The following is a 57216-nucleotide window of genomic DNA, read 5'->3' as shown; positions in this document are numbered from 1 at the left end:
AGCGTACAGCGAGATCAGCAAGAGGCTGACGACCGTGCCGATGACCGTGACGAGGATCGTGACGCCGTAGGAGCGAAGCAGCGTATCGCCGGTTTTGAATATATACTGATAAGCTTCCAGGCTCCATGCCTTTGGAATGATGCGGTAGCCGTCCGTCGCCAGGGTCTTCTCCTCGGTGAAGGAGATGATGACGACGAACAGAAAGGGAAATACGCACAGAAAAGCGAATATGCCGGCGATCAGGTTGAACACGATGTTCCAGCCTGGCGACGCCTGGTGGAAGTTGCGTTTCTTTTTCATCACGTTGGGCACCGGGTATGCCCTCCTTTCGATTCAGGGATTTAGAACAGCGCGCTGTCCTTGTCGACCTTGCGCACGATGTAGTTGGACACCATGACGAGCACGAAGCCGACGACGGATTGGTACAGACCCGCGGCCGTGCTCATGCCGATCTCGCCGGTCGTCTTGAGACCTCTGTACACGTACGTGTCGATGACGTTGGTCACCGAGTAGAGCGTGCCCGAGTCGCGCGGCACCTGATAGAAGAGGCCGAAGTCGGCGTAGAAGATCTTGCCTACGGCGAGCAGCGTCATGATGATGATGATCGGCTTGAGCATCGGCAGCGTGATGCTGCGCACCTGCTGCATTTTGCTGGCGCCGTCGATCATCGCGGCTTCGTACAGCGAACGGTCGATGCCGAGGATGGAAGCCAGATAGACGACGCTGCTGTAGCCGATCGATTTCCACAAGTAGACCAGCACCAGGATATAAGGCCAGACCTTCGGATCGTTGTACCACTGCATGCGGTCGACGCCGAAGTATTCGAGCGTATGGTTAAGCAGCCCGCGGTCCATGCTCAGGAAGCTGAACGCAAAGTAGCCGACGATGACCCACGACAGGAAGTAGGGAAGGAACATGCCTGTCTGATACAGCTTGGCCAGCTTCTTGTTCGCCAGCTCCGACAGGAGAATGGCAAGGGCGACGGAGAATACGAGGCCGAGTACGATAAACGCAATATTGTAAAGCAGCGTGTTGCGGGTAATCGACCACGCGGCGTCCGTGCTGAAGAGAAATTTGAAATTTTCCCATCCGACGTTTTTGCTGTGAATGAGGCTGTACCAGAAGCCGTGGCGGCTGAAGCGGTATTCCTTGAACGCGGCGATCGTGCCTACGAGCGGCAGATAGGAAAAGAAAAGAAACCAGATGGCGCCGGGAAGCACCATGAGCAGCATAACCTTGTTGCGATTGAATGAGCGGAAGAATGATCCGACCATGTTCGTCAATCCCCTCCTGCGGTCATTTGTGAATACGACAAAAAGAACGAAAGACCGGGCGAATTGCTCACCCGCCCGATCTCGCGATTTACGTTGCGAATATTATGCTTTGTTGGCTGCGACCCAAGCGTCGAGCTGGGTTTGCGCTTCGGCGATGACCTTGTCGAGGCCGGCCGACTTGAACTGTTCGATGGCCTTCGGCAGATACGTCGCCGGGTCGACCGTGCCGGTCATCAGCGACGCCCAGAATTGCTCCTTGACGTTCTGGATGGCCGTCATCTGGGTGGATACCTTCGTGCTGTCGAAGTTGAAGCCCAGGATCGGTGAAGCTTTGCCTTCCGCGTTGAACTTCTTGAATTGATCCCACTTGTCGTCCGGATCGTTCTCGTTCAGGTAGAGCAGCATGTTGTTGCCGAGCGAGTAAGAAGGCATGTTGTAGTTTTGAGCGGCGTCGAGGTTCTTCATGCGGTTGTCGCCGATCTTCTCGTAGTGCGTGCCCTCGATGCCGGAGTCGACCATGTTGCGGAGGACCGGATCGGTATTGAGCAGGTTCAGGAATTCCATTGCCTTGTCCGGGTGCTCGGAGTTGGCCGAGATCGCCATGATCGAGCCTTGTACCGACGTGTTCGTGATGATCGCGTCGCTGGCCGGCGTCGAAGTGACCGGATAGCCGTTGGAAGCGGACCAGGAGTTTTCGGCCAGCGGCTGCGTTTGCGCGCGGTCGAGCAGCCATTTGCCCGAAGTCATCAGATCCTGGGTCGAGCCGGTCGTCGCAGCTTCAGGCGCTACGTAACCTGCTTGGTAGTACTTGTGCATCGTGGTCAGCGCTTGCTTCATCTCGTCCGTCTCGAGGATGTCGACGACCTTCAGTTCCGTACCGTCGAGCTTGACGGCCATCGGCATGTTCGTCACGAGATAGTCGTAAGGCACGTAAGGCACGTAGTTCTTGTCCATCGCGAACGGCGTGATCGACGGATCCTGCGCCTTGATCGTCTTCAGCAGCGGCTCGAGGCTGTCCAGCGTGCGGACGCCGGACGTGTCCAGCTTGTACTTGTCCACGAGGTTCTGGTTGAAGCGCCATACTTCGAGCTGCGGAAGCTCCTTGTTCGCCGGGATGCCGTAGTTGTGGCCGTCGACCTTGGAGCCGCTCAGGAAGCCCGGGTCGATCGTATCCTTGATGCCTTGGCCGTACTTGTCCAGCAATTCGTCGAGCTCGAGGAAAGCGCCTTTGCGGGCGTTCTGCACGTAGTCGAAGCCGCCTGCCGAGGTGAACATGATATCCATCGGCTCGCCCGATGCGACCAGCACCTGCATCTTCTGCGTGTAGTCGCCCCAGTCGATCATTTTCATTTTGATCGTGGCGTTGATCTTCTCCTGGGTGTACTTGCTGACTTCCGCCATGACGGTGTCGACATCCTTCTGCGGGGTGCCGATCGTGTACCAGATCAGCTCGACCGGCTTGTCGGAAGCGCTGTCCGATTTGGCGTCGTTGCCGCCGCATGCGCTCAGCGCGAGCGATAGCGCGGTTACGGCCGCCGCGGCCGTCAGGCCGGTTTTTCTAGTCATTTTACTCATGTTTCTAGTGCCCTCCCTTATTTCGATTCCCTCAAGCAACAATTCAACTTTAATTCATGAAAGCAGTTTCAAATAGAACACAAACCTAATAAATCATGTTCAAAATAAAGAAAGGACTGCGCGGCTGGCAGTCCGGAGGATTTTATTGGCTCATTCGGCGTCAATGCAGGCCTTTGAATTCGGTCGGAGAGATGCCGACGTACTTCTTGAATTGCTTGTAAAAGTACCCCGTCTCCCAATATCCCGCCTGACGAGCGATATCGTGCACCTTTAGCGTCGAGGACTTCAGCAGCTTCTTGGCCTGCTCGATCCGGTATTTGTTGATGTACTCCGTGAAGCTCTCGCCCGTCTCCTTCTGGAACAGCTGCCCCAGGTATACCGGGTGAATGTGGTACCGCGCGCCGAGCAGCTTCAAGGACAGCTCGTCCGCGTAGTGGCGCTGGATCTCCTCGAGCACCTGCAGCACGACGGGACTGCGGCTGTCCTTAACCAAGGAATCGACGCAGCGCTCCGCGACGGACCGCAGCGCCTTGGCGAGCTCCGCATAATCCGAAGCCGCGTTCACCTGCGCGAAGCCCTGCGAAAACATCTCCGTCTCGTCCGAATGCTTGATGGCCTTGAGCTCCATCTTGAAGCGTACGATGAGCTCGACCGCCACCTCGTGCAAGTAGGATGGCGCGACGCCTTCCCTGCGCCTTAGCCGCTCCAGATCGGCTTCGACGGCTTCGGCAAGGCCTTCCTTGTCCCGTGCGACCAGCAGCTTGCGGCAGGACTCCCAATCGATCGGAAACTCCGACGTATTCGCTTCCTTGAACGGCTCCGTCTCCGCATAGTCTATCCATTCGCGCTCGGGATAGATCATGAAATATTCCTGCGCCTTCTTCGCCTCGGCATAGCTGGACGCGATCGCCGTCCGCAGCGGGTGCACGCCGCCAAGCGACAGTCTCGCCGCTTCGCCCGGGTCCGCCTGTGCGAGGAGCGGCAGCACCCGGCCGATCAGCGCCTGCTTGCCCGCCTCCTCTTCGGACGGGAGGCCGGCCACGATGACGATATCCCCGTCCATATCGCGGAAAGGATACGCCGAGGCGCTCCCTTCAAAAGCGCGGGCGACGCGCTCGAACGTTTCTTCCTGCGCCTCGGAACCGGCGGGCGGCAGCCTCAGCAGAGCGATAACGCCGTAGGGATCGATTAGCGAGATATTGAGCAGACCGGCGCGTTCGTTGAATTCGGCTTCCGAGATCCGGCCGCCGATCCACCGGTACAGCGTATTGTCCTTCATGATCTGAACGTCGTACGGCGACAGCAGCGCATCCGCGCTGACGCTGTTCAGCTTCTCTACGGCGTTGCTCAGCGTATCGTGCAGCTCCTTGACGTTGATCGGCTTGAGCAGGTAGTTCTCGATGCCGAGACGCATGCCTTCCTTCAAGTAATCGAATTCGTTGAAGCCGCTCAGGATGATCGCCTTCAGATCCGGGCGGCTCGCGCGGGCGGCCCGAATCAGGTCCAGACCGTTCATGCGGGGCATCGAAATATCGGTGATCAGCAGATCGACGGGCGTCTCCCCGATGCGGCGGAGCGCCTGCTCGCCGTTCTCGGCGCTGCCGACGACTTCGAGACCGAAGGCCGGCCAGTCGATCGAGTCGATGAGGCCTTCGATGATGAACGGTTCGTCGTCCACGATAAATACCTTGTACATTTTCGCATCGTCCTCCTTCGGTCTTCGCCGCTTATCCCGCGTACGGGATGCCGATCGTGATGCGTGTTCCCTTCTCGGGCTCGCTCTCGATCTCGATGCCGTATTCCGGCCCGTACATCAGCTTGAGCCGCTCGTGCACGCTCCTAAGCCCGAACGAGCCCTCGCGCTGCTCCGGATAGTCGAGCTCGGTCCGGATCTGCAGCAGGCGCTCCGGCTCGATCGGAGCGCCGTTGTTGGTCACCTGGATCTGCAGCGTACCGTCCTCTGCGGCGACCTCGATGGCGATCCGGTTGTCGGCGCGATCGTTTTCCATGCCGTGCACGATATAATTTTCGACCACCGGCTGCAGCAGCATCTTCGGGATCACGACCGAAGCGTACGCGGGCGAACAGTCGATCGCGTAAGAAAACCGGTCCTTGAACCGGATGCGGAATAGCTCGAGGTACAGCCGGCATGTCTCCAGCTCCTCGCCGAGCTTGCAGTCCGACCCTGCCCGCACCGAGTTGCGGAACAGCGCGGCCAGGCTGTAGATCATCTCCCCGACATCGCTCGCCCCTTGGGACATCGCCCGCATCCGGATTACTTCCAGCGTGTTGTACAGGAAGTGCGGATTGACCCGCGCCTGAAGCGCGGCCAGCTCGGTCTGCTTGAGCTTGATCTCCGACTTGTACTCCCGGTCGATCGTCCGGTTCAGCTCCTCCACCATCTCGTTGAAGCTCTGGGAGATCTGCCCTAGCTCGTCCTCCCGGGCATCCTGCAGCCGTACGCTCAGATCGCCGCCCTCGACCTTTTTCATGAAACGAACGATCTTGTTGGTCCGCTTCGCAATGTTGACGATGAGCAGGGAGGGGATCAAGACCGCGAACGCAATGCAGACGGCGCCGATGAGCACGATCGCCCGTCTCAGCCCGGCGTAAGCCTGCGCGATCTCGGCCTTCGGCGCGATGCCGACGACCGTGTAGCCCGCCGCGTTCTGCGTCAGCCGCGAGATATAGGCCGGCTCGCCCGTATTGCCGGTGTCCTGGGAGCCGTCGATCTGGTCCATGTACGGATAGTCCTGCCCGTAATACTTGCCGGACGAGTCGAACATGACGCTGCCGCCTTGCGTCAGGACGAGAATCGTGCCTTTGAAAGGCGAGGAGACGCGCAGCAGCGCCTGCCGGACCATCTCGGAGTCGAAATACACCATCAGCTGTCCTACGTTTTTAAGCGTGCTTTTGTCGTTGATCTGACTCCGCATCGCGTAGAGACGCGTATCCCACTGCCCGATCGCCTTGCGGACCCACACGTTCGGGATCGAAGCGTTGGGACCCTCTAGCGACATGATGTCCGGAATGAAGGAGCGGGCGGCGTTCGTCTGATACAACTTCGGGCTTCCGGCGTATTTGTAAACGTACATGAGCTGCTCCTCGGCGCTGTACAGGATCAGGTTGCGGATATCGGAGTCGGTGCCGAGCCTGCTTCCGAAGTATTCGAGCGCGTTGGCCGCGCTGGCGCTGCCGTTGGCGTAATTTTCGCCCAATGTATATTGAATGTACTCCTGGTAAGAATGCCGCAGCAGGTAGGACACGTTGTCAGCTAGCAGGTTGTTCCTGTAGATATCCTGCACGACATTCTGAACCCAATTGTACTTTTCATCCATGTACAGGTTGACGCGATCCATCGCCTCGCGCTGATTGTTGAGCTGGCTTCGCACGATGGAGGCCGAGCTGAATTGGAACAAAAAATAAGAAAACGCAATGATCGTCAGATTGACGATGACGGTAAACACAAGAATGACTTTCACGAACAGATTGTTCTGAAAATAGTTCCGGTAAACCTTTTTAATTCGCACTTCGAAAGCTCCTCCGCAGTCTGGATGAACGGCTTTCATTATAGCATGAAACAAACAATCCCCGAGAAAACGGCCGTAAAGGCATCGTTCCCCGGGGATCGGCAGGTCATGCTATTTGCGCAGCCGCGGCGGGCTGAGCCGGGCTTACTTGAAGTTCTTCAGGTTGTAGAACGCCTTTTTGCCCGCGTATACGGCGGAGCCTGCGAGACGGTCTTCGATGCGAAGCAGCTGGTTGTACTTCGCGACGCGGTCCGTACGGGACGGCGCGCCAGTCTTGATCTGGCCGGCGTTGGTCGCGACCGCGATGTCGGCGATCGTGCTGTCTTCGGACTCGCCGGAGCGGTGGGAGATGACGGCCGTGTAGCCGGCGGTCTTCGCCATTTCGATCGCTTCGAACGTCTCGGTCAGGGAGCCGATTTGGTTGACCTTGACGAGGATCGAGTTGCCGATGCCTTGCTCGATGCCCCTCGACAGACGCTCGGTGTTGGTGACGAACAGGTCGTCGCCGACGAGCTGGATCTTGTCGCCCAGCTTCTCGGTCAGCAGCTTCCAGCCTTCCCAGTCGTCTTCGGAGCAGCCGTCTTCGATCGTGATCAGCGGGTACTTGTCAACCCAGCTTGCGAGCAGGTCGACGAACTCTGCGGACGTGTAGGACTTGCCTTCGCCCTCGAGGTGGTACTTGCCGTCCTTGTAGAACTCGGTGGAAGCGACGTCCATGCCCAGGAATACGTCGACGCCCGGCTTGTAGCCGGCTTTTTCGATGGCTTCGATGATCGTGGACAGCGCTTCTTCGTTGGAGCCGAAGTTCGGCGCGAAGCCGCCTTCGTCGCCGACGGCCGTGTTCAGGCCCTTCGACTTGAGTACGCTCTTCAGCGAGTGGAAGATCTCGGCGCCCGTGCGGAGCGCTTCCTTGAACGTAGGCGCGCCGACCGGCAGTACCATGAACTCTTGCACGTCGACGTTGTTGTCGGCGTGCGCGCCGCCGTTGACGATGTTCATCATCGGCACGGGCAGCGTCTTGGAGTTGAAGCCGCCGAGGTAAGCGTAGATCGGCAGGTCCAGCGCGTCGGCAGCAGCGCGCGCGACGGCGATGGAGACGGCCAGGATTGCGTTAGCGCCCAGCTTCGCCTTGTTCGGCGTGCCGTCGAGCTCGATCATCTTGCGGTCGATCGCGACTTGGTCAAGCGCGTCGTAGCCGATGATTTCAGGCGCGATGATGGAGTTGACGTTGTCGACGGCCTTCTCGACACCCTTGCCGAGGTAACGGTCCTTGTCGCCGTCGCGAAGCTCTACGGCTTCGTAAGCGCCAGTGGATGCGCCGGACGGTACGATGGCGCTGCCGAACGCGCCGGATTCCAGGCGCACTTCAACTTCAACCGTCGGGTTGCCGCGGGAGTCCAGTACTTCGCGTGCATAGACGTCAGAGATAATCGTCATTTGAGTGAACACTCCTTAGTTATGTTGGTTAGTTGTTCGGTGTAGCATGGCCGGCTTGGGCTCGGTGCTTGAGCTCAGTGGCTTGAGCTCCGTTGCGGGCTCGGTTGCGGTTCGACGTGGCTGCACCGCGACTGCGAACATAGCGCCGTGAGCCTTGCGGGCTCGGTTGCGGTTCGACGTGGCTGCACTGCGACTGAGGACATAGCGCCGTGAGCGCGATTGCGGGCAGAACGACGCCGCGTGAGAATCCAGGCGAGCTCGGCTGTATGCGTATCTTCGCGATGGTACGGGTCAGCGCCTGTATGAGCCACCTTTGCGATGGTACGGGTTAGCGCCTAAATGAGCCACCTTTGCAAGGATACGGGTTAGCGCCTAGATGAGCCACCTTTGCGATGGTACGGGTCAGCGCCTAAATGAGCCACCTTTGTGATGGTTCGGGTCAGCGCCTGTATGAGCCACCTTCGCGATGGTACGGGTCAGCGCCTAAATGAGCCACCTTTGCGATGGTACGGGTCAGCGCCTAAATGAGCCACCTTTGCGGAATAGCTGCAAATATGCAGTTATTTTGGCTCAACGAAGCCGAAATGCCGCGGATAACTGCAATAATGCAGGTATTTACACTTTTTCACGCCGAATGCGCCGATTTGAAGTGAAATACCTGCATATTTGCAGTTATTTACACACGCAGACTCCGTCAGCAGAAAATAACTGCTAAAATGCAGCAATTTTCCGTTTACGCTCACCAGTGCGCAAGTTGTCGACACAACCACGGGGCGAGCGAAATCGCGCGCAGGTAAGTTCGGTCGGTATCCAGAGCGGTAGTTAACGCCCTTTCCGAAACGATTGCCGCAAACGCGGCTCCGCCCTCAAGCTTCGCCGCGACAACAGCAAATTCCTGCTCACCTCTTGCAGATCGTCGCCCTTCAAGCGTTACTCGCCCCTGCTCACCTCTTGCAGTTCGTCGCTCTTCAAGCGTTACTCGCCCCTGCTCACCTCTTGCAGATCGTCGCTCCTGCGAGAATTACTCGCCCAGCGGAGCGAGCAGCGTGCGGCCCGTCATCTCGGCCGGCAGCGGCAGCTCGAGCAGCGACAGCAGCGTCGGCGCGACGTCGGCCAGCATGCCGCCGTCGCGCACGGTCACGCCGTGCTTGGTCACGATGCACGGGACCGGATTGGTCGTGTGCGCCGTGAACGGGCGGCCCGCATCGTCGATGACCATGTCGGCGTTGCCGTGGTCCGCGATAATGACGGCTACGCCGCCCTTCGCGAGGATCGCGTCGACGACGCGGCCGAGGCACGCGTCCGTCGCTTCGACAGCCTTGATCGTCGGCTCCAGCATGCCGGAGTGGCCGACCATGTCCGGGTTCGCGAAGTTCAGGATGATCGCGTCATGCTTCTCGGACTCGATCTCCTTGACCGCCGCGTCCGCGACCTCGTAAGCGCTCATCTCCGGCTGAAGATCGTAGGTAGCGACCTTCGGCGAGTTGATCAGCACGCGCGTCTCGCCCGGCAACTGCAGATCGCGTCCGCCGCTGAAGAAGAACGTGACGTGCGGGTACTTCTCGGTCTCGGCGATGCGCAGCTGAGTCTTGCCCTGCTGCACGAGCACCTCGCCCAGCGTGTTGTCGAGCTCCTTGGGCTTGTACGCGACGAACCCGCCGACCGTTTCGCTGAACAGCGTCAAGCAGACGAAGTACAGGCCGACCGGACGTCCCTCGCCGCGCTCGAAGCCGCGGAAGTCTTCGTTCGTGAATACGTTGGACAGCTGGATCGCGCGGTCCGGACGGAAGTTGAAGAACACGACCGCGTCTTCGGACTCGACCAGGCCGACCGGTTTGCCTTCGGCGCCGACGATGACGGTCGGCAGCACGAACTCGTCGTAGACCGACGCCTCGTACGAAGCCTTGACCGCCGCGATCGGATCGACTGCCGTCGGTCCGTCGCCGTACACCATCGCGCGGTAGGACTTCTCGACGCGATCCCACCGCTTGTCGCGGTCCATCGCGTAGTAGCGCCCTTGCACGGTGGCGATCTTGCCGACGCCGAGCTCTTCGATCTTGGCCTGCAGCTGGGTCAGATAACCGACCGCGCTGTCCGGCGCCACGTCGCGCCCGTCCAGGAACGCATGAATATATACGTCGTTCAGGCCTTCCCGCTTCGCAAGCTCAAGCAGAGCGAACAGATGCGCGATATGGCTGTGCACGCCGCCGTCAGATACAAGGCCGTACAGATGCAGCTTTTTGCCGTTCTGCTTGGCGTGGTTCACGGCGCCGAGCAAAGTCGCGTTGTCGAAAAAATCGCCGTCGCGGATCGACTTCGTGATCCGGGTCAGGTCCTGGTACACGATGCGGCCGGCGCCGATGTTCAGGTGTCCGACCTCGGAGTTGCCCATCTGGCCCTCGGGGAGGCCGACGGCCTCGCCTTGAGCGGTTAATTGCGTATGCGGGTAAGTCGCCCACAGACGGTCGAAGTTCGGCTTGTTCGCTTGAGCCACGGCGTTGCCGTGCGTCTCCTCGCGAAGGCCGAAGCCGTCCAGAATGATGAGCGCGACCGGCTTGGGAGCGGCCATCTTACTTCGCCCCCTCGACCAGGGCGATGAAGGAAGCCGGCTCCAGGCTGGCGCCGCCGACGAGCGCGCCGTCGATATCGGATTCGCCCATGTACTCGGCGACATTGTTCGGCTTGACGCTGCCGCCGTATTGAATACGGACCTTCGCGGCTACTTCTGCGCCGAAAAGACCTTCAACGACGCCGCGGATCGCCTTGATCGCGTCGTTCGCATCCGTCGCCGTCGACGATTTGCCCGTGCCGATCGCCCAGATCGGCTCGTAAGCGATGACGACCTCGGCCGCTTGCTCGGCAGTAAGGCCGGCCAGCGCAGCCGTCGTCTGTACGCGGTTGACTTCGTCGGTCTTGCCGGCTTCGCGCTCTTCGAGCTTCTCGCCGACGCAGACGATCGGGGTCAGGCCGTGCTTGAACGCCGCGTGCGTCTTCTTGTTCACGGTCTCGTCGGTCTCGGCAAAGTACTGCCGGCGCTCGGAGTGGCCGATGATGACGTAGTCCACGCCCAGATCCTTCAGGAAGACGCCGCTGATCTCGCCGGTGAAGGCGCCGTTGTCTTCAAAATGCATGTTCTGCGCGCCGACTTTGATCGACGTGCCTTTGACCGCGGAGGCGAGCGCCGGCAGCGCCGTGAACGGCGCGCAGACGACGGTCTCGACGCCGGCGACTTCCGTGCCTTTTACTTCGGACACGAATGCAGTCGCTTCGGAGACGGTCTTGAACATTTTCCAGTTGCCAGCGATGATTGGAGTTCTGCTCATGAATTCACCCTCACTTATCGTTCAGGGCTACGACACCCGGAAGCGCCTTGCCCTCCATAAATTCGAGCGACGCGCCGCCGCCGGTGGAGATATGGTCCATCTTGTCTGCCAGCTTAAACTTCTCCGCCGCCGCAGCCGAGTCGCCGCCGCCGATGACGGTGTATGCGGAAGTGTCGGCGCAAGCCTGCGCGACCGCGCGCGTGCCGTTCGAGAAGCCTTCGACTTCGAAAACGCCCATCGGCCCGTTCCAGACGACCAGCTTGGAGTTCTTGATGACGTCCGCATAGATCTCGCGGGTCTTCGGACCGATGTCGACGCCTTCCCAGTCGGGACGGATGCCGTCGATATTCACGATCTCGATGTTCTTGTCGGACTTGAAGTCGTCGGAGATGACGAGGTCGACCGGCAGGTACAGCTTCTTGCCGAGCTGCTTCGCCTTTTCGACGAACTCCTTGACCTTCTCCAGCTTGGACTCGTCGAGCAGCGATTGGCCGATCTCGTAGCCTTGGGACTTGAAGAAGGTATAGGAGATGCCGCCGCCGATGATGATGTTGTCGGCGATCTCGATCATCTTGTCGATGACGTCGATCTTATCCTTGACCTTGGAGCCGCCGACGATCGCCGTGAACGGGCGCTCCGGATCGTTAAGCGCCTTGCCCAGCACGTCGAGCTCCTTCTCCATCAGGAGACCGGATACGGCCGGCAGGTGGTGAGCGATGCCTTCGGTGGACGCGTGCGCGCGATGAGCTGCGCCGAATGCGTCGTTGACGAACAGATCGGCCAGTGCCGCGAACTGCTTCGCGAGCTCGGGATCGTTCTTTTCTTCGCCCGGGTAGAAACGGACGTTTTCAAGAAGCAGCACATCCCCGTTTTGCAGCGCGTCGACCTTGGCTTGAACATCGGCGCCTACGGCTTCGTCGGCCTTGACGACCGGCTTGCCTAGCAACTCGGACAGACGTGCGGCGACCGGCGTCAGACGCAGCTCTTCTACGACTTCGCCCTTCGGACGGCCAAAGTGGCTCGCCAGAATAACCTTTGCGCCGTTTTCGATCAGGTACTTGATCGTAGGCAGCGTTTCGCGGATGCGCGTGTCGTCCGTGATCGCGCCGTTCTCGACCGGTACGTTGAAGTCGACGCGGACGAATACTTTTAATCCGGATACGTTAACGTCGCGGACACTCTTCTTGTTCATAAGGCAGACTCTCCCTCCAGTTTTCAATAAAGCCCGTACGGACGGAAAGAGGAGCGCCAGGTCTCCTCTTTGCCGTTTTCATGCATCTATGAAGTAACTCTTACAGACCCTTGGAAGCGACGAACGCAGCCAGGTCCACGACGCGGTTGGAGTAGCCCCACTCGTTGTCGTACCAGGAAACGACCTTCACCATGTTGCCTTCGACGACCATCGTGGACAGCGCGTCGATCGTGGAGGAAGCCGGGTCGCCGTTGTAGTCGCTCGATACGAGCGGCTCGTCGGAGTAGTTCAGAATGCCCTTCAGCGGGCCTTCTGCAGCAGCCTTCAGCGCAGCGTTGATTTCGTCTACCGTAACGTTGCCCTTAACTTCGGCTACGAGGTCGGTAACGGATACGTTAGGCGTAGGTACGCGGAACGACATGCCGTTCAGCTTGCCCTTCAGCTCAGGCAGTACCAGCGATACGGCCTTTGCGGCGCCCGTCGTGGACGGGATGATGTTCTCGGCAGCGGCGCGTGCGCGGCGCAGATCCTTGTGCGGCAGGTCGAGTACGCTTTGGTCGTTCGTATAGGAGTGGATCGTCGTCATCATGCCCTTGACGATGCCGAATTGGTCGTTGATAACCTTGGCGAAAGGCGCCAGGCAGTTCGTGGTGCAAGAAGCGTTGGAGAGGATCGTGTGAGCGGACGGATCGTACTTGTCTTCGTTAACGCCCATAACGATCGTGATGTCTTCGTTCGTAGCCGGAGCGGAGATGATAACCTTCTTCGCGCCGCCCTTCAGGTGAAGCTCGGCCTTTTCCTTCGCCGTGAAGATACCCGTGGATTCAACGACGATCTCGGCGCCTACGGAAGCCCATGGCAGGTTGCCCGGATCGCGCTCCGCGAATACCTTGATGGTCTTGCCGTTTACGATCAGCGCGCCTTCGCCCGCTTCGACCGTCGCGTTCAGCTTGCCGTGCGTCGTGTCGTATTTGAGCAGGTGCTTCAGCGTGTTAACGTCCGTCAGGTCGTTGATGGCGACCACTTCTACCTCAGGGTTGTTGAGCGAAGCGCGGAATACGTTGCGACCGATGCGACCGAAGCCGTTGATACCGATTTTGACCGTCATTGATAGTTCCTCCTTGGGTTGTGAAAATAAGATTTGATCTATGTCAGGCGCACGGAGCGCCGAGACCACTTGTTCTGCCGGACCGGGAGCTGCGTCCCGGTCCTGGGGTGCCGGCGTCAGCGTCAGACGCCGGCATGCTTAAGCGCTTCTTCGGCCGCCGCCTCGTCGGTGACGAGCATGTCGTCGTGCCCGAAGCGCATGACCGCGGCGATCGCCTCGCCCTTGCTGCGTCCGCCGGCGATGCCGATGACCGATTCGGCCGCCTCGATATCCTCGAGGCGGAGGCCGGCGGTCGCCATGCGATGCACGACGGCGCCCTCCCGGTCGAAATAGTAGCCGAACGCCTCCGCTAGCGCGCCGTCGCGCAGAATCTCCTGCACGGTGCCGGCGTCGAGCTTGCGCCGGCGGGCCATGGCGCTAGCGTCCCCGATGCCGTGAACGACGATACGCGCGCTGCGGATCATGTCCACGACCTCCCGCACGTTCGGCTCCTGCATGATCGTCTGGTAGGCGTCCTCGCTCAGATGATCCGGCACGTGCAGCATCCGGTACCGGGCGCCCGTCCGCTTGGCGAGCTCGGAGGCGATCGTGTTGGCCTGGTAGTCTACGCTCTCGCCGAGACCGCCGCGCGCCGGCACGAACCAGTTGTCGCGCAGCGGCGAGGGCACCGAGAATTGGGAAGCCATGCGGGCCATCGTCGTGCCGCCCATGACGGCGACGACGTCGCCGGGACCGATGACGCGGCGCAGCACCTTGCTGCCCGCGCGGCCCAGCTCGCGCTTGGCCTCCTCGGAGACGTCGGAGTCGCCGGGAACGACGACCGCCTGCTTCAGGCCGAACCGCTTGCGAAGCGCCGCTTCCAGGTCGGACAGCCCGAACAGCTCGCGGACCATCGGCTCCATCTCGTCCAGCAGGCGGCGTCCGCGCTCGGTCAGGCTGACGCCCGTTGTCCCCGCCTCGACGAGGCCCTGCGAGCGGAGCAGGTCGAGCTCCGCCCGCAGCGTCCGCTCCGTCAGCTCCAGGCTAGCCGCCAGCGTCCGTCTGCCGCCCGTGCCCGTGACTCCGATGCGGCGCAGAATGTCGTAGCGCTTCTGCAGCACCTGCATGATATCGGGCACGAGCTTTTGTTGCATCTCGAGAATGTTCCGCATCCTTTACCGTCACTCCCTTGAATGCCGTATGCATATGGCCGGAATGCGACGGGGAATCACGGTATGGGACCAATTACGTCCCACTGTGACATTTTAAGTCCCACTTCCTGTTTTCATTTTATCGGATTCTCCGGCGCGTTGCAAGCCCAAGATACGGCCGCGGACGAAGCATGCGAGCCCCGCGCAGCCGCATGGACATGGGAAGACCTCGTACCCTTTTTACCCCGATCGAATCCTTTTCAAAGCCCTTGCTTTTCCACATCCTATCGCCTATAATGAATCTTGCTGTTATCGACATGCGCCCGTGGTCCAACGGATATGACGCAGGCCTCCGGAGCCTGAGATTGGGGTTCGATTCCCTACGGGCGCGCCATATTTCGTTCTAATAGGCTGTTTAGCCGAAACTTATGATGCAGCAGACGCGCCCGTGACATACGGGCGCTTTTTTTGACCTATGTTTGACTTTCTTTGACATTGGGTTCATGATCCATTAGAATGGATTCACGGTCGATCCGCGCCTTTCCGGGAGATTCGGAGCAAGGACCGCCACACCACTATTCACAACCCCGAGGAGGGATCACGCAATGAGCTTTGTCCCTATGGTCGTCGAACAGACTAATCGAGGAGAGCGGGCATACGACATCTATTCCCGTCTGCTCAAGGACCGCATCATCTTCCTGGGCACCCAGGTCAACGATGTGGTCGCCAACTCCATCATCGCGCAGATGCTGTTCCTCGCGGCCGAAGATCCGGAGAAAGACATCCACTTATACATCAACAGCCCAGGCGGCTCCATTACGGCCGGCATGGCGATCTTCGATACGATGCAGTACATCAAGCCGGACGTCTCCACGATCTGCGTCGGCATGGCCGCCTCCATGGGCGCGTTCCTGCTTGCGGCAGGCGCCAAGGGCAAGCGCTTCGCGCTGCCGAACGCCGAAGTGATGATCCACCAGCCGCTCGGCGGCGCCGAGGGCCAGGCGAGCGACATCGAGATCCGCGCCCGCCGCATCCTCAAGCTCCGCGACAAGCTGAACCGCATCCTCTCCGAGCGCACGGGCCAGCCGCTCGAACGCATCGAGAAGGATACGGACCGCGACAACTTCATGGAAGCCGAGACGGCAAGAGAGTACGGTCTCGTCGACAAGGTTATCGAGAAGGTTTAAGGGGAACCCGCTCAGCGCGTTCCATCGGCAAAAAGCCCGCATGAAGCGCCGTATCCCGGCGCTTCATGCGGGCTTTTGCTTTGGCCGGCGAACGCCCCGAACCTCCTGTTACAAAAAAGGCGCCGTTCCCCGCACACAGGGTCAGCGCCTCTTTTTAATAACCGTTTACTTCAGCTTGGCGTACTCCGCGTTCAGCTCCTCCATCCCCTGCGAGCCGCCGGCCTTCATCCACTTGTCGACCGCTTTGTGCCAGCCGGCATCGTCGATCTCGCCCAGAATATATTGCAACCTGGCGTCGTTCTTGATCTTGTCCAGCTCGCCGCTCTTCTCGGTGAGGGTCTGGGACTGGATGGAAAACGCCGGATTGGACACCGCGATCGTCACATTGTCGGCGAACATCTGCTTGACCTTGCCGGCCAGCGGCGTATCCTTCGCCTTCAGGGTGGGGATCTCGTCGCTGACGACGGACAACTGCACGATGGGCAGCCTGTCCTCGGTCCGCAGAGCAAGCTCCTGCTCCGTGGCGGCGACCAAGCCGTCCTCCAGATGATAATGCGTCCCTTCGATGCCCCATGCCAGCAGGTTGGCGACGTCTTCGTCGAACATCTTGTCGAAGAAGCCCAGAATGCCTCTCATCTGCTCTTCGGTTTTCACCGCGCTCTTAGGGAACATGAAGATGCCGTTGTACCCCGGCGAAGCCATGATCCGCTCGCCCTTCGGGCCCTCGATCCGCGAGATTACGTCGATTTCTCCCTGCGGATTGGTTTTCTTGACGGCGACGTCCATGCTCGGTGCATCGTCGAGTGCGGTGGAGATCATCATGCCCGCCTTGCCCCCCTCCAGCATCGCTCTGGACTGGCTGCCTTCGGTCACCGCGAAGTCCGGATTCACCAGCTTCTCGTCGTAGAGCCGCTTGAAGAACTTCAGCGCGTTCAGCTGCTCCTCCGTCGTAAAGCTCGGAATCAGCTTGCCGTCCCGCTCCTCGTAGTCGTTGCCCGCCCCGAAGAAGCCCGCCAGCATATGAAAATCGTTGAAGCCCTTGCGGGACACGAGACCGTAGGTGTCGTTCTTGCCGTTCCCGTCGGGGTCCTTCAGCGTAAAAGCCTTGATGACCTCGTACAGCTCATCCAGCGTTTTAGGCTCCGACAGTCCCACCTTGTCCAGCCAGTCCTTCCGGTAGATGATCCCGCCGCGCGCCAGCACCCGGGGACGGTACAGCGCATAGTTTTTGCCGTCATGGGAGGCATTCCGCAGAACATCCGGGTTGAGCTTGGCACTCAGATTGGGATAATCCTTCAGCATCGGACCGATCCCCCAGAAGGCGCCGGAACGGACGCCGCTTACGACGGCAGGGGCATAGATGACCCCATCCAGATGGGAGATGACCGTCGCCTGCTTCAGGTCGCCGGAGGCCAGACTGACGGACAGCTTATCCTTGTACGCCGCGTCCGGCACCCAGGTGATGTCCAGCTTGGTGTTCGTCATTTCCTCGAGCTTCTTGATAATCGGGTTGTTCTTGGGCGCTTCCGTGGAGTAATACGGCATCATCATGGAGATCACGAGCGGCGTTTTGGCCGTCTCCGAAGCGGCTGAGGGAGCGGCTGCGGAGGAGTTGCCAGACGGCGCGTTTGCCGTCCCCTCGTTATTCCCTCCGCACCCGGCCAGCAGTCCCGCAGACATCGCTCCGACGCCGATGACCGGCAATAGCTTGTTCCATCTTTTCATCCCGACAACCTCTCCCTTTGTTTAAAGTGTACCTCATATGTGAAAAGCCGGCAGCCTTTGCGGCCGATCAGCCTTTTACCGAGCCCAGCAGCACGCCCTTGGCGAAGTGCTTCTGCAAAAACGGGTAGACGAGAAGAATCGGCAGGTTCGCGAAAACGATGACCGCGGATTTGAGCGTCTGCTCCGGCGGAAGCACGAAGTCCGGGCCCATGTCCGTCGCGTCGCCTACGCCGCCTTGAGACAGAATGACGATTTGCCGCATCAGCACCTGCACCGGCCATTTATCGGGATCGTTCAGATACAGGATCGGCGCCAGAAACGCATTCCAATGGCCTACCGCATAAAACAGCGAGAACGTAGCGATGGCGGGCAGAGACAGCGGAATTACGATCCGGGCCAGAATATACGGATGGCTCGCGCCGTCCATCTTGGCCGATTCCTCGAGACCGTCGGGAAGCTGCTGGAAGAAGTTTTTGATGACGATCAGATTAAACGCGTTGATGGCGCCTGGAATGATGACCGACGAGAAGGAATTCAACATGCCCAACTGCTTGACCAGGATAAACGACGGTATCATGCCGCCGCTGAAGATCATGGTGAACAGCACGAGGAGCATGATACGGTCCCGGCCGAGCAAGGTCTTGTGTGCCAACGGATAAGCCATCAGGGTGGTCATGGCAATATTCACGAACGTGCCCGCCACCGTGATCAGCACCGTAACCCCCATGCTGCGTAGCACCGTATTCGTGCTGAGGATGTACGCGTAGGAGTCCCAGGATAGGACGCGCGGAAACAGAATGAACGATTTCTCCCGAAGCTCCTCTGCCGTCGTGAGGGAGGCCGCGATCAGATGGATGAAAGGGATGATGGTCACCAGCGCGAATAATCCGACGGCGACGTAGATGAATGCCGTAAACAGTCTGCTCGCCGCGCTATGTTCGCGGATCATGGACAAGCTCCTTTCAACAGGGGGATAAGGGTTAATACACGCCTTCTTCGCCGAATTTTTTGGCAAGCCTGTTGGAGACGACGATCAGCACGAGCCCCACCAGCGAGTTGAACAGCCCGACGGCCGTGGTGTAGCTGAACAAGCCGCGCTGAATGCCGTTGGTGTAGATATAGGTGTCGAAGATTTCCCCCACGTCCCGGTTCATGCCGTTCAGCATCAGATAGATCTGTTCAAAGCCGAGGTGAAGAAAGTTGCCAAGCCGGAGAATAAGCAGAATGACGATCGTGCTGCGGATGGCGGGAAGCGTGATGTGCAGGAGCTGCCTGAATCGGCTGGCGCCGTCCATCCGGGCTGCCTCGTACAGGGAAGGGTCCACGCCTGCCAGGGCCGCCAGAAAAATGATCGTGCCCCAGCCCGTTTCCTTCCAGATCGCCTGGGAGGTAATGATGGTGCGGAACCAATCCTCGCTCAGCAGGAAGTTGATCTTCTCCCCGCCGAAAAATTCGATGACCTGATTGACGATGCCGCCCTCCGTGGTCAGCATGATGTAGGTGATCCCTGATATGACCACCCAGGAAAAGAAGTGGGGCACATAAATGAAGGTCTGGGCCAGACGCTTGAACGCCTCGTTCTTAATCTCGTTGAGCATCAAGGCGACGATGATGGGCAGCGGGAAAAAGAAGACCAGATTATAAAAAGCGATAATGAACGTATTGCGGAACAGGATCCAGAAGGAAGGATCCGTGAAGAATCGCTCGAAATGCTTGAAGCCTACCCAGGGGCTCCCCCAAAAGCCGCTGAACGGCTGATAGTCCTTAAAGGCCAGCAGCACGCCCCACATCGGGATATATTTGAATACGAGAAAATATAGGAGTCCCGGGAGCAGCATCAGGTAGAGCCAATAGTCCATCCTGACCGTACGGATGCGTCGCGTCCACAGCTCCCGCCTGATCGCCCGCCTGCCTGCCAGAGGCGCAGGGCTGATCATGGATGACGCCAGGGAATCCGGTTGCTTCATCTTGTTTGCCTCCATTTCGTTTCGCCGGCTCATGAGCAGCTTCAGCATACGGAACGCGCCGCGGTTCCGGCAATAATCCGCTTCGGCTCTAACGCGCGGCTGCGGCCAATCAGGGAAATGATCCGGCGCGGCTCGGAAATGATCAACGGCGGCTGCGTCCGCAACGCAAAAAAACGCGTCCGCCGTTATAGGCGGTCCGCGTCGTATTGCGCATTGCGATATTGCCCCGGCGTCATCCCCTCCATCTTCCTGAAGTACCGGATAAAGTTCTGGGAGTTCGTATACTGCAGCCTTTCGGCAATTTCGGATATCTTCATGGAGGTCTCCGCCAGCCAGGACTTGGCGACGCTTAGCCGGTGCAAGGCCAGATATTCGCCGAAGGGCATGCCGGCCTCGCGGCGGAAGACGTGCCGGACATAGTCGGGGTGGTAGTGGAGACGGGAGGCGCACTCCTCCAAGGTCAGATTCGTATCGTATTCTTCCTGAACCATGCGGATCAGCTCGCTCGAGATGCTGCGATGCTGGGTCGCCTTCATTTCCTCCAGCAGCCCGATCGCCGGAACAATGAGCCGTTCATTGAACCATTGGATCATCTCGTCCGGCGTCCGCAGCTCGAACACCTGGTCGAACAGCGATTTTTCTTCCCCGAAAAAGGTCTGCGGCAGTTCTCCGAATTCCCGCAGCAGCTTCAGAAGGTCGGCCAGGAGCACGATCATCATCATCCGGTATTCCCGATTGGACATCGGGTTGCTGAAGACTTCCGCGGAAAACTGCCGGAGCAGCCCGCCGGCCCGTTCCCGGTCATAAAGCTTGATGGCGTCGACCAGCTCGTTCTTCAGCATTTCCGGGTATTCCGGAACGACATGCCGGCTCAGCGACACGTCCTCCATATACAAGACGGATTCATATCCGAGCTTGATGCGGTAGTCCAGGGCGTTCAGCGCCTCTTTGTAAGCTCTGCCGGCTCCCGACAAGCTATGGAAGGTACGGCTGATGCCGATGCTGGCTTGCAGCTTCAGGTATGCTTTGATCATCTGCTGGATGTTACCGGTTATGCCGTCCAAAAACTGTCCGTGCGCCTCGCGGGAGCCGAATGCGCTGCCGACAAGAAACAAAATGGACTGGTCCGAGACGATCGGCGCAAGCAGCCGGTGCTCGGGCATGACCAGGTCGGACACGATATTGCTTGCCGCATACAGCAGCAAGTTCCGGTCGCTCTCGCCGTAGCGCGTCCCCTCCCACGTGTCGATCACGACCACGACGACATTCATATCGGCCCACTGGGCGGCGTTCGCTTCCAGCTTGTCTTCGATTTCCTTCGGCCTGGCTTCCCCCAGGAAAAGCTTCAGCATTAAAAAGTCGTTCAATTGCTTGCGCTGATGCTCCAATTCGCTGTTCAGCCTTTTCTCGCTGAGGAGGATATGCCTGACCTTCTCGCCGATCTCCTCGAATTCATCCTTGACGTCGGCAGGCTTGCCGCGTCCCGGAGCGACGATAACCTGGTCGTACAAGCGCCTTACCGGTACATAAATGCTTCTGCTGCCCGGCAGGGAAAGCGCAACGCCGGCAGCCGCCACCAGCAGGCAGACCGCGAGCGTGAACCATTTGATGGCTTCCGCTTCCTTCGTCATCTCCCTGACGGAGATGAAGGAGGCGTAAGTCCATCCCCCGTTATAATCCGATTTGGTGAAAATAATATTGTAGCTCTCGCCGTTCACGCGCACGGGGATCAACCCTTGCTGGAGACCGGTATTTTCGATCTGCTCCGCATAGCCGGTCAAATCCGGCAGCTGCTCGTCAGCCAGCGGCAGCTGGTTATGGATCATATGAAAATCCCGGTCGTAAACGAACGGCATCCCCATCTCCTGTCTGGGAGCCAAATAACGGCTGATGTCGGCGTACGGGATGTTGAGGATCACGACGGCGGAAGGGTCCAGGGATACCGCAGGCAGCGGCTTAATATAACTGATCGCCTGCTCGCCGATGGTCCAATAGGCGCCCTTCTTTAAACTGACGGCGTCTCGCCAATCTTGCTCCTCGGGATCGTATTTAACGAATCCGTACGTCGTGGACAGGCTCCAGGCATAGCGCAGCTGCACGAACTTCACTTCCCCCGTGCCGCTGTCGTGGAGCTTGATCCGCCCCATGCCTTCCCGCAGGTCGTTGATCAGTTGGACGTTGTCGCTGCGGTTCAGCGCGGACACGTCGTTGTTCAAGGCCTTGGAGAGCGTGGAGCTCGATGCGAGCTGGGTCAAGGCGTTGTCCGCCGTGACAAGGATCTGCTCCACCTGCTGCCTGGTGAGCATCAGCAGCTGCAAGGAGCTGCCGTTCACTTTTTCCTGGATCGTATCGGACGACCGGTAATAGGAAAAGCCGCCGACCGCCGCGACCGGCAGCGTAATCAGACAGACGGCAAACAAAATCAGCTTGTGGTAATACCGCGATCGCAATGGCCTCATCTTTAAGTCACCCCCGTGTTCTGCCCGCAGGGGCGCCGCCCCCAGCTTAGTGAATATCGCAAGGTTCCGTCAATAATCGCGGGCGGCTATTCGGATATGTATGCGTTTTCTACGTCACTGCGATGCTTTTTGCGATGCTTTTATTATAGCGGATGCGCCAACCTTCCGAACTTTCGGCGGAGCTTGAACGAAAATTGGGTAAGCAAGTATAGGCGGCAACTTGTTCGGACAGAAAGAGGTAATTAACACAGATAATCATTTTCGTCAAGATAAATTTAACAACTCGAGTGCCCCCTCTTCGGACGCTCTTATGCATGTTATTCTATAATCACAAGTCGTTCCATTTCCCCCCATATATTGCTATGGAATAGGAATTGGAATGGGGCAGCAAGCCGGAAAGGAGATTTACCATGAACCAATCTTATCATTCCTTGCACCTGGTGCCGCGTCACCCGTCCGAGAACCCGATTCCGCCGTCTCATACTTTTAACGATGATTCAAGCCATATGATCGCACGTACGCTCAAGGATAAAGCCTCCCTGCTTCGCCCACTGAAGGACGAGCATCTGCTCGAGGTTTATCGCGAAGCGAAAAAAATGAATCTGTCCAACGAATTCATCGAGCTGTTAGAGGATGCCATTGAACTGCGCAACCTCGAGCACCGTCTCAAGGCTTAAGCATTGATCGCAAAAGCCTCCTGTAGCTGCCGATTCACGGCAACGACAGGAGGCTTTTTTCATGGTGCGTGACGAGCAGCTTGCGCATAGGACTCAGCCGCTAAGCAGATATAGTAGGACAGGCCTGTCTGCATCGATTCCAGCATCCCGCGGTGGAAGGCATCGCCCAGGAAAAAACGGGACTGTCCCGCAAAATCGTCCGGGCTTGCAGGCTGCCCCTCCTCCGCGCGTACCGCCAGGTGGCGTTCGATTCGCGAACGCACTTCTTCGTCGTCATGCGCGCGTCCCCCTCGAAGCGCCCTTGCCATGCTCTCCATAAACTGCGCAGCCTCGGACGCCTGGCGGTTCAACTTTACAGGATCGATCGCATCCGCGCCGGGCAGCTCGAAATCGTACGCCTCCTTCAGATGCCGGCTCTGCTCCGCCAGTGCCGCCTCCCACTCTTCCGCCGTGCCGAATCCGGAGAACAATTCCGCAGCCGGCAGAGCAGCGCCCTCCCGCTCCGACACGATCGACGTTTCCAGCGTGACGGACAGACGCTCCATGTGCCGCTGCCTCGCTCGTATGAGCTCGCGCTGAGCTTCCAGGATGTGCAGACGATAAGGCGCCCCATCCAGCAACCGCTTGATCTCCTCCAGCGGGAACTCCAGCTCCTTGTAGAACAAAATCTCCTGCAGCCGCTCGATCTCTGCCTGGCCGTACAACCTGTAACCGGCTTCGCTGACCTCGATCGGTACGAGCAACCCGATCTTGTGATAATGATGAAGCGCCTTGATCGTCACCTTCGACAAGGCCGATATCTCTTTGACCGTATATCTCATGCGGACACCTCCTATGGGATATTCCGATCGTACAGCCTCCTCCAAGGGGAGAGTCAACACCGTTAGCACCCGCTTTTCCGGCAATCTCCGCCCTATCCCTTGGCCGAAGTCCCACACCTCTCGACGCGCAAAAAAACCGCCCTCCACCGGAGAGCGGCCCTTCCCGCGCCGCGCGCGACGCTTGTTACTTCAGCTGATACTGCACCGTCACGCTCGCCGAGATCTCGATCTGCCCGCTTTGTACAGAGGAGGACACACCTGCGGAAGATTCGGAAGCCGCCTTTATCATGTCGAAGTTCTGCGTAACGATCGGCACGTTCACGGCATTTCCCTGCACGATATTAATGACCGGCCCCAGCGTGCGGCTAGCCGACGTCGCGAGCACCGAAGCCTTCGCGCCGGCATTGGTCATCGCCTTTTTCAATGCATCGAGCTCGTATTGATCCTGCTTCTCCGTGCCGAACTGCACGCCGTCGATGCGGTTCGCGCCTGCCGCGGATACCGCGTCCAGCAGCTTGCCGATGCCGGCGAGGTCGCGGTAAGCGACGCGCACGGAATGCGTAGCGAGGTAGCCCTTCAGCACCTGGCCTTCCTTCTCCGTGTAGTTGTACTCCGGCTGTACGCCGAAGTTCGTCGTCTGCACGTCCTTCTTATCGATCTTATACGTGTCATACAGCGCCTTCTCGACTGCCGCGAACTTCGCCGCCGAAGCCTGCTGCGCCTCCTGCGCCGTCTTGCCTCGCGCATCCACGCCGAAGCTCAAGTAAGCCACGTCCGGGTCCACCTTGATCGAGCCTTCCGCCCCTACCGTTACCGCGTTTTGAACGCTTGCCGCCTGCACGGCGCCTGTCGTCTCCGCCAATGCTTGATCCGCCCCCAGCTTCGTCGCTCCGAACCAACCCGCAGCTACCATCGTTACGGCCAGCAGTGCCACTTGCACGGTCCTTTTACCCATTATAGACGCCTCCATATTCAGGTTTGTCTACTCCAACGGATATTATAGGCAAAAGGTTGCAGCTGCACCCAAAATAGTCTAAAAAAAGCAAAAAGCCCCCGTCCGGGAGCTCGCGCATCTGCTTGTTATTGGTTCTCCAGCTCTTCCTTGCTGACTAGTTGGACTAAAGCGGTTACAGCTTGCTCTGCGTCCGAACCCTCCGCACTTATGGATACTTCGGTGCCCGAGCTGATCGCCAGACTCATGATACCCATGATGCTCTTCGCGTTCACGCGCTTGTCTTCCTTCTCCACGAACACGTCCGAGGAGAATTTATTGGCTTCTTGCACGAATAAGGCCGCCGGTCTGGCGTGAAGCCCCGTCTTAAGCCGAACAACAACCGGCTGTCTCGTCATGGAACGAATCCCCCTGTCTTTGTTCTCATCCCGGTACACGGGACCCACCGCACATGGTTTGTTATCTATTATAGCATTAGAGCGCTTGGTTGTGCCACAGGCTTATAAAGCCCCGCCCCGTATTTTTTCCGCCCATTCGTCGATCTTGCGAAGCCGGTGGTTGACGCCGGATTTGCTGACCTGTCCCTTCAGCATGTCTCCGACCTCTTTCAGGTTCATGTCCGGGTGCATGAGGCGGATCTCCGCGACCTCGCGCAGCTTGTCGGGAATGTTTTCGAGTCCGACTTCCTTTTGCAGCAGCTTGATGTTGTCGATCTGGCGGACGGCCGCTCCGATCGTCTTGTTCAGATTCGCGGTCTCGCAGTTCACGATCCGGTTGACCGAATTGCGCATGTCCCGCATGATGCGTACGTCCTCGAACTTGAACAAGGCCTGGTGCGCGCCGATGATGCTAAGGAACTCGATGATTTTCTCGCCTTCCTTGATGTACAAGATGAAGCCCTTCTTGCGTTCGATGAACCTGGCGTTCAGGTGAAACTTGTTCGCGAGATCCACGAGCGCCTGGCAGTGCTCCTCGTACATGGAGGCGATCTCCAGATGGTAAGACGAGCCCTCCGGATTGTTCACGGATCCGCCGGCGAGGAAGGCGCCGCGCAGGTAGGCTTTTTTGCAACAGGACTTGCGCACGAGATCCTTGTCGATATCCGAGATGAACTGGAATCCGGCGCTCGCGATCTTCAGCGCTCCGAGCAGCTGCTCGACGCCCGCAGGCACGCGAACGATGTAGACGTTGTTTTTCTTGAGCCGCATCTTTTTACGTACGAGCAGCTCTGTCGGCACGGAATAGTGCCGCTTCATGAGGGTATAAATACGCCGGGCGATGGCTGCGTTTTCCGTCGAGATGTCCAGCACGATCCGCTTGTTGGTCAGCGACACCGCGCCGTTCATCCGGATCAGCGCCGACAGCTCGGCGATATCGCAGCAGCCTTCGGACTCCACGAGCGTCAGTTCTTTTTTGGTCTGCGCGGCGAACGACACGTCGCCTTCACTCCTTCCTCAGCATCCAGTCTTCCACCAGCTGGTAGATATGCTCGCTCAGCTTGGCGGCGTCATGGCGCAGATAGGTTCGGAACAGCACCAGGCGATCGGCGATGACTTTGTAGCCGCGCCGCTCGACCTCGTCCAGGTCCAGATGGACGGCCGCCGAGCCCTGCTCTGCGTACATGCTGTGCACTTGCGGGGGAATCTCCCCATTGTTCACGATGACATAGTCGAATAAATGATGACCGATATGCGCATGAATCGCATCGAGGTGGTCGCCCACCGAGTAGTTGTCGGTTTCTCCGGGCTGCGTCATGACGTTGCAGACGAAAATCTTGACGGCTTGCGCATTCAGGATCGCCTCCGCCAGCTTGGGCACGAGCAGATTGGGCATGATGCTCGTGTAGAGACTGCCCGGGCCGATCAGAATCGCGTCCGCTTCCATGATCGCCTCGACGGCTTCCTCAAGCGGCTCGACGTCGGCCGGCTCGATGAAGACGCGCCGGATCGCAAGTCCCGACTTCGGAATCTGCGACTCGCCTTCGACGATGCTGCCGTCCTCCATCTCGGCCTTCAGCAGGATCGCCTGATTGGCGGCAGGGAGCACGCGTCCCCGCACGGCGAGCACCCGGCTCAGCTCTCTCACCCCGGCGACGAAGTCGCCCGAGATATCGGTCATCGCCGCCAATATCAGATTGCCCAAGCTATGACCGGCCAATCCCGCGCCGCCCATGAAACGGTAGGACAGCATGTCGGCCAGGAGCGGCTCGGTATCCGCGAGCGCGGTGAGCACGTTGCGGATATCGCCCGGCGGCGGCATCTGCAGCTCCGAGCGCAGAATGCCCGAGCTCCCCCCATCGTCGGCAACCGTGACGATCGCGGTAATATCCAGCGGCTTTTGCTTGAGCCCCCGCAGCATAACGGACAATCCCGTGCCGCCGCCGATCACGACGATACGCGGTTTCCTCGCGCCCTGCCCCGGCTTAGCCATGACGGTCTCTCTCTGCGTCGCGATGGCTGACGCGAACCGCCTCAGTCTCGCCTGCGCTCAGCATGCGGCCGAGATATTCGGCGAGCGCGACGGAGCGGTGCTTGCCGCCGGTGCAGCCGATGCCGATCACGACCTGGCTCTTGCCTTCCTTGTGGTACAGCGGGATGAGATACTGCAGCATGTCGAGCAGCTTCGCGAGAAACGTCTGCGTCTCCGGCCACTTCATGACGTAGTCGTAAACTTCGGCATCCTGCCCCGTCTTGGGACGCAGATTTTCCACGTAGTGCGGGTTCGGCAAAAAGCGGACGTCGAAAATCAGGTCGGCGTCGATCGGCACGCCGTACTTGAAGCCGAACGACGTGACGTTGACGGCGAGCGAATTGCGCCCTTCCTCGGTGAAACGGGAGATGATCTTGTCTTTGAGCTGGGCAGGCTTGATGCTGCTCGTGTCGACGACCTGCGTCGCCCAGCCCTTCAGATCCTCCAGCAGCTTGCGCTCTGCATGGATGCCTTCGAGCGGCATGCCTTCGGGCGCGAGTGGGTGCCGCCGGCGCGTCTCCTTGTAGCGCTGAACGAGCACGGAATCGGTCGCGTCCAGGAACAGAATCTCATAGTGCAGCGTGTAGTGCTCGCGAATATAATTAAGCGACTCGGACAGCGCCGTGAAAAACTCCCGGCCGCGGAGGTCGATGACAAGCGCGACTTTTCCAATGCGGCCCTGGGATTGATCGATCAGCTCGGCAAACTTCGGGATCAGCACCGGAGGCAGATTGTCGACGCAAAAAAAGCCGAGGTCCTCCATGCTTTGCACCGCGATCGTCTTGCCCGCGCCCGACATTCCCGTGATGATGACGAGCGTCGGTCTTGATACCGTCGAGTTCGTAGTGTCCACGTGCATCCCTCCTGCCACATGCGAAGCGCCTGACCGCCGTTAACCGGACAAGCAGGCGCCTCTCAATCGAATCAAGCGTATAAGAAAAGTCCGGCCGCGCCGACGACGCCTGCGTTGTTGCCCAATTCGGCAGGGACGATGTCCACGCCTTCCTTCGCCGTATCCGTCGAGAACCTCTCGAACGTCTCGCGGATCTGCTCGAACAGATATTCGCCGGCCTTGCTAACGCCGCCGCCGATGATGAACCGTTGCGGATTGACGATAACCGCGAGCGCGGCCATCGACTTGCCGAGATAAAAAGCGGCCCGCGCCACGATGCGCTGCGAAACTTCGTCCCCTGCCTTGGCGGCGTCGAATACGTCCTTCGCCATGATCTTGTCGACCAGGGACAGCGAAGTCCGGTCGCCGCGCGCGACGGCGTCATTCGCCATCCGGATGATGCCCGTGGCTGAAGATACCGTCTCAAGGCATCCCATCTGTCCGCAGCCGCACTGGATCGCTTCCAGGTCGGGGACGATGGAGATATGGCCCAGCTCGCCCGCCATCCCGTTAAAGCCCTCGATCAGCCGGCCGTTCACGATGATGCCGCCGCCGACGCCGGTGCCGAGCGTATAGCACACGCAATTCTGCACGCCGCGGCCGGCGCCGCCCCATACTTCGCCCAACGCGGCTACGTTGGCGTCGTTGTTGATCTTGACCGGCTTGCCGAGCTTATCCTCCATGATATGCCGGACCGGCACTTGCCGGAAAGGCAGGTTGGCGGAGAACTTGATGATGCCGCCCGGAATGTCGAGGAAGCCCGCGATCCCGATGCCGATGCCATGAATCTGCTCCCACTCCGGCGTGCCGGGAGGCACGAGCGAATGCACGTAAGCCGCGATATTGTCCAAAATGCGGTCGGTGCCGAGCTCGGTCTCCGTCGGCCCTTCGTAGGTCCGCAAAAGCTCGCCGAGGTGGTTGCAAAGACCGATCTTGATCGTCGTGCCGCCCAGGTCGACGCCAACGTATAGCGATTGAGACATAGTGTTAGACACCTCTTGAAAGTATTGGATAAGTCATCAAGCGAGAAGCGCCGGCCCCAAGGCCGGCGCGCCTCCTACTGCCGATCAGCCCAGCGTCTGGCTCCAGTCGTGGACCATGCTGCCCTCGAGGTACTTCTCGCAATCGAGCGCGGCCATGCATCCGCTGCCCGCGGCGGTAATCGCCTGGCGATACTTGGTATCCTGAACGTCGCCGCAAGCGAATACGCCCGGAATGTTCGTCTCGGAAGAACCCGGCTTCGTCACGATATAGCCGTTCTCGTCGGTCTCGACCTGGCCGCCGAGGAACTTCGTGTTCGGCGTATGGCCGATGGCGATGAATACGCCGTCCGTTGCCAGCACTTCTTCTTCGCCCGTCTTGTTGTCGCGGACCTTCAAGCCGGTAACGCCCAGCGGGCCTGCAACGACCTCAAGCGGCGTCTTGTCGAGTCCCCAATCGATCTTCGGATTCTCTCGCGCGCGGTCTTGCATGATCTTCGAAGCGCGCAGCTCCTCGCGGCGGTGAACCAGCGTCAGCTCCGAGGCGAAGCGCGTCAGGAAGTTCGCTTCCTCCATCGCGGAGTCGCCGCCGCCGACGACGATGATCTTCTTGTTGCGGAAGAAAAATCCGTCGCAGGTCGCGCAAGTGCTGACGCCGCGTCCGACGTTGTCCTTCTCGCCGTTGATGCCCAGATACTTGGCCGACGCGCCTGTGGAGATGATGAGGCTCTCGCCCTTCAGCGTCTCGCCGCCTTCAAGATGAAGCGTGAACGGCCGCTCGCCGAGTTCGACCGAGTTGATCCAGCCCGTGCGGAACTGCGCGCCGAAGCGTTCCGCTTGCTTGCGCATGTTGGCCATCAGATCGGGCCCCATAATGCCTTCGGGGAAGCCGGGGAAGTTCTCGACCTCGGTCGTCGTGGTCAGCTGTCCGCCCGGCTCCGGACCTTCGATGACCAGCGGGCTCATGTTCGCGCGCGCCAAATAGATGGCGGCCGTGAGGCCCGCCGGTCCTGTTCCGATTACGATGCTCTTATAGATAGTCATGCGTCATGGTCCTCCTCGGCCTATTGTTGAGATAGTAGGGATCGGTTCTTCATTACGAACGATCCTGGAATGCGCGGTTCGTCAGCTTCAGCTTTTCGCGAATGCCGCAAGCCTCGTCGATCCGTCCCGCATATCGGCTGATGCTAGCCTGCGAAGCGCCGTATACGTCCATCAGCTCGGCGTATGTAATGCTCCTGCGGTGCATTTTCGCCGTCCAATATTCGAGCGCCGCAGCCCATCCTGCCGCATTGCGAAGCTTGGGCACGTCCGGGTAGACGCGCGAGAGATAGTCGACCCACAGCGTCATCATGTCGTGCTGCTGCACGACGTCGTACCGCCCGGCCATCCGCTCCATCGCCTGCTCCAGCACGCCTTGCCAGTCGCTGTCCCAGACCGGCAGCCTGGCGGACCTGCGCCTCGCGTCAAGCATGAGCGACCGGCCGTCAAAGACGACCGAGAGCGCGTCCTCGACGCCGATCGAGCGCAGTACCAGCACGGCGACGCGCTTCAGGTCGTCCTCTTCCTCCGCGTCGACGAGAAACGCCTTCAGCGCTTCGATGACCTCTTCGTCGGCGACCAGGCCCAGCGCCTGGATGACCTGCATCTTGGTCCGGCGATCGCCGTGGCGCAGCGCCCAGAAGAACGAGGACCGCACGAGCGGATCCTTCTTGAGCGTCTCGGAGATCCGCTCGGGATGCTTTTCCCACTCGCGGAACTGCTCGTCGAACGGCATATGGTAGTGGTACTGGGTCGGCGGACTCGCTTCTCCCTGTCTTACCTTAGCCAATTTGCCCAAATAGAAATCAGCGACGGCCGGCGACGCGTCCAGACGCCTCGCCTGCAGCCAATGGCGCTCCGCCTCGTCGAACCGTCCGATATTAACCGATGCGACGGCCGCGAAGTGATGCAGGCTCGGCTCCGCGGACAACTCGCCCTTGCGCAGCAGCCTGGTGAAGTGAACGTACGCCTCGCTGTGCTCGCCGACGATCCCCATCGTCGTGCCCAGCTTGAATACGTGCTCCGGATGAATCGGGATCGTCTTCTTCAACAGGCTGAGCAGCGACGCAAGATCTTCCCGCCGATTCACGTGCTGATAGAAAATAGCGAGGTTGCAAAGCGCGTGCAAATTGCCCGGCTCCGTCTTGAGTACCTCGCCGATCGTCTGCACGGACTTGTCGAACAAGCCCATATAATAATAGGCAAGCCCCAAATTGTTGCGCGCGGCGAGAAAATCCGGCTTCTGGACCAGGATGTCCTCCAGCAGCCGCACGGCCTCGGAGAAACGTCCCGCCTCCAGCAGCTCCCTTGCCTTGTCGTGCTCGTAGAGACTTTCCTTGGCCTTGATCGTGGACAGCTTGGTCGGACGCTTGAGCTCGTAGACCAGCAGGTCCAGCAATTCGTCCGCCTCGTCGAGGAACTGCCCGTCGGGATCGTTCTCCAAATACGTGACGAGCGATTCCTCGGCCGCCTCGAAGAGCTCCATATTCGCATAGTTGTTCGCCAGATAATAATGGCACTCCGTCATGCCCGGATCGATGCGCTCGAGCACCGATCGCAGGATGTCGTTGGACTCCTCGTAGCGCCCCATCTCGGACAGGATGCCCGCCATGTTGCAATGATTCACCGGGTTCTCCGGCTCGTATTCGACGGCACGGCGGAAATACTTAAGCGCCTTGTCGTAATGAAAGCGATCCAGCGACTGCACGGCGCGCTCAAAGAAAAACGTCGCGTCCAGCGACAACGGAATGACTTTGGTGCGGCGGCCGGCGACCATACGCTTGCGCGGATTCATCGTCAAGGCACCTCCCTCCGGTCGTATAATAGTTTGTTCGGCTTGCGCCTGACATTGCGCTTCGTTGGCTGCCGCACGCGGCGGGCCGCCGGTCCTCGGCCGGACCGGAACATGTTAAACCGATTATAACACAGCAATGCCATCCATCAAATGAAAAAGGACCGTCCGGGCGTGTCGCGGCTCGTCCGCCGGCGTACGCATCGCGTACAGTCTCTGCCTTGCCTGCTGCGGCTGCCGGGCAAATAAAAACGCGGCTCCTGCGCAAATCGCGCAGGTTGCCGCGCCTAGCATGCTTTGCTTAGGGTCAGACGCCCGCCGTCTTGAACAGCGTGCTGATCGAGCCGCCTTCTGTGATGATGCGGGTCGCTTCGGCCAGCATAGGCGCTACGGATAGCACCTTGAAGCGGTCGGAGCGGTCGTTGGGCAACAGGATCGAATCCGTCACGACGACCTCGCGGATGCTCGGATGATCGAGCTTCTGCAGGGCGTTGCCGGAGAAGAGCGGATGCGTCGCGCAGACGTATACGTCCTCGGAGCCGCGCTCCTTGAGACCCTCGACGACATTCACGATCGTCGTCCCGGTGTCGATCATGTCCTCGATGATAATCGGGGTAAAGCCCTCGACTTCGCCGATGACGTGCGTGATGACCGATTCGTTGTGCGCGGGGCGCTTCTTGATCATGATCGCGAACGGAGAATCGAGCTGGTTGGCCAGCTTCTCCGCCGTGGAGGCTCGTCCGGCGTCCGGCGATACGATGACCGGATTGCGGATGTTCTTCGCCCGCAGATAATCGCTGATCAGATCCAGCGCGGTCAAGTGGTCGACCGGGATGTTGAAGAAGCCTTGAATCGCCGGCGCATGCAGGTCGATCGTAACGATCCGGGTCGCGCCGACCGTGGTCAGCACGTCCGCGACCATCTTCGCCGAGATCGGCTCGCGCGGCGCTGCCTTGCGCTCTTGACGGGCATATCCATAGTAAGGGAGCACAATGTTGATCGTACGCGCCGATGCCCGCTTGGCCGCGTCGATCATGATCAGCAGCTCTACGAAGAAGTCATTGATCGGATGTGACAAAGATTGCACGAGGAACACGTCGCAGTTGCGGATGGTCTCCTCGTAGTGCACGTACACTTCGCCGCTCTTGAAGCGAGACAGCGTAATCTTGCCTAACGGCAGCCCTAGCTGCTCGGCGATCTTCTCCGCCAGCACGGGATTCGACGATCCGGAAAAAATACGAAGCTTGCTGCTGTACATTGTGCGCCTCCAAGATTTTTCACTAGCGGCATCGCCGCATTTATCCCCTCTATTATACATGACGCCGGTAGGATAGCCAAAGGGTTCTGTGTCATATATCGACTGGTAATTCGATTCAATTGGCACATTTTCGTCACTTTTCGCGCCAAGCGAGTCGAATCGGCTCCTATAGCCGCCGCAAGGCAAAGCCGCCGGCCTCCATGCTCCTCGCGGAAATGGGGACCTGCGGCTGCGCGGTCAGTTCTTTTTGGTCGGCTTGCGGTGGCGGAACTCCAGCTCTTGAAGCACATCGTCGAGCGGTATGTTTTCCTCGCGCAGCAGCACCATCAAGTGGAAGATCAGATCGGCCGCTTCCGCGCGCGTCTCCGCCTTGTCGTGGTTCTTCGCGCCGATGATGACCTCGGCGGTCTCCTCGCCGATCTTTTTCAGAATCTTGTCCAGGCCTTTATCGAAAAGGTAAGTCGTATACGAGCCCTCCGGCCGTTCGGCGTGCCGCTTCGCGATCGTCGACTCCAGCTCGGAGAGCGGCGCGAAGCGATCTGCTGCAGGCAGCGATTCCTGCGGAAGCTCGCCGGACGCATCCCGGTAGAAGCAGCTGTAGCTGCCGGTATGGCAGGCCGGGCCGCTCGGGATCGCCTGGACCAGCAGCGTGTCGCCGTCGCAATCGTAGCGCAGAGACACGACCTTCTGGGTATTGCCGCTCGTCGCGCCCTTGTGCCACAGCTCCTGCCGCGAACGGCTCCAGAACACCGCTTCCCCTTTTTCCAGCGTCAGGGCGAGCGATTCCTTGTTCATATAGGCCATCATGAGGACTTCCTTGCTGACCGCGTCCTGCACGATCGCGGGCACCAGCCCGTCCGCGTCCCATTTGATCGAATCCGTCAGCGTCTCGCTCATCTCACATTCACTCCTTGGCTCCGCAGGGCATCCTTGACCTCGCGGATCGTCACTTCTTTGTAATGGAAAATGCTCGCGGCGAGCGCCGCGTCCGCGTGCCCCTGCGAGAAGGCGTCCGCGAAGTGCGAGGCGTTGCCCGCGCCGCCCGAGGCGATGACGGGAATGCCCACGCTGTCCGAGACGGCGCGCGTGAGCGCATTGTCGAACCCGTCCTTCGTGCCGTCGGCGTCCATGCTCGTCAGCAGCAGCTCGCCTGCGCCGCGCCGCTCGGCTTCTTGCGCCCAGGCGACCGCCCGGATGCCCGTCGGATTGCGTCCGCCGTGCGTGAAGATCTCCCATTCGCCCCACTCGGCGTTGTACTTCGCGTCGATGGCGACGACGATACACTGCGCGCCGAATACGCGCGAGCCGTCCGAGATGAGATCGGGATTGCGGATCGCCGCCGTGTTGATCCCGATCTTGTCCGCGCCGGCGCGGAGCAGCCGCTTCATGTCCTCGACCGCAGAGATGCCGCCGCCCACGGTAAACGGAATCGTGATCTCGCCTGCCGTCCTGCGCACGACGTCGACCATCGTCGCGCGACCCTCGACCGAAGCCGAGATATCGAGAAACACCAGCTCGTCGGCGCCTTCGCGGTCGTAGATCTCGGCCAGCTCGACCGGATCCCCCGCATCGCGCAGGTTAACGAAATTGACGCCCTTGACGACCCGCCCGTCCTTGACGTCGAGGCAGGGAATGACGCGTTTTGCCAACATAAGCTTGCCTCCAGTCCGCAAAGCACCCGCCTTAGACGTGTCGTCCGGCGAACGCTCTGCGTTTGCGATACGCTGCGGTGATGCAGCTAATGCGTTTTGTCAGCCGCGTCGGACGCGGCTCAAGCTGCGGCTTGGCGGCGCCTGTCCGGCGCATCCAAGCCGCTATCCGCTTATTTGTAAGCCGCGACTGCCTCGGCCAGCGAGATGCTGCCCGTATAAAGCGCTTTGCCGACGATTGCGCCGCCTACGCCGTCCGCCGCATGCTTCGATAGGTTCGCCAGATCCTCCGGCTTGCTGACGCCGCCCGACGCGATGACCGTGCGGCCCGATATTTGCGCCAGGCGCACGATCGCTTCGACGTTCGGTCCGCCCATCATGCCGTCGCGGGAGATGTCGGTGAAGATGAACGTCTCCGCGCCCTCGGCCGCCAGTTCCTTGGCCAGATCTTCCGCGCGCACCTGCGACGTCTCGAGCCAGCCGCGCGTAGCTACGAAGCCGTCGCGGGCGTCGATGCCGATCGCCACTTTGCCGCCATGCTTCGCCAGCACCTTCGATACGAAGGCGCGGTCTTCGATCGCAGCCGTCCCCAGAATGACGCGCGATACGCCGAGCGACAGCAGCCGCTCCACGTCCGCTTCGGTCCGGAGGCCGCCACCCACTTGCACGGGCACCTGCACGGAACGAGCAATCCGGCCGATCAGCTCGTCATTGACCGGGTGGCCGGCTTTGGCGCCGTCCAGATCGACGAGATGCACCCATTCGCCGCCCTGCGTTTCCCAATCCTTGGCCGCGGACACCGGATCGTCGTTGTACACCGTCTCGCGGTTATAGTCGCCCTGCACCAGACGGACGGCTTTGCCGCCGCGGATGTCGATGGCCGGGTAGATGATGAAATTGGACAAAGGTATGACCTCCAACTTGTTGACATTCCTCGAGCCTGCAGCCTGCTGCAAATACGATCATCGCGATCGGCCGCTGCAACCTCGATTTTTGCTCTTGCAGCACGCAGCTTCGCATGGAGATCCGCTGTAACGTCACCTTTTGCGGTCACAGCATATGCTCCTTCACGATCGGCCGCTGCAACCGAGATTTTTGCTCTTGCAGCACGCTACTTCGCATGGTGAACTGCTGTAACGCCACTTTTTGCAGTTACAGCATACGTTCTTTCACGATCGGCCGCTGCAACCGCACTTTTTGCTCTTGCAGCACGCTACTCTGCATGGTGAGGCGCTGTAACGTCACTTTTTTCGGTTACAGCATACGTTCCTTCATCCTTCACGATCAGCCGCTGTAACCGCAATTTTTGCTCTTGCAGCACGCAACTTCGCATGGAGATCCGCTGTAACCTCACTTCCGGCGGTTACAGCACGCTTACTCAGCTGCAGCCCCGCTTTTCTCGCTTACAGCGCATATCGCCGCAACCCGCACTGCCGTAACCGCGCAAACCGCGCTTACGGCATCGCGCGCAAGCCGCAGCGCCCTTAACCCTTCGCGCTCTTCGCGCCTTCCGCGATCTCCACGAACCTGCGCAGCAGCGCAACGCCGAGATCTCCGCTTTTCTCGGGATGGAACTGCATGCCGCTCACATTGTCCCGCCCGACGATCGCCGTCACCGGCTGATGATAATCCGCCGTCGCCAGCAGATCCTCCCGCCGCTCCGGCAGCGCATGGAACGAGTGTACGAAATACACATATCCTGGCGCGAGCCCTTCGAACAGCGGATGCGACGGCTGCTCGAAGTTCAGCTCGTTCCACCCCATATGCGGGATCTTGTAGTCGCCACGGAACCGTACGACCCGGCCCGGCAGCAGGCCGAGACCCTCGTGCGTGCCGTGTTCCTCGCTCTCCGCGAACAGCAGCTGCATGCCTAGGCAGATGCCCAGCAGCGGCTGTCCCGCAGCCGCCGACTCGCGGACGACCGCGTCCAGTCCGGTCTCCCGCAGGTTGCGCATCGCGTCGCCGAAGGCGCCGACGCCCGGCAGGATGACGCCGTCCGCCGCGAGAATCTCCTCCCGCGAAGACGTGACCAGCGCCTCGCGCCCGAGACGCTCGACCGCCTTGCTCACGCTGTGCAAGTTGCCCATGCCGTAGTCGACGATCGCGATCATCTTACAGCACTCCCTTCGTCGACGGCACGCCCTTCACGCGCGGATCGATCTGCGTCGCTTCGTCCAGCGCGCGTCCCAGCGCCTTGAACACCGCCTCGATCATATGGTGCGTATTTTTGCCGTAGTGGACGATGACGTGCAGCGTGATGCGAGACTCGAGCGCCAGCTTCCACAGAAATTCATGCACGAGCTCCGTGCTGAAGCTGCCCACCGTCTGCGAAGGATACTCCGCGCGATACTCGAAGTGCGGACGGTTGCTCACGTCCACGATAACCTGCGCAAGCGCCTCGTCCATCGGCACGAACACGCTGGCGTAACGCTTGATGCCGGCTTTGTCGCCGAGCGCTTCCCGCAGCGTCTGCCCCAGGCAGATGCCGATGTCTTCAACCGTGTGATGATCGTCGATGTCGACGTCTCCGCGCGCCTCGACCTTCAGGTCGAACTGGCCGTGCTTGGCGAACAGATCGAGCATATGGTTAAGAAAAGGAACGTCCGTCTCCAGGTTCACGTCGCCCGTGCCGTCCACGCCGAATGCCAGCTTGATATCCGTTTCGTTCGTCTTGCGCGCGACCTCGGCGCTTCTAGCCCCGGCCTCGATGTTGTTATCTTGTGCCATTTATTGATCTCCGCCTTCCTTGAAGCGAATTTCTACCGCTCTCGCATGTGCTTCCAAGCCTTCGTGCCGCGCCAGCGAGGCGATGCCGGCCGCATCCCGGCGCAGCGCCTCGCGGCTGTACCGGATCAGGCTCGATTTCTTGACGAAATCGTCCACGTTCAGCGGCGAGGAAAATCTGGCCGTGCCGTTCGTGGGCAGAATGTGGTTCGGACCCGCGAAATAATCGCCGACCGGCTCCGAACTGTACGGCCCGAGGAAGATCGCGCCCGCGTTCTCGATGCGCCCGAGCAGCTCGAGCGGATCTTCGGTCATGATCTCCAGGTGCTCCGGCGCCAGCTTGTTCACGACGTCGATTCCCTCCGCGAGGTCGCTCACCGTCAGAATCGCGCCGTATTGCTCGAGCGACCGCTCGGCGATCTCGCGCCGCGGCAGCGTCGCCACCTGCCGCGCGAGCTCCGCCTCGACCTCGCGCGCGAGCCGCTCCGACGGCGTCACGAGCATCGCCGACGCCATCTCGTCGTGCTCTGCCTGCGACAGCATGTCTGCGGCGACGAAGCGCGCATCCGCGCTGTCGTCCGCCAGCACGACGATCTCGCTCGGCCCGGCGATGCTGTCGATGTCGACGGCGCCGAAAACGGCGCGTTTGGCCAGCGCCACGTAGATGTTGCCTGGGCCGCAGATCTTGTCCACGGCCGGAATGCTCTCCGTGCCGTACGCCAGCGCCGCAACGGCCTGAGCGCCTCCGATCCGGTACATCTCGGTGACGCCGGCTTCGGCGGCCGCGACGAGAATGTACGGGTCGATGCCCTCGCGCCCGCCCGTTGCGGGCGGCGTAACCATCGCGATCTGCGGCACGCCCGCGACCTTGGCGGGCAGCACGTTCATGAGCACCGACGACGGGTAGGCTGCCTTGCCCCCGGGCACGTACAAGCCTACGCGAGCGAGCGGCCGCAGCGACATCCCGAGCATCGTGCCGTCCGGCTGCACGTCGATCCACGATTGACGCTTCTGCTTCTCGTGGAACGCCGTAACGTTCGCCGCCGCCCGGCGCAGCGCATCCAGAAATTCAGGCTCGACGCGCTCGTAAGCGGATTGAATCTCCGCTTCCGTCACGCGCAATTGCGACGGATCCAGCCGTACGCGGTCAAACGCCTCGGTGTACCGCAGCAGCGCGGCATCCCCTTCGGAACGGACCGCCGACACGATCTCGGCGACCGCCGCATTTTGCTCCGGCGAGCCGTAATCGCTCTCCCGCTCCAGCTTGTAGCCGCTCGCAGGTCCTTTGTACATGCGCTCTCCCCCTGCCGTTTCTTAATTGCCTATTCCTGCCCCAGGCCAAAACCAGGGCCAAAGCCAGGGCCAAAGCCAGAGCTAAAGCCAAAGTCAAACCAATGCCGAGCTCTAGGCCTTCGCCGCCAGCGTGTCGGACAGTCTGTCGCACAGCGACTGGATGGCCGCGTTCTGCAGCCTGTAGCTGACGCGGTTCGCGATCAGCCGGCTCGTCACCTGGAACAGCGTCTCCATCTCGACCAGCCCGTTCTCCTCGAGCGTCTTGCCCGTTTCGACCATGTCCACGATCCGATCCGCCAGGCCGATGAGCGGCGCCAGCTCGATCGAGCCGTTCAGCTTGATGACCTCGACCTGCTGGCCGCGCTCGCGGAAGTACTGGGACGCCACCCGCGGATACTTCGTCGCCACCCGCGGATGAATGACCGGCTCCCAGTCCGGCAGCCCGATGACCGACATCCGGCACCTGGCGATGCCCAGATCGAGCAGCTCGTAGACGTCCTTGTTCTCCTCCATCAGCACGTCCTTGCCGACGATGCCGATATCCGCAACGCCGTATTGGACGTAAGTCGGCACGTCGACGGGCTTGGCCATGATGAACTCCATATTGGCTTCCGGCACCGGAATGATGAGCCGGCGCGAGTCGTCGAAGTCCTCCGGAATCGGGAGTCCCGCTTGCCGGAACAGCTTGCTCGCCTGCTTGTAGATGCGCCCTTTGGGCATCGCGACCTTCAATACTGCGCTGCCGTCCGTCATTGCGGCTCCCCTCCCTTCTCGTCGAACGTGAACACTTGATCGTAAACGGTGCCTTTATACTCGTAGCGTCCCGATGGCGCCGACGCAAGCGCGTCGCCCGCTCCCGATCCGCCGGCCGCGCTCCGGTCCTCGCCGGTCTGCGCGATGCCCTCGGTCACGACCGCCAGCCCCTCCGCCCGCAAACCGGCAGCCTTCTCCAGCGCTTCGCTTCTGCGTGCCGGCGCGTAGCGGATCAGCGCGCGTCTGGGCTCTTCCTGGCCGACTTCGGCGACCTCGAGCATGCGCGTCGTCTTGAGCGCGAATCCCGTCGCCGGCGCCGGCCTGCCGAATTGCGCCAGCAGATTGTCGTAACGTCCGCCGCTGCAGACCGGGAAGCCGAGCTGAGACGCATAGCCCTCGAACGTCATGCCCGTATAATAGGAAATGTCGCCGATCATCGTCAGGTCGATCAGGACATGGTCCTGCACGCCGTATGCGCCGAGTACGTCCCACATTTCGCACAGATGGCGGATCGCCTCCCGCGCGCCGTCGCTCACGCGAAGCTCCAATGCCCGCTCGCAAATCTCCTGTCCGCCGCGCAGCCGGAGCAGACCCTCAAGCTCGCGATGCACGGATTCCTCGAGCCGCAGCTCCCCAAGCGCCGTCCGGTAGCCGACATAATCGCGCTGCAGCAGGCATTCCTTCAGCTTCTCCTGCGCTTCCGCGCGTCCAGGCAGCGTATCGCCGAACAGGCCGTTCAGGAAGCCGACGTGGCCGACCGCGATCTTGAACGACGGCACGCCAGCCGCCTTGAGCGAGGCGATAGCCAGCGCGATCACTTCCGCGTCGGCCTCCGGGGAGGGATCTCCGATCAGTTCGACGCCGGTCTGGAAAAACTCCGCTTCGCGGCCGGCTTCCTCCTCGAAGGCGCGAAAAACGTTGGCATGGTAGCTGAGCCGCAGCGGAAACGGATGATCCTTAAGCAGCGACGAGGCGACGCGCGCGATCGGCGCCGTAACGTCGGAGCGGAGCACGATCGTCGTTCCCCGCTGATTGAGCAGCTTGAACAGCTTCTGATCCGAGGTCGCGCTCGCCACGCCTACCGTATCGTAGTATTCGATCGTAGGGGTCAGAATCTGCTCGTAGCCCCAGCCTCGCATGCACGCCAATACCTCATGCTCGATACGCCGCAGCTTGGCAACCGCATGGGGCAGATAGTCCTTGACGCCGATCGGCTTTTCAAAGCCTTTGGGTTTGGACACGACAAAAACACCTCGCTATAGTAAGGCGGCCGAAGCCGCTTTTTTACTTCACTTCGATTCAATACTTTAATTCAATACTTTAATTCAATACTTTAATTCAATACTTTAATTCAATACTCTAATTCGATACGCCAACCCCAAATACTTCAATACGTTAAAGCGATACCATGTTACCATACTGCCAAAGTAAAGATTTAAGTCTCACTTTATCACGAACCCCTGCAAGCGTCAAGCTGAGGCAGCTTCGGCCTGTATCCTGCAAGCGACAGCAAAAAGAACCGCCGGCCGGCCTGCTCGCCAACCCCGGTTCCTGCCAATCTAGCTCGTCCGGCCTGTCCCTGCCACGCGTTCTTCACTGGCTTGCCTCTCCTGCGCGCCGTTCCCGCTCAGCTTGCCCATCCCCCGAAGATTCGCCAACTCTCCCGAGCTCGCGCAGCGGATTGCCGCCGACTCTGGCGTGAGCGGGCACGTCCCGGTGCACGACCGATCCGGCCGCGACGACGGCGTGGTCTCCGATCGTCACGCCGGGCAGGATCGTCACGTTGGCTCCGATCATCACATGCGAGCCGATAACGATATCGCCGAGCCTGTACTCTTTAATGAGGTATTCGTGCGTCAGCAGCGTGGAGTTGTAGCCGACGATGCAGTTGTCGCCGATCGTAATCCGTTCAGGGAAGAAGACGTCTACCATCACCATCAGCGCAAACGACGTCTCCTTGCCTACCTTCATGCCCAGCACGCGGCGGTAGATCCAGTTCTTCACCGAGAGCTCGGGACAGTATCGAGCGATCTGGATAAAGACAAAGTTCCTGACCGCCTTAAGCCTGGATACCGTACGATACACCTGCCATAAAGCGTTCGGGCCTTCGACCGGGTACCGCTCGACTTTCCGCAAGGCTTATCCCTCCAACCCGCTTAGCGGCAGCAGTTCGCGCATATCGTGAATGATGCGGTGCGCGCCTGCCTCCCGAAGCGGCGCTTCGCCCTTGAGCGACCAGGAGACGCCGACGGCGTAAGCGCCGGCGGCCAGCGCCGACCCCATATCGACCGTGCTGTCGCCGACCATGATCGCATGCTCCGGCCCGACGCCAAGCGCCCGCAACGCCGTTTGGACCGGCTCCGGATGCGGCTTGGCATGCTCGACGTCGTCCAGCGTCACGATCGTATCCATGTATTCGTACAGCCCCAGCAGCTTGAGCGCCCGCTCCGTCGTCATTCGCATTTTCGTCGTGACGATACCCAGCTTGAGCCCGCCCTGCTTCAATAAAGGAACGACCTCCAGCACGCCGGGGAACAGCGACACCATGTCGTCGTGATGCTTGATGTTGTACTCGCGGTATCCTGCGATCAGATCTTCGACCTGCTCGCGCCCCGAGAACTGCTGCAGCTGCGAGAGCAGCGTCTGCCCCATGATCGGAATAATATGCTCGCGGCCGAATTCGGGCGGAACGATCCCTTGCAGGCAATACAGAAAAGATTGGATGATCAGTTCGTTCGTGTCGACGATCGTGCCGTCGAGGTCGAACAGCACCGCGTCAATCCGGGTCCCGGTCTTGCCTTCTGTCTGATTGTGACTCATCTGCAGGCTTCCTCTCTTCTTCCGTATCGGCCGGATCCGCATCCGGCGCGGTCTCTTCGACCGGCCGGCCGGCAGCCGCAGGCGCTTCGGCGGGGGACGCGTCCGCTTCGACCGCCTTGTTTGTCACGAGCGGGTCCAAATATCGCGTTCTGTCCGGGTTCATCGCCCGGCGCACGATAATGGCCGCGATGCTGGCGACGACGAGGAGCACCGCGAGCAGCTGCGAGCTGCGAATGTTGCCGTAAGCCGGATCGAGGTAACCTTGATCTCCGAATATCCACTTCATCGGCGTCCACAGACCGTCGATCAGCGAAGCGAGCCAGTCCGGTCCCTTGAAGGCCAGGCTGTCCGTGCGCAGCGCCTCGATAAAGAAGCGGCCGATCGAATACCAGATTAAATAGGAGAAAAACATCTCTCCTACGCGCATGAACTTCTGACGGCGCAAAATGAACAGAATGACGAGACCGACCAGGCTCCACAGCGACTCGTAAAGGAAGGTCGGGTGGTGGTAGGCGCCGGCTCCGTTCGCGTCGATGACGTACATCTGCCTGACGATAAAAGCCGGCAGGTGAAGCTCGTTGCTCAGATATGTACCCGTGACTTCTCCGCCGTAGGCTTCCTGGTTGACGAAGTTGCCCCAGCGTCCGATCATCTGACCCGCCAGCAGCGACGGCACGCAGATATCGACGATGCGCATGAACGTATAACCCTTGCTGCGGAAGTAGAAAAATCCGCAGACGAAGGCGCCGATCAGCGCGCCGTAAATGGCGATGCCCCCGTTCCAGATCTGGATGATCTCGCCCGGGTGCTTGCTGTAGTAATCCCATTTGAACAGCACGTAGTACAACCTGGCGCCGACGATAGCCGAAGGCACGCCGTACAGCATCAGGTCCAGGAAGAAGTCGGCCGACAAGCCGAAGCGCTTGCCCTCCCAGATGGCGAGCAGCAGCCCTACGAGGGCTCCCGTGCCGAGGATAAGCCCGTACCAATGTACGGGGATCGGGCCGAGATTAAACGCAATCGATTCGAGCCGCATGGGCAGCAACATGAGTATCCTCCGTCTCTAACGCAATCGACCGAGAGGCCGCGAGCGCGGTTTATTCGTTGTCTTCGTCTGCGATCGCTTCGGTGAGCTTGTTGGTGAACTGCAGGGCAGCGTTGTAGCCCATCCGCTTGAGACGGAAGTTCATGGCCGCCACCTCCAAGATGACCGCCAGGTTGCGTCCGGGACGAACGGGAACCGTCACGAGCGGCACGTCGGTGTCGATGATTCGCGTTGTCTCTTCGTCCAATCCAAGCCGGTCGTATTGCTTGTCCTGCTGCCAGTTCTCAAGCTTGATGACGAGTCCGATCTGCTTGGTGTTGCGCACGGCGCCCGCCCCGAACAGCGTCATGACGTTCAGAATTCCGAGTCCCCGGATCTCGAGGAGGTGCTGGATCAATTCCGGCGCGTTGCCGTACAGAAAGTTGTCCGCGGTCTGACTGATCTCTACGGCGTCGTCCGCGATGAGCCGATGGCCGCGTTTCACGAGCTCAAGCGCCGTCTCGCTCTTGCCGATGCCGCTGCCGCCGGTGATGAGCATGCCCACTCCGTAGACGTCCACGAGAACGCCATGAATCGTGGTCGTAGGCGCCAGCTTCTTTTCCAAAAAATTGGTGATGCGGCTCAGCAGCGTCGTCGTCGCGGTCGTGGAACGCAGTACAGGAAAGTGGCGCTCCTCCGCCACCTGGATCAGCTCTTCGGGGGCATCGAGCCCGCGCGTAATGATAATGCACGGCGTCTCCTCCGCGCAGATCTGCCGCATCCGCTCCAGGCGTTCGTCGGAGGTCAGCTTTTCGAGAAAAGCCAGCTCCGTCTTGCCCAGAATCTGAGTCCGCTCCGCCGGGTAATAATCGTAATATCCGGCCATCTCCAGGCCCGGCCGGTTCAAGTCGTCCGTCACGATCGTGCGCCGCATGCCTTCCGAGCCGGCGACGACCTCGAGTTGAAATTGCTGCACGAGCTCGGATACCTTTACTTTTTTAGCCATCGTACAGCTCCCTTCAACGCTCTGTTCATCTTCATCATCGTATCGAAAAAAGACTCGGAAATCAATGTAAACCGCGTCTTTTCAGGCAATCCGGGGTACGGCGCTTCCCCAGCCGCAAGGCTCTGCGCGCAAAAGCCAGCGCTCTCGATGAGAGGCTGGCTCGGCTTTTGAAGCTTATTCGGATCGGTCGTCGCCCAATCCCCTTCGGCATGGCTCAAACTTGCCGGTACCGCTCGGTGAACGTTTCAAAGAAAGGCGTCGTATCCCTCTCCGCCATCGTCGTCTCCGCCCCCTTGGACCAGCCGATTTCCCTTCTCCAGCTGCCCAGCGCACCAGACGCGGATAATACGGCCTCGTCAACGTCCGCGCGGGACTCGGCCTGGGGCGCCACGTACAGCGCATCCGCCGGACAATACGCTTCGCACATGAAGCAGGTCTGGCAATCCTCAAGACGGGCGATGACGGGAAGCTTCGCGGCTTCGTCCATGTCGAAGACGTTCGTCGGACAAGCCTTCACGCACAGCTTGCAGCCGATGCAGCGCTCCGCGCTGACGAGCTCGATCATGACGCTTCTCCCTTCGCTTGCGCGTGCGCCCGTTCGAGCTCGCCCGCGTGCGGCACCCGCTCCGTCCCGACCTTAATCTCGTCGATGCCCGAGAGGACCAGGCGATGCGTCTGCCCCGGATCGAGCGCCGGATATTCGGCGAGCGCCGCGAGCCCGCGCGTTTCCTTGCGCGCGAGCGCGGCGGTGTACATCCAGCGGGCAACCGCCAGCATGCCGGCCGCCTCCCGCGCGCGCACGCGCCCCTGCACCGTGCCAAGCACGCTGCCGCGCAGCATCTCGTGCAGCGCGTCGAGCCGGCCCAGCGCACCGGCGATGCCCGACTCGCTGCGGTAGAAATTGATGTTCAGCGGCAGAACGTCCCGCTGAATGTCCGCGACCAGCGCCTGCGCATCGATCGGCGCGTCCGTCTCCTGCCCGGCCTCGAGGCCGTGACGTCCGACCGGCCGCAGCGTCCGGCTATCGGGACTGCCGCTTTTCCCCGCCGTCTGCGCGTAACGGGCTGCGCCGCGTCCCGACCAGCAGCCGCTGCAGATCGCCCATGACGCGTTATATGCGCCGCCGCCGCTGGCCGCGCCCATCACGCGTTCGCGCGATGCCGCATCGCCGGCCGCGTACAAGCCCGCCACCGTCGTCCGGCAATCCTCCCCCGCCAGTCTCAATCCGCCCGTGCCCCGCATCGTGCCTTCGTAGCGGAGCGTCAGCGGAAATTTATCCTTGAACGGGTCGATGCCCGCCCGCTCGAGCGGCATGAAGAAGATCGGATGCGCCTGACGCAAGAACCTTCGCTTCTCTTCGGTATCCGCCAGATCGATGGAAGCATAGACCGGTCCTTCCAGCAGCAGCTTGTGCAGGCTGCCGAAGGTGCGGTCTCCCGCGTGAAGCGGCCTCCCGGCCGCATCGTACAGCGTCGACCACGCCAGCATGCGGCCCCGGGTCACGCTGCCGTCCGCGTAGCTGGGCGCATACTGCCGGCTGAACTCCATGCCGGACAGCTCCGCGCCGGCTTCCGCAGACATCAGCAGCCCTTCCCCGGTGAGCACGTTGCAGCCAAGGCCCTTGCTCAAAAAGGTACATCCCCCGGTCGCGACGACGACCGCATGCGCGCGGACCTCCCAGGAACGTCCGGTCAGCCGGTCGATGCCTCTGGCGCCGCCGATGCCGTGCTCGTCCGCCAGCAGCTCCAGCGCGGGCGACTGATCCAGGATCCGGACGCCCGCCTTGCGTACGGCGCGGCGCATCAGCTTCATATACTCCGGTCCGTGCAGATGCGTGCGCAGCGTCGCGCCGTTCTCGTCCTTGCGGAACGGATATCCCCAATCCTCGAGCAGCTTCAGCCGGATCTCCACCTCGTCGAGCACGCGGTGAATCCAGGCGTTCTCGGACAGATAGCCGCCGGCTTTGAGCCTCGCCTGCACCGCGCGTTCGCGCAGCTCCGCGACCGGCGGGATCACGAGCAGCGTCGTGCCCCCGGGAGCCGTGGCGCCGCTCGTGCCGACGTAGCCTTTGTCGGCCAGCACGACGCTTGCGCCTTCCGCAGCCGCGCTCCAGGCAGCCCAAGCGCCGGCGGGTCCGCCGCCAAGCACCAGCACGTCGGCCGTCAGCGTTGTTCCCTGTTCAATCGCCATGCCATCCCCCTTTCTCGCACCCGTAGACGAATTGTCCGGAGCCCGCTTTTTTTAAAGATTCAATCGGTTTCGCATAAAGGCGATCGTAACGGCCAGCGCTTCCTCCAGCTCGGGCGTCGTGCCTGCATAAGGGTGCACCGCATTAAACGTGTGATCCGCCCGCTCGATATCGTGGAACTGAGCATGCGGCGCGTTTTGTTTGAATATCCGGTTCTGCGCGAGCAGCGACTCGCGGTCCGCGCCGCCCTGTACGACGAGAACCTCAGCCCGCACCTCCTTCAATCGCTCTTCAATCGCATAACGTTGCGCATGCCGCGCCTGGTCGTCGTCGAGCGCCGCCTCGAGAAGGGTGCGGCCTCCTTCTCCGCCGCCGCGCGCGGGCGACGAGCCGCCGTTCCAGACGACCAGCGCCCGAACGCCATCCTGTTCCGCCGCATGCACGATCCCGCTGCCGCCCGCTCGGCTATGACCGATCAATCCCAGTCTAGACGCATCGGCTTGCTCGGAGAGCGGCAGCTCGCCCGCCCGCAGCGCGTTCGCCACGATCGCGAGCTCCTCCAGCTCGCGCGACAGCGTGCTCGCCTCCGCGATCAGCGCCTCGCTCTCTCCCTCTTCCCGCGCAGGGACGCGGGCGTAATCGAAGCTCACCGTATAGAAGCCTTCGGCCGCGAGCCGGTCCGTCGTCTCCGGCCAGAACGCCCAATCCTTGTGCCCTCTGAAGCCGTGGCTCACGAGAACGGCGGGTCTGCTTGCGCCCCCGCCGGCCGTCTTCACTTCGCCGCGGATGTACAAGCCGTTATCCAGCGGCAGCCGGAAAGCTGCGGTCGTGATCGTCTGCTCGCTCACTCGCGTTCCCCCCATCATCGTTTATTCGGCCTTCAGCACCCAATCGCCGATGTCGAAGTCCTTTTTCGCGATCTTCTCCTCGACCAGGAAGTTCTTCGTTCCCTCGATCAGCGCAAGCCCGTCATCCGTGAAGGCCGTGTCCTTGATATCCTCGATCGGACTCAGCTTCTTCACGTTCTCGACCGTCGTCTTCTGGATGCCCGCGATATATTCGTAGTACTCGTCCGGATGCTGCTTCAAGTCGGCCAGCGCCTTCTCGCGCGCAGCGTTCCATACTTTCGGGAAATCCGGGAACTTCTCGAGAAATGCCTCCGAGACGACCGTCGCGCTCGTGCCGAGCAGCTCGGGATGATCCGACGAGACGTCCAGCTGCGGATAGCCGTTCGCCAGCGAAGTCAGGGCGTTAACGCCCGTATTGGTCATCGCGTCCACGCTGCCGCCCGCCAACGCGGCTTGCGCGTCGGGAATCAGCATGTGCACGAGCTTATAGTCGGTGACGCCCGCATCCTTAAGCAGCCCCACGACATAGCGGTGCATGAAGGACCCCTTCTGAATGGCGATCGTCTTGCCCTTCAGATCCTGCAGCGTCTTGGGACCGTCTTTCTTGGCAATAAGATAGCCGATCGTACGGGTACCCGGCTGCGTGATGAGACGCGTCTTCGCGCCGCCCGCCCGCGCGATGATCGCCGGCGTGTCGCCGAGACTGCCGAAGTCAAGCCGCCCGCTGATCAGCGATTCCGTCTGGTCCGGTCCGTTGGGGAAGCCCGCGAGCTTCACTTCCTTCACGCCGTATTTCTTCAGCTCTTCTTGAATGATGCCTTTGTAAAAGCCCCATCCTTCCGCGCCCGTCGTCTGGTTCTGGTCGTTCAGGCCGATGTAGCCGTAATTGATGACTTCCGGCACATGGCGTTCCGGCTCCGCGCTTGCGGTCGAAGCGGCCTGCGACGATGCGGCCGCAGTAGACGCAGCTGCCGTGGAAGCGGCTGCCGTCGAAGACGGCGACGACGCGGCCGCCGAAGAAGAAGCGGCTCCTTCTTCGTTCTTGTTCCCGCAGCCTTGCAGCGCCAGCATGAGCGCCACGATCGCCGCCAACAGCAAGAGCGACCACCGGCTCCGGCTGCCCCCCTTGATCCATCTTTGTCTCTGTTTCATCTCCGATTGCTCCTCCCTAGAATCCCGATCTCCTTGACAACTGGTACATGAATTGATGCTTCGCGACCGGGACGCGTCCTTTGCCCCAACCGACTTTTTCCCGATAGCCGCCAAGCAGGCCCTGACGCTCGATTTCCTCCTCGGTCACGCCCATCACGCCTTCCGAATCCGGCGACACATAGAGAGCGTCGACCGGGCAGTACAGCTCGCACATGAAGCAAGTCTGGCAATCGTCCTGCCTCGCGATGACGGGGATCCCGTCCTCGCCGCGATCGAACACGTTCGTCGGGCAGACGGAGACGCACTGGTTGCACGATACGCAGCGGGATTCGCTGACGACTTCGATCATACCGACACACGCTCCTTCGCCACTTCTTCTTTCCTGACCCATACCCGGTCGAGTCCGCCGCTGACGAGGCGATGATGCTGGCCGGCGTCGCCCGTCGGGAAATCCTCGCGCTTGTGCATGCCGCGCGTCTCCGTGCGGGCGAGCGCCGAGTGGTACATCCATCTGGCCGTCGCCGTCATCGCGGCGGCCTCGCGCGCCTTCACGCCTTCGGCGGTCCGGCCGATCCCCGCTTCGCGCTGGCGCTGCCACAGATCGTCGAGCCTTACGAGCGAGTCGCCGAGTCCCCTCTCCGTGCGGAACAAATTGCGGTCGTAAGGCTTTACCTCGTCCTGCACGGCGCGCACGTATTCTTCCGTACGCGCAGCTGCGCCCGCCTCCTGGCGGTCTCTCAGCGAATGCGAGGAGAGCCCTCTCAGATTCCGCGATCCCGCGGTATCGCCAAGCTTCAGCGCATACGCTGCCGCGCCTTCGCCGGCAAACGAGCCCGAAGACATCGCCCAAGCTGCGTTATGGCTGCCGCCGCCTGTGAAGCCGCCGCAGATCAGCTCGCGCGTCGCCGCGTCTCCGGCTGCGTAGAGACCGGGTGCGCTTGTGGCGCACGTCTCGTCGATGACGCGGATGCCGCCCGTGCCGCGAACCGTACCTTCCAGCCGGAGCGTGACCGGGAACAGATCCTTGAACGGATCGATGCCCCTGCGGTCGAACGGCAGGAAGAAGTTCGTCTGCGCGACGCGCAGCAGCGGCTTCAAGTCCTCCGGCGCCTGATCGAGCTTCGCGTACACTTGCTTGCCTTGCATCAGATTGCGGGCGATGACCGAACGGCCCCTTTTCGAGCCTGCGCCCTCGACGACCGTTCCATCCTCATAGTAGAAGCTCGCATAGCTGTAATACGCGGTCTTCGTGACCGAAGAGAACGTCGGGCAGATCGCATAGGCGTTCGAAAACTCCATTCCCGACAGGTCCGCTCCCGCCTCGGTAGCGAACAGATAGCCGTCTCCCGTGAGCACGTTGCAGCCGAGCGCGCGGCTCAGGAAGGCGCACCCGCCTGTGGCTATCACTACGGCACCCGCCCGTATTTCCCATGTCTCGCCGGTCTGCGTGTTCACGCCGGCAGCGCCTCCCACGCCGTGCTCGTCCGCGAGCAGCTCCAGCACAGGGCTGTGGTCCAGAATTTTGACGCCTGCGCGCTGCACGAGCTTTCTCATGAGCCGCATGTACTCCGGTCCTTGCAAGCTTCGCTTGTGCGGATTGCCATTTTCGTCGACGGGGAAAGGATAACCGAGATTGCCCAGCTTGTTCATGTTGTCGTACGTGCGGTCGAGCACGCGGTCCATCCAGCTGTGCTCCGCCAGCTGTCCGCCCATTGCGTAGCGGCTGGCCTTCGCCTCTTCCCGCTTCTCCCGGTCGGGCTCGACGTACCAGACGCCTGTGCCCGACGGCGCGGTGGCGCCGCTCGAGCCGCAGTAACCCTTGTCGACCAGCGTCACCTTCGCGCCCTTCGAAGCCGCCGATATAGCCGCCCAGGTTCCCGCAGGTCCGCCGCCGATTACCAGTACGTCCGTGATCCGTTCGACCGAAGCCCTTGCAGCTGTGCTCGTCATAATTGTTCCTCCTCAGAATGGTTGATGTTTATCCAATCGACGATGCCCGACCCTTCCTTACTGTCCCTCGAACGCTTAGCCCTTGTAACCGTCCTGCCATCTCAGCGTCCGTCGCTCGACCGCTTTGACGGCCGAGTCCAGCAGCTTGCCCACGATCGCGAAGATCAGAATGCCGACGAAAATGACTTCCGGTTGGCCGTTTTGCTTGGCCTCGTTGATCAAAAATCCGATCCCCGAAGTCGAGCCGATCAGCTCCGCCACCACCAGCCCGATCCAGGAGACGGCGAGCGAGGTACGCAAGCCCAACAGAATTTGCGGCGACGCCGCGGGCAAGATTAGTCTTGAGATTCGTTTAAACCGGCTGAAGCTGAGCGTCCGCGACACCTCGAACAGCTTGTTGTCCACTTGGCGAATGCCCAGAAAGGTGTTGACGTACAGCGGGAAAAACGAACCGGCGGCGATAATGACCACTTTGGAGATCTCTCCGAATCCGAACCACAATATGATGAGCGGCGCGATCGCGAGATGCGGCACGAGGCGCAGCACCTGCGCGCTGGGATCGAGGAGGTATTCGGCCCGCCGGAACAAGCCCGTCAATATGCCAAGCCCCAGACCCAGTCCGCCTCCGAACAAAAATCCGATCCCCGCCCGGCGTATGCTGTCTCCCATGTGGTGGACCAAGCTGCCGCTTGCCGCCAAGTCCGCGAATGCGGCCGCGATCGCCGCCGGCGTCGGCAGAAATTCCGAGGAGATCCAGCCCAGGCTGCCGGCCAGCTGCCAGACCGCGATCGCCGCGACCGGCAAGAGCCACCCGGTTGCGACATCCGCCAGCGCCGCGCGTATTTTACCGGCTGCGCCTCGAACCCGCTTCTCCCTTGCTTTTCCGGCCGGTGCGATCCATGCTTCGACTCTTTCGCTCATCTCTCACGCCTCCTTTATCCGCTATAGGTGTCTTTCCAACGCACGATTCTGCGCTCCAGCAGCCGCACGGCCGTGTCCGATACGAGCCCGGCGACCGCGAATACGAAGATGCCGACGAATACGACGGGCGTATCCGCGAATTGACGTGCATCCGATATCATGTAGCCGATGCCCGATGTCGAGGCGATCAGTTCGGCTACGACCAGCCCCAGCCACGCCAATCCCAACGACAGCCTTACGCCGAGCAAAATATTCGGTATCGCAGCGGGGATGACAAGCCGCACGATTTGTTGCACCCGGTTGAAACCGAGGACGCGGCTGACTTCAAACAGCTTGTTGTCCACCTGCCGAATGCCGAGAAACGAATTGATATAGATCGGGAAAAAGGCGGCCTTGGCGATCAACAGCACCTTCGACTCCTCTCCGATTCCGAACCAGAGAATAAACAGCGGCACGACGGCGAGGCTCGGAACCATCCGAATCATCTGGATGGTCGGATCCAGCAGCTTTTCCGATCTTCGGAACAGACCGACCAGAACGCCGAACGCCAGCCCCAGCCCTCCGCCCAAGAGAAATCCGGATAACGCCCGAATCGCGCTGATTCGGAAGTTCGCCCACAAATCGCCCGATGCCGCCAGATCGGCGAACGAACCGGCTATGACCGTCGGCGCGGGAAACATGAGCTCCGATAGATATCCCCACTCGGCCAGCACTTGCCATAATGCGATGACGGCCACCGGCAGCAGTAGACCAAGGCCGGTCTGTACCCAGCGCCCCGGTGCTCCTGCTTCTCGAGAATCCGCTATACGACTGTTCATCAACGCTCCCTCCCTGCCCCGTTCAGCTGTATTGCTGGTTGCCTGTGTTGCCCAGATTATAAACACTTTAATTCCTAGCTGTAAAATAGGAATTATCTATCGATGGGTTCATTGACAGGGCAAGTACCCGGGTGGTACGGTTAACTTATTATTCTTATCGACTTTGTATGTTATATTCACGCTGCGCATGGGGAGGCTTAAGTTATGGGTAATGTCTCGCTGGAGATTAAACATCTTAGCAAGCAATTCGTCGGCGCCAAGGGGACGGTGACGGCGCTCAGAAATGTTGATCTGGACGTGCGCGAAGGCGAGTTTATTACGGTCATCGGTCCGAGCGGCTGCGGCAAGAGCACCTTGCTCCGCATTGTTGCGGGACTCGATGCGCAGTATGCCGGGCATGTCTCCCTGAACGGTGCGCCCATTGTCAAACCAGGCATCGATAAAGGTTTTATTTTTCAGGAGCATCGTCTGTTTCCTTGGCTGACCGTGGAGAAGAATATCGCTTCCGATTTGTCTCTGAATGATAAAGAAGTGCGTCGAAAAGTGGACGAATTGATCGCGCTTGTACGGCTCAAGGGCTTTGAGAAAGCCTATCCGCGCGAGCTGTCCGGCGGGATGGCGCAGCGAGTTTCCATTGCGCGCGCCCTGCTCAGGCAGCCTCAAATTCTGCTGCTTGACGAGCCCTTCGGAGCGCTGGACGCCTTTACGCGTGCCCACATGCAAGAGGTGCTGCTTGAAGTCTGGCGCAACAACAAGACGACGATGATCTTCGTTACCCACGACATAGACGAAGCGATCTTCCTTGCCGACCGCGTCGTCATTTTGAAGCCCAGGCCCGGCGAGATCAGCGCGATCGTCCCCGTCGAGCTCTCCCATCCTCGTAAGAAGGCGAGCCCCGACTTCCAGGCGCTGCGCTTAAAAGTGCTTAGCCAATTCGAATCCGGCGAGGACTTCCAGTTCGCGGACGGCGCGGGAATCTAAAGGATAAACAAAAAGAAGCCTGGCAACCTAACCCTGAGGGGTTGGGAAGCCAGGCTTCTTGATGATGATCTATAATAGCCGCTAATTAAGCTTCAAGGATGTTGAGCTCGGTGTCCTTGTCGAAGATATGAATCTTGTTCATATCGATCGCCAGCTTGATGTTTTGACCTTCTTGCAGCTGGGAACGGCCGTCGACGCGAGCGATGACGTTGTCCTTGCCAAGCCCGTTCAGGTACAGGAACATCTCGTGACCGAGGTTTTCGGAAACTTCGATGCTTGCGCTGATGACGGAGTTCGGAGAAGCTTCGATGAAGACAGGCTCTTCGTGCAGATCTTCAGGACGAATGCCTACGATCATCTCGCGGCCGATGTAGCCCTTGTCACGAAGCAGTTGTGCCTTGCCGGCCGGAATAACGACATTGATGCCCGTTGCTTTGAAGCGAACGGCGCCGCCTTCTTCGGACAGTTGGCCCGTGATGAAGTTCATCGCCGGAGCGCCGATGAAGCCTGCTACGAACAGGTTGACCGGGTGGTTGTAGAGCTCATCCGGCGTAGCTGCTTGTTGAATAAAGCCGTCCTTCATAACGACGATACGGTCGCCCATCGTCATGGCTTCCGTCTGGTCATGGGTTACGTAGATGCAAGTCGTCTCAAGACGCTTCATCAGCTTGGAGATGTTCGCCCGCATCTGCGTACGCAGCTTGGCGTCAAGGTTCGACAGCGGTTCGTCCATCAGGAACACTTGCGGTTCACGAACGATTGCGCGGCCCAGGGCGACACGTTGGCGTTGACCGCCGGAAAGCGCCTTCGGCTTGCGGTCGAGCAAGTGCTCGATCTCGAGCGTGCGTGCAGCTTCGCGAACGCGACGGTCGATCTCGTCCTTGCGGAACTTGCGGAGCTTAAGGCCGAATGCCATGTTCTGATATACGTTCATGTGCGGGTACAGCGCGTAGGACTGGAATACCATCGCGATATCGCGGTCCTTCGGTGCAACGTCGTTCACGACGCGGTCGCCGATGTACAGCTTGCCTTCGGAGATTTCTTCGAGGCCTGCGATCATACGCAGCGTCGTCGATTTGCCGCAGCCGGACGGGCCGACCAGCACGAGGAATTCTTTGTCTGCAATGTCGAGATTAAAGTCGGTTACCGATGCTTTGTCGGAACCCGGATATTTTTTGTATACATGCTCTAAACGTACGCCTGCCATTGGAAGTTCCCCCTAACGCTTCGTTTAAGGTACGTTCTTATCTTACCTTAGACCGTGACGACTGACTATGCACAATCCGTACAAAAAATTCATTTCCTTTTCGTAACTTTGTACAATAGCATAAGCAGACGCACCAATATGGCATCGTTAAAGGAGCGGACGTCCAAGCCTGCTTCCTGCTTGAGCTTGTCCAGCCTGTAAAGGAGCGTATTGCGGTGAATGAACAAGCGCTTCGCCGTCTCGCTAACGTTGCAGTCCATGGCAAAAAAGGCATCCAGCGTCGACACCGTCTCCGGGTCCGTGAACAAGTCCTGACGGCCGGACATCTCATCCATAAACCTGGACCGCACAGGCTCCGGAATGCCGCTGAGAAGACGCTCCAGGTGAACCAGCCAAGGCATATGTACGTGCATGCCCATATGGAACTTGCGCCCCAGATTGATCGTCTCCCGCAGGGTCGCCACGGCGTATACCAAGCTCTCGGTCGGGATGATCGGCTCTCCGACCGCGACATGACAGTCGCCGCCCCACTCCTCGGTGATCATCTGATGAAGGCCGGTCGCCAAGGACACGAGGGCTTCCTTCGTCTCGCCGCGCTCGATCATATCGCCTTCGTTGGTCTCGACCTCTGCGAGCAGCCTGTCCGTCCCCAGTATAAGCCACTCTCTCTCCCGAAGCGGAATGAGCAGCATCTCGTCCGACAGATAAGAGCGGAATATCTTCTCCAATTCAACGTAAGAAGGCTCGCGGTGTTCAGCCTGCTCGCTCATCAGCAAAAAAGGAATCATCCCGTCGAACAGCCGGTGGTGAAGCTCGAACCGCTCGGGAATCTCCGCCCGCCACTCCCCTGCGTCGATCGACTGCTGCAGCCAATCTCCCAGCTTGCGGGCTTGGCGCTCCAACTCCGATGCGCTGGTGCTGCCCGATTTCGACATCGATCCTTGCTTGGCCAGCCAGCTCAGCAGCTCCTTTTCCAGCAAGGTAAGCGCTGCTTGCGCCCTCAGAACCTGTACATGGTGGTTATCCACCTTGGTCACGAGCATGAATCCTTGTTCCAGCTCCAACTGATCCCCGGATTCGGGAAGCTTGGCGCCTCCCGCTTTGACCCACTCGGTTTTGGACATCGTGTCGATCTCGACAGACCCGTTCATCAACTGCTGCAACTGTTGAAGCCTCGTATTGTTCATCCTGCGAGCCCCTCGTTTGCCTGGCGTTAGCCACATTGTACCACATTGGCTCGCGGCCGGGCCAAGCTGCGTCGATCAGCCGCGTTTCAGCAGGAGCAGCACCACGACGGACATCAAAGCGAACACCGCTGCGATGAGATACAGGAACGAGACCGTCTGAACCTGCGACAGCCCCCACTTCATTAAACTGTGATGCGTATGGAGATTGTCCGCCTGGTGCAGTCCCTTTCCCTTGATCAGACGTCTTGCGAATACGATCGCCGTATCGAGAATCGGCACCCCCAGCGCAAGAAGGGGCACGAGCAGCGACAGAAATGTCGCGCCTTTTAATGTGCCGTCCATGGCGATGACAGCCAGCATGTAACCTAAAAAGGTCGCACCCGCGTCTCCCATGAAGATCCTTGCCGGATGAAAATTATAAGCGAGAAAAGCCAGGCAGGAGCCTGCGATCGCCAGCGCGGCGAACGCCGTTGTCTCCTGATGGCCTACGATAGAAGCGACGAATAGCGTCAGTGCCGATATTACGGATATGCCCGAAGCCAGCCCGTCCACGCCGTCGATAAAATTCATCATATTAATAAGCGCGAATACCCAAAGCATCGTAAACAAAATGCTCCAGCCGTCGCTGAACAAAATCATCGATGATAAGGAAGGAGTGGAGATGCCCTGGATCGTAATGCCGAAGGCGCAAGGGATATAGGATACAAGGATATAGAGGATCAGCCGGGGCCATACGGGAAAATCCTTGCCTCTGGATTTAAAAGCATCGTCGATAAGCCCGATCGCCACCAGGAGCGCTCCGCCTGTGGAGATCGCCCTGAACAGAGCGGCATGCTGGACAAAAATAGCGCAAGTAAGCACAGCTCCCGCATAGATCGCAACGCCGCCGCTCAAGGGAATCGGCGCTTTATGTATTTTGCGGCTGTTAGGCCTGTCGACAAACCCGATTTTCAAGGCCAAAATTCGAACAAAGGGGACCAAGATCATCACGATTAAGAAAGCGAAGGTGAACGCGTACGGATATTTCATGCTGGATGCCTCCGGACTGTCGGGATGCGCTTAACGTTCCCTATTCGGCGGCCTGTTCATTCGAAAGATCGGAAAATGATCTTAAAATGCAAAAAAACAGACGTCTTCGCGTCTGTCTCGAATAAAAACTGGTGAGCCATGAAGGACTCGAACCTTCGACACCCTGATTAAAAGTCAGGTGCTCTACCAACTGAGCTAATGGCTCGGGTAAACTGGTGGAGGCTGATGGAGTCGAACCACCGAACCCAGAGGGAACAGATTTACAGTCTGTCGCGTTTGGCCACTTCGCTAAGCCTCCACGTTATGAACCCGATCCCCGGTAGCTTGCACACCTGATGGCTTGCTTATACCGGAAATGAATGGTGGCTCGGGACGGAATCGAACCGCCGACACGAGGATTTTCAGTCCTCTGCTCTACCGACTGAGCTACCGAGCCGTAAAGATTGCCATTTAAAATGGCGGAGCTGACGGGATTCGAACCCGCGGTCTCCTGCGTGACAGGCAGGCATGTTAGGCCTCTACACCACAGCTCCATGTGGTTAAATCAATGGTGGAGGCTGAGGGGATCGAACCCCCGACCCTCTGCTTGTAAGGCAGATGCTCTCCCGGCTGAGCTAAGCCTCCACGGAATAAATGGTATGGTAGCGGCAGAGGGGATCGAACCCCCGACCTTTCGGGTATGAACCGAACGCTCTAGCCAGCTGAGCTACGCCGCCACGCCACTTTTCGACTGGAGCTTGTCCAGTACGTTTACAGAGCTTGCGCCCTGAAAACCGGATGCGAAACGAATCTGCGCTAGAAATTCTCTTGCCTGTGCGGCTTGCCGTTTGTTCCTAGATCGGAACAGTAGGATAAGCCCTCGACCGATTAGTACTCG

The 57216-nt window shown here is 60.0% G+C and carries 51 protein-coding genes and 7 tRNA genes (1 of these 58 only partly in view); 4 read left to right on the top strand and 54 right to left on the bottom strand.

Translation table 11 applies throughout. The annotated features are described in order from the left end of the window. The 11 genes from ACFOTD_RS08500 to ACFOTD_RS08450 all read right to left on the bottom strand — a co-directional run. Window positions 1-300: the start of a carbohydrate ABC transporter permease gene (locus ACFOTD_RS08500; protein ID WP_378118005.1), read on the bottom strand. 606 nt of this gene lie to the left of the window's left edge; 300 of the gene's 906 nt are visible here — the first part of the coding sequence; the start codon lies at window positions 298-300; the stop codon falls past the left edge of the window. Between the two features lie 41 nt (window positions 301-341). After that, window positions 342-1274, bottom strand: coding sequence for an ABC transporter permease (locus ACFOTD_RS08495; RefSeq protein ID WP_378117663.1), 933 nt, complete (start codon window positions 1272-1274; stop codon window positions 342-344). Window positions 1275-1376: 102 nt separating this feature from the next. After that, the gene (locus ACFOTD_RS08490; protein WP_378117661.1) at window positions 1377-2849 is read right to left on the bottom strand and encodes an ABC transporter substrate-binding protein; all 1473 of its coding nucleotides are present in this window, start codon (window positions 2847-2849) and stop codon (window positions 1377-1379) included. Window positions 2850-3009: 160 nt separating this feature from the next. After that, window positions 3010-4545, bottom strand: coding sequence for a response regulator (locus tag ACFOTD_RS08485; protein ID WP_378117659.1), 1536 nt, complete (start codon window positions 4543-4545; stop codon window positions 3010-3012). A 31-nt stretch (window positions 4546-4576) separates the two neighbouring features. Next, window positions 4577-6379 (bottom strand): sensor histidine kinase, encoded by a 1803-nt coding sequence (locus ACFOTD_RS08480; protein ID WP_378117658.1) that lies wholly within the window; start codon window positions 6377-6379, stop codon window positions 4577-4579. Between the two features lie 144 nt (window positions 6380-6523). Continuing rightward, on the bottom strand, window positions 6524-7816 hold the full coding sequence (gene eno / locus ACFOTD_RS08475) for a phosphopyruvate hydratase (protein ID WP_378117656.1): 1293 nt from the start codon (window positions 7814-7816) through the stop codon (window positions 6524-6526). A 1021-nt stretch (window positions 7817-8837) separates the two neighbouring features. Next, window positions 8838-10385 (bottom strand): 2,3-bisphosphoglycerate-independent phosphoglycerate mutase, encoded by a 1548-nt coding sequence (gene gpmI, locus ACFOTD_RS08470; RefSeq protein ID WP_378117654.1) that lies wholly within the window; start codon window positions 10383-10385, stop codon window positions 8838-8840. A 1-nt stretch (window position 10386) separates the two neighbouring features. Next, the gene (gene tpiA, locus ACFOTD_RS08465; protein WP_378117652.1) at window positions 10387-11139 is read right to left on the bottom strand and encodes a triose-phosphate isomerase; all 753 of its coding nucleotides are present in this window, start codon (window positions 11137-11139) and stop codon (window positions 10387-10389) included. 10 nt (window positions 11140-11149) lie between these two features. Next, a complete protein-coding gene (locus ACFOTD_RS08460; RefSeq protein WP_378117650.1) occupies window positions 11150-12331 on the bottom strand; it encodes a phosphoglycerate kinase in 1182 nt (393 codons plus the stop codon). Window positions 12332-12431: 100 nt separating this feature from the next. Further along, window positions 12432-13439, bottom strand: a complete 1008-nt coding sequence (gene gap, locus ACFOTD_RS08455; protein ID WP_378117648.1) for a type I glyceraldehyde-3-phosphate dehydrogenase — start codon at window positions 13437-13439, stop codon at window positions 12432-12434. 122 nt (window positions 13440-13561) lie between these two features. After that, window positions 13562-14590: a sugar-binding transcriptional regulator gene (locus ACFOTD_RS08450; protein WP_378117646.1), complete on the bottom strand. Its 1029-nt coding sequence runs from the start codon at window positions 14588-14590 to the stop codon at window positions 13562-13564. A 298-nt stretch (window positions 14591-14888) separates the two neighbouring features. Between ACFOTD_RS08450 and ACFOTD_RS08445 the strand changes: the two genes are divergently transcribed. After that, window positions 14889-14963, top strand: a tRNA-Arg gene (locus ACFOTD_RS08445). 211 nt (window positions 14964-15174) lie between these two features. Beyond that, window positions 15175-15756: an ATP-dependent Clp endopeptidase proteolytic subunit ClpP gene (clpP, locus tag ACFOTD_RS08440; protein WP_090117073.1), complete on the top strand. Its 582-nt coding sequence runs from the start codon at window positions 15175-15177 to the stop codon at window positions 15754-15756. A gap of 165 nt (window positions 15757-15921) precedes the next feature. Here the strand turns inward: clpP and ACFOTD_RS08435 are convergent, their stop codons facing one another. The 4 genes from ACFOTD_RS08435 to ACFOTD_RS08420 all read right to left on the bottom strand — a co-directional run bounded on the left by ACFOTD_RS08435 (window position 15922) and on the right by ACFOTD_RS08420 (window position 21907). Further along, the gene (locus tag ACFOTD_RS08435; RefSeq protein ID WP_378117644.1) at window positions 15922-17481 is read right to left on the bottom strand and encodes an extracellular solute-binding protein; all 1560 of its coding nucleotides are present in this window, start codon (window positions 17479-17481) and stop codon (window positions 15922-15924) included. Window positions 17482-17548: 67 nt separating this feature from the next. After that, the gene (locus ACFOTD_RS08430; RefSeq protein ID WP_378117642.1) at window positions 17549-18430 is read right to left on the bottom strand and encodes a carbohydrate ABC transporter permease; all 882 of its coding nucleotides are present in this window, start codon (window positions 18428-18430) and stop codon (window positions 17549-17551) included. Window positions 18431-18461: 31 nt separating this feature from the next. Further along, entirely contained in the window at window positions 18462-19340 is an 879-nt protein-coding gene (locus ACFOTD_RS08425) for an ABC transporter permease (protein WP_378118004.1), read from the bottom strand. 293 nt (window positions 19341-19633) lie between these two features. After that, complete coding sequence (locus ACFOTD_RS08420) at window positions 19634-21907, bottom strand: helix-turn-helix domain-containing protein (RefSeq protein ID WP_378117640.1); 2274 nt, start codon at window positions 21905-21907, stop codon at window positions 19634-19636. A gap of 410 nt (window positions 21908-22317) precedes the next feature. Between ACFOTD_RS08420 and sda the strand changes: the two genes are divergently transcribed. Then, the gene (gene sda / locus ACFOTD_RS08415) at window positions 22318-22584 is read left to right on the top strand and encodes a sporulation histidine kinase inhibitor Sda (protein WP_378117639.1); all 267 of its coding nucleotides are present in this window, start codon (window positions 22318-22320) and stop codon (window positions 22582-22584) included. Between the two features lie 59 nt (window positions 22585-22643). On the opposite strand, the gene ACFOTD_RS08410 is transcribed toward sda, so the two are convergent. The 30 genes from ACFOTD_RS08410 to ACFOTD_RS08265 form a co-directional block, all read right to left on the bottom strand. After that, complete coding sequence (locus ACFOTD_RS08410; protein ID WP_378117637.1) at window positions 22644-23405, bottom strand: MerR family transcriptional regulator; 762 nt, start codon at window positions 23403-23405, stop codon at window positions 22644-22646. A 184-nt stretch (window positions 23406-23589) separates the two neighbouring features. Beyond that, window positions 23590-24360, bottom strand: coding sequence for an SIMPL domain-containing protein (locus ACFOTD_RS08405; protein WP_378117635.1), 771 nt, complete (start codon window positions 24358-24360; stop codon window positions 23590-23592). A 125-nt stretch (window positions 24361-24485) separates the two neighbouring features. Further along, a complete protein-coding gene (locus ACFOTD_RS08400; RefSeq protein WP_090117078.1) occupies window positions 24486-24755 on the bottom strand; it encodes an HPr family phosphocarrier protein in 270 nt (89 codons plus the stop codon). A gap of 102 nt (window positions 24756-24857) precedes the next feature. Continuing rightward, window positions 24858-25793 carry a DNA-binding protein WhiA gene (gene whiA, locus ACFOTD_RS08395; RefSeq protein ID WP_378117633.1) on the bottom strand — a complete coding sequence of 312 codons (936 nt, stop codon included), beginning with the start codon at window positions 25791-25793 and terminating at the stop codon, window positions 24858-24860. A gap of 7 nt (window positions 25794-25800) precedes the next feature. After that, window positions 25801-26787, bottom strand: a complete 987-nt coding sequence (locus ACFOTD_RS08390; RefSeq protein WP_378117631.1) for a gluconeogenesis factor YvcK family protein — start codon at window positions 26785-26787, stop codon at window positions 25801-25803. Further along, window positions 26780-27679: an RNase adapter RapZ gene (gene rapZ, locus ACFOTD_RS08385; RefSeq protein ID WP_378117629.1), complete on the bottom strand. Its 900-nt coding sequence runs from the start codon at window positions 27677-27679 to the stop codon at window positions 26780-26782. The genes ACFOTD_RS08390 and rapZ overlap by 8 nt, the downstream gene beginning before the upstream one ends. 71 nt (window positions 27680-27750) lie before the next feature. Beyond that, on the bottom strand, window positions 27751-28701 hold the full coding sequence (locus tag ACFOTD_RS08380) for an ROK family glucokinase (protein WP_378117627.1): 951 nt from the start codon (window positions 28699-28701) through the stop codon (window positions 27751-27753). Window positions 28702-28785: 84 nt separating this feature from the next. Continuing rightward, complete coding sequence (gene trxB / locus ACFOTD_RS08375) at window positions 28786-29736, bottom strand: thioredoxin-disulfide reductase (RefSeq protein WP_378118002.1); 951 nt, start codon at window positions 29734-29736, stop codon at window positions 28786-28788. Between the two features lie 58 nt (window positions 29737-29794). Further along, window positions 29795-31534 carry a tetratricopeptide repeat protein gene (locus ACFOTD_RS08370; protein WP_378117625.1) on the bottom strand — a complete coding sequence of 580 codons (1740 nt, stop codon included), beginning with the start codon at window positions 31532-31534 and terminating at the stop codon, window positions 29795-29797. Between the two features lie 304 nt (window positions 31535-31838). Further along, entirely contained in the window at window positions 31839-32789 is a 951-nt protein-coding gene (locus tag ACFOTD_RS08365) for a ribose-phosphate diphosphokinase (protein WP_378117623.1), read from the bottom strand. 237 nt (window positions 32790-33026) lie between these two features. Next, complete coding sequence (hisIE, locus tag ACFOTD_RS08360) at window positions 33027-33686, bottom strand: bifunctional phosphoribosyl-AMP cyclohydrolase/phosphoribosyl-ATP diphosphatase HisIE (protein WP_378117621.1); 660 nt, start codon at window positions 33684-33686, stop codon at window positions 33027-33029. Next, a complete protein-coding gene (gene hisF, locus ACFOTD_RS08355; RefSeq protein ID WP_378117619.1) occupies window positions 33683-34441 on the bottom strand; it encodes an imidazole glycerol phosphate synthase subunit HisF in 759 nt (252 codons plus the stop codon). Before hisF ends, hisIE begins: the two co-directional genes overlap by 4 nt. A gap of 170 nt (window positions 34442-34611) precedes the next feature. Continuing rightward, a complete protein-coding gene (gene hisA, locus ACFOTD_RS08350; RefSeq protein ID WP_378117617.1) occupies window positions 34612-35343 on the bottom strand; it encodes a 1-(5-phosphoribosyl)-5-[(5-phosphoribosylamino)methylideneamino]imidazole-4-carboxamide isomerase in 732 nt (243 codons plus the stop codon). A 579-nt stretch (window positions 35344-35922) separates the two neighbouring features. Then, window positions 35923-36549, bottom strand: a complete 627-nt coding sequence (gene hisH, locus ACFOTD_RS08345) for an imidazole glycerol phosphate synthase subunit HisH (RefSeq protein WP_378117615.1) — start codon at window positions 36547-36549, stop codon at window positions 35923-35925. Window position 36550: 1 nt separating this feature from the next. Continuing rightward, window positions 36551-37165, bottom strand: coding sequence for an imidazoleglycerol-phosphate dehydratase HisB (hisB, locus tag ACFOTD_RS08340; RefSeq protein WP_378117613.1), 615 nt, complete (start codon window positions 37163-37165; stop codon window positions 36551-36553). Next, window positions 37166-38455 carry a histidinol dehydrogenase gene (gene hisD, locus ACFOTD_RS08335; protein ID WP_378117611.1) on the bottom strand — a complete coding sequence of 430 codons (1290 nt, stop codon included), beginning with the start codon at window positions 38453-38455 and terminating at the stop codon, window positions 37166-37168. It lies immediately after the preceding gene. Window positions 38456-38566: 111 nt separating this feature from the next. Further along, window positions 38567-39208 (bottom strand): ATP phosphoribosyltransferase, encoded by a 642-nt coding sequence (gene hisG, locus ACFOTD_RS08330; protein ID WP_378117610.1) that lies wholly within the window; start codon window positions 39206-39208, stop codon window positions 38567-38569. Then, a complete protein-coding gene (locus ACFOTD_RS08325; RefSeq protein WP_378117608.1) occupies window positions 39205-40449 on the bottom strand; it encodes an ATP phosphoribosyltransferase regulatory subunit in 1245 nt (414 codons plus the stop codon). Before ACFOTD_RS08325 ends, hisG begins: the two co-directional genes overlap by 4 nt. Before the next feature lie 352 nt (window positions 40450-40801). Further along, window positions 40802-41344: an acyltransferase gene (locus ACFOTD_RS08320; protein WP_378117606.1), complete on the bottom strand. Its 543-nt coding sequence runs from the start codon at window positions 41342-41344 to the stop codon at window positions 40802-40804. A gap of 3 nt (window positions 41345-41347) precedes the next feature. Continuing rightward, window positions 41348-42028 carry a pyrophosphatase PpaX gene (ppaX, locus tag ACFOTD_RS08315; protein ID WP_378117604.1) on the bottom strand — a complete coding sequence of 227 codons (681 nt, stop codon included), beginning with the start codon at window positions 42026-42028 and terminating at the stop codon, window positions 41348-41350. Next, entirely contained in the window at window positions 41985-43076 is a 1092-nt protein-coding gene (lgt, locus tag ACFOTD_RS08310; RefSeq protein ID WP_378117602.1) for a prolipoprotein diacylglyceryl transferase, read from the bottom strand. Before lgt ends, ppaX begins: the two co-directional genes overlap by 44 nt. A 49-nt stretch (window positions 43077-43125) precedes the next feature. Then, window positions 43126-44058, bottom strand: a complete 933-nt coding sequence (gene hprK / locus ACFOTD_RS08305; protein ID WP_378117600.1) for an HPr(Ser) kinase/phosphatase — start codon at window positions 44056-44058, stop codon at window positions 43126-43128. Between the two features lie 214 nt (window positions 44059-44272). After that, window positions 44273-44623, bottom strand: a complete 351-nt coding sequence (locus ACFOTD_RS08300; protein WP_378117598.1) for a 4Fe-4S dicluster domain-containing protein — start codon at window positions 44621-44623, stop codon at window positions 44273-44275. After that, a complete protein-coding gene (locus ACFOTD_RS08295; protein WP_378117596.1) occupies window positions 44620-46248 on the bottom strand; it encodes an FAD-binding protein in 1629 nt (542 codons plus the stop codon). Before ACFOTD_RS08295 ends, ACFOTD_RS08300 begins: the two co-directional genes overlap by 4 nt. A 51-nt stretch (window positions 46249-46299) precedes the next feature. Further along, window positions 46300-47094 carry an alpha/beta hydrolase family protein gene (locus ACFOTD_RS08290; protein ID WP_378117594.1) on the bottom strand — a complete coding sequence of 265 codons (795 nt, stop codon included), beginning with the start codon at window positions 47092-47094 and terminating at the stop codon, window positions 46300-46302. A 21-nt stretch (window positions 47095-47115) separates the two neighbouring features. Beyond that, on the bottom strand, window positions 47116-48246 hold the full coding sequence (locus tag ACFOTD_RS08285) for an ABC transporter substrate-binding protein (protein ID WP_378117592.1): 1131 nt from the start codon (window positions 48244-48246) through the stop codon (window positions 47116-47118). Window positions 48247-48262: 16 nt separating this feature from the next. Continuing rightward, on the bottom strand, window positions 48263-48595 hold the full coding sequence (locus ACFOTD_RS08280) for a 4Fe-4S binding protein (RefSeq protein ID WP_378117590.1): 333 nt from the start codon (window positions 48593-48595) through the stop codon (window positions 48263-48265). Next, window positions 48592-50196, bottom strand: coding sequence for an FAD-dependent oxidoreductase (locus tag ACFOTD_RS08275; RefSeq protein WP_378117588.1), 1605 nt, complete (start codon window positions 50194-50196; stop codon window positions 48592-48594). Before ACFOTD_RS08275 ends, ACFOTD_RS08280 begins: the two co-directional genes overlap by 4 nt. Before the next feature lie 75 nt (window positions 50197-50271). Next, a complete protein-coding gene (locus tag ACFOTD_RS08270) occupies window positions 50272-51117 on the bottom strand; it encodes an ABC transporter permease (RefSeq protein WP_378117586.1) in 846 nt (281 codons plus the stop codon). A 14-nt stretch (window positions 51118-51131) separates the two neighbouring features. Beyond that, complete coding sequence (locus tag ACFOTD_RS08265; protein ID WP_378117584.1) at window positions 51132-51935, bottom strand: ABC transporter permease; 804 nt, start codon at window positions 51933-51935, stop codon at window positions 51132-51134. Between the two features lie 204 nt (window positions 51936-52139). On the opposite strand from ACFOTD_RS08265, the gene ACFOTD_RS08260 reads away from it, so the two are divergent. Beyond that, on the top strand, window positions 52140-52916 hold the full coding sequence (locus ACFOTD_RS08260) for an ABC transporter ATP-binding protein (protein ID WP_378117582.1): 777 nt from the start codon (window positions 52140-52142) through the stop codon (window positions 52914-52916). Between the two features lie 85 nt (window positions 52917-53001). Here ACFOTD_RS08260 and ACFOTD_RS08255 read toward each other — a convergent pair whose 3' ends face one another. The 9 genes from ACFOTD_RS08255 to ACFOTD_RS08215 all read right to left on the bottom strand — a co-directional run bounded on the left by ACFOTD_RS08255 (window position 53002) and on the right by ACFOTD_RS08215 (window position 57055). Beyond that, entirely contained in the window at window positions 53002-54123 is a 1122-nt protein-coding gene (locus ACFOTD_RS08255) for an ABC transporter ATP-binding protein (RefSeq protein ID WP_090117100.1), read from the bottom strand. Between the two features lie 89 nt (window positions 54124-54212). Next, entirely contained in the window at window positions 54213-55310 is a 1098-nt protein-coding gene (locus tag ACFOTD_RS08250; protein WP_378117580.1) for a PucR family transcriptional regulator, read from the bottom strand. A gap of 75 nt (window positions 55311-55385) precedes the next feature. Further along, on the bottom strand, window positions 55386-56339 hold the full coding sequence (locus ACFOTD_RS08245; protein ID WP_378117578.1) for an MraY family glycosyltransferase: 954 nt from the start codon (window positions 56337-56339) through the stop codon (window positions 55386-55388). A 129-nt stretch (window positions 56340-56468) separates the two neighbouring features. Beyond that, a tRNA-Lys gene (locus ACFOTD_RS08240) sits at window positions 56469-56544 on the bottom strand. 8 nt (window positions 56545-56552) lie between these two features. Further along, window positions 56553-56637 (bottom strand) — tRNA-Tyr (locus ACFOTD_RS08235). Between the two features lie 62 nt (window positions 56638-56699). Next, window positions 56700-56775, bottom strand: a tRNA-Phe gene (locus tag ACFOTD_RS08230). 20 nt (window positions 56776-56795) lie between these two features. Further along, a tRNA-Asp gene (locus tag ACFOTD_RS08225) sits at window positions 56796-56872 on the bottom strand. Window positions 56873-56887: 15 nt separating this feature from the next. Further along, a tRNA-Val gene (locus ACFOTD_RS08220) sits at window positions 56888-56963 on the bottom strand. 15 nt (window positions 56964-56978) lie between these two features. Next, window positions 56979-57055 (bottom strand) — tRNA-Met (locus tag ACFOTD_RS08215). Window positions 57056-57216: the final 161 nt, after the last annotated feature.

Origin of the sequence: Cohnella sp. GCM10012308 (assembly GCF_042649185.1) — a bacterium.
Taxonomy (GTDB): Bacteria; Bacillota; Bacilli; order Paenibacillales; family Paenibacillaceae; genus Cohnella.
Note: the sequence above shows the minus strand (reverse complement) of the source record. Positions and strands in the feature narration are given on the sequence as shown.

What these genes read in the sequence shown, in the direction of transcription:
- ACFOTD_RS08495 (WP_378117663.1), bottom strand. Translation starts at nt 1,274, where the DNA reads ATGGTCGGATCATTCTTCCGCTCATTCAATCGCAACAAGGTTATGCTG.
- ACFOTD_RS08490 (WP_378117661.1), bottom strand. Translation starts at nt 2,849, where the DNA reads ATGAGTAAAATGACTAGAAAAACCGGCCTGACGGCCGCGGCGGCCGTA.
- ACFOTD_RS08485 (WP_378117659.1), bottom strand. Translation starts at nt 4,545, where the DNA reads ATGTACAAGGTATTTATCGTGGACGACGAACCGTTCATCATCGAAGGC.
- eno (WP_378117656.1), bottom strand. Translation starts at nt 7,816, where the DNA reads ATGACGATTATCTCTGACGTCTATGCACGCGAAGTACTGGACTCCCGC.
- gpmI (WP_378117654.1), bottom strand. Translation starts at nt 10,385, where the DNA reads ATGGCCGCTCCCAAGCCGGTCGCGCTCATCATTCTGGACGGCTTCGGC.
- tpiA (WP_378117652.1), bottom strand. Translation starts at nt 11,139, where the DNA reads ATGAGCAGAACTCCAATCATCGCTGGCAACTGGAAAATGTTCAAGACC.
- ACFOTD_RS08460 (WP_378117650.1), bottom strand. Translation starts at nt 12,331, where the DNA reads ATGAACAAGAAGAGTGTCCGCGACGTTAACGTATCCGGATTAAAAGTA.
- gap (WP_378117648.1), bottom strand. Translation starts at nt 13,439, where the DNA reads ATGACGGTCAAAATCGGTATCAACGGCTTCGGTCGCATCGGTCGCAAC.
- ACFOTD_RS08450 (WP_378117646.1), bottom strand. Translation starts at nt 14,590, where the DNA reads ATGCGGAACATTCTCGAGATGCAACAAAAGCTCGTGCCCGATATCATG.
- clpP (WP_090117073.1), top strand. Translation starts at nt 15,175, where the DNA reads ATGAGCTTTGTCCCTATGGTCGTCGAACAGACTAATCGAGGAGAGCGG.
- ACFOTD_RS08435 (WP_378117644.1), bottom strand. Translation starts at nt 17,481, where the DNA reads ATGAAAAGATGGAACAAGCTATTGCCGGTCATCGGCGTCGGAGCGATG.
- ACFOTD_RS08430 (WP_378117642.1), bottom strand. Translation starts at nt 18,430, where the DNA reads ATGATCCGCGAACATAGCGCGGCGAGCAGACTGTTTACGGCATTCATC.
- ACFOTD_RS08425 (WP_378118004.1), bottom strand. Translation starts at nt 19,340, where the DNA reads ATGGACTATTGGCTCTACCTGATGCTGCTCCCGGGACTCCTATATTTT.
- ACFOTD_RS08420 (WP_378117640.1), bottom strand. Translation starts at nt 21,907, where the DNA reads ATGAGGCCATTGCGATCGCGGTATTACCACAAGCTGATTTTGTTTGCC.
- sda (WP_378117639.1), top strand. Translation starts at nt 22,318, where the DNA reads ATGAACCAATCTTATCATTCCTTGCACCTGGTGCCGCGTCACCCGTCC.
- ACFOTD_RS08410 (WP_378117637.1), bottom strand. Translation starts at nt 23,405, where the DNA reads ATGAGATATACGGTCAAAGAGATATCGGCCTTGTCGAAGGTGACGATC.
- ACFOTD_RS08405 (WP_378117635.1), bottom strand. Translation starts at nt 24,360, where the DNA reads ATGGGTAAAAGGACCGTGCAAGTGGCACTGCTGGCCGTAACGATGGTA.
- ACFOTD_RS08400 (WP_090117078.1), bottom strand. Translation starts at nt 24,755, where the DNA reads ATGACGAGACAGCCGGTTGTTGTTCGGCTTAAGACGGGGCTTCACGCC.
- ACFOTD_RS08390 (WP_378117631.1), bottom strand. Translation starts at nt 26,787, where the DNA reads ATGGCTAAGCCGGGGCAGGGCGCGAGGAAACCGCGTATCGTCGTGATC.
- ACFOTD_RS08380 (WP_378117627.1), bottom strand. Translation starts at nt 28,701, where the DNA reads ATGTCTCAATCGCTATACGTTGGCGTCGACCTGGGCGGCACGACGATC.
- ACFOTD_RS08370 (WP_378117625.1), bottom strand. Translation starts at nt 31,534, where the DNA reads ATGAATCCGCGCAAGCGTATGGTCGCCGGCCGCCGCACCAAAGTCATT.
- ACFOTD_RS08365 (WP_378117623.1), bottom strand. Translation starts at nt 32,789, where the DNA reads ATGTACAGCAGCAAGCTTCGTATTTTTTCCGGATCGTCGAATCCCGTG.
- hisIE (WP_378117621.1), bottom strand. Translation starts at nt 33,686, where the DNA reads ATGAGCGAGACGCTGACGGATTCGATCAAATGGGACGCGGACGGGCTG.
- hisF (WP_378117619.1), bottom strand. Translation starts at nt 34,441, where the DNA reads ATGTTGGCAAAACGCGTCATTCCCTGCCTCGACGTCAAGGACGGGCGG.
- hisH (WP_378117615.1), bottom strand. Translation starts at nt 36,549, where the DNA reads ATGATCGCGATCGTCGACTACGGCATGGGCAACTTGCACAGCGTGAGC.
- hisB (WP_378117613.1), bottom strand. Translation starts at nt 37,165, where the DNA reads ATGGCACAAGATAACAACATCGAGGCCGGGGCTAGAAGCGCCGAGGTC.
- hisD (WP_378117611.1), bottom strand. Translation starts at nt 38,455, where the DNA reads ATGTACAAAGGACCTGCGAGCGGCTACAAGCTGGAGCGGGAGAGCGAT.
- hisG (WP_378117610.1), bottom strand. Translation starts at nt 39,208, where the DNA reads ATGACGGACGGCAGCGCAGTATTGAAGGTCGCGATGCCCAAAGGGCGC.
- ppaX (WP_378117604.1), bottom strand. Translation starts at nt 42,028, where the DNA reads ATGAGTCACAATCAGACAGAAGGCAAGACCGGGACCCGGATTGACGCG.
- lgt (WP_378117602.1), bottom strand. Translation starts at nt 43,076, where the DNA reads ATGTTGCTGCCCATGCGGCTCGAATCGATTGCGTTTAATCTCGGCCCG.
- hprK (WP_378117600.1), bottom strand. Translation starts at nt 44,058, where the DNA reads ATGGCTAAAAAAGTAAAGGTATCCGAGCTCGTGCAGCAATTTCAACTC.
- ACFOTD_RS08300 (WP_378117598.1), bottom strand. Translation starts at nt 44,623, where the DNA reads ATGATCGAGCTCGTCAGCGCGGAGCGCTGCATCGGCTGCAAGCTGTGC.
- ACFOTD_RS08295 (WP_378117596.1), bottom strand. Translation starts at nt 46,248, where the DNA reads ATGGCGATTGAACAGGGAACAACGCTGACGGCCGACGTGCTGGTGCTT.
- ACFOTD_RS08285 (WP_378117592.1), bottom strand. Translation starts at nt 48,246, where the DNA reads ATGAAACAGAGACAAAGATGGATCAAGGGGGGCAGCCGGAGCCGGTGG.
- ACFOTD_RS08280 (WP_378117590.1), bottom strand. Translation starts at nt 48,595, where the DNA reads ATGATCGAAGTCGTCAGCGAATCCCGCTGCGTATCGTGCAACCAGTGC.
- ACFOTD_RS08275 (WP_378117588.1), bottom strand. Translation starts at nt 50,196, where the DNA reads ATGACGAGCACAGCTGCAAGGGCTTCGGTCGAACGGATCACGGACGTA.
- ACFOTD_RS08270 (WP_378117586.1), bottom strand. Translation starts at nt 51,117, where the DNA reads ATGAGCGAAAGAGTCGAAGCATGGATCGCACCGGCCGGAAAAGCAAGG.
- ACFOTD_RS08265 (WP_378117584.1), bottom strand. Translation starts at nt 51,935, where the DNA reads ATGAACAGTCGTATAGCGGATTCTCGAGAAGCAGGAGCACCGGGGCGC.
- ACFOTD_RS08260 (WP_378117582.1), top strand. Translation starts at nt 52,140, where the DNA reads ATGGGTAATGTCTCGCTGGAGATTAAACATCTTAGCAAGCAATTCGTC.
- ACFOTD_RS08255 (WP_090117100.1), bottom strand. Translation starts at nt 54,123, where the DNA reads ATGGCAGGCGTACGTTTAGAGCATGTATACAAAAAATATCCGGGTTCC.
- ACFOTD_RS08250 (WP_378117580.1), bottom strand. Translation starts at nt 55,310, where the DNA reads ATGAACAATACGAGGCTTCAACAGTTGCAGCAGTTGATGAACGGGTCT.
- ACFOTD_RS08245 (WP_378117578.1), bottom strand. Translation starts at nt 56,339, where the DNA reads ATGAAATATCCGTACGCGTTCACCTTCGCTTTCTTAATCGTGATGATC.